Genomic DNA, 52,685 nt, shown 5'->3' with positions numbered 1-52,685 from the left:
CGCCCCGGCGGCTCAGCTTCGGGCGAGCTGCTTGATGGCGCCGCGGCCGGCGTAGAGCCCCTGCGGCCCCAGGCCCTCCTCGATGCGGATGAGCTGGTTGTACTTGGCCAGTCTGTCCGAGCGGGCGAGCGAGCCGGTCTTGATCTGCCCGCAATTCGTGGCGACCGCGAGGTCCGCGATGGTCGAGTCCTCGGTCTCGCCCGAGCGGTGGGACATCACGGCCGTGTAGCCGGCGCGCTGGGCCATGTCGACGGCGGCCAAGGTCTCGGTGAGCGAGCCGATCTGGTTGACCTTGATCAGGATCGAGTTCGCCGTACGGGACGCGATGCCCCGCGACAGGCGCTCGACGTTGGTGACGAAGAGGTCGTCGCCTACGAGCTGGCAGCGATCGCCGATCTTGTCGGTGAGGAGCTTCCAGCCCTCCCAGTCGTCCTCCGACATGCCGTCCTCGATCGAGGCGATCGGGTACTTGGCGACCAGCTCGGCGAGGTAGTCGACCTGGGCCTCGATGGAGCGGGTCCGGCCCTCGCCCTCGTAGTGGTAGGCGCCGTCCTTGAAGAACTCGGTGGCCGCGCAGTCGAGGGCCAGCACCATGTCCTGGCCGGGCTTGAAGCCCGCCGCGGTCATCGACTCCATCACGAAGTCGAGGCCCGCCTCGGCCGAGGGGAGGTTCGGGGCGAAACCGCCCTCGTCGCCGACGTTGGTGTTGTGGCCGGCCTTCTTCAGCGCGCCCTTGAGGGTGTGGAACACCTCCGAGCCCATGCGCACCGCCTCGGCGATCGAGGTGGCGCCCACCGGCATGATCATGAATTCCTGGAAGTCGATCGGGTTGTCGGCGTGCGCGCCGCCGTTGATGATGTTCATCATCGGCACCGGCAGGACGCGGCCCTGCACGCCGCCGACGTAGCGGTAGAGGGGCAGGCCGGCCGTCTCGGCCGCGGCCTTGGCGACCGCGAGCGAGACGCCCAGGATGGCGTTGGCGCCGAGGCGGGCCTTGTTGGGCGTGCCGTCGAGCTCGATCATCGCCTCGTCGATGGCGACCTGATCCTCGGCGTCCATGCCCCCGATCGTGTCGAGGATCTCGGTCTGCACGGCGCTGACGGCCTTGCGCACGCCCTTGCCGGAGAACCGTGCCTTGTCGCCGTCGCGCAGCTCCACCGCCTCGTGGGCGCCCGTGGAGGCGCCGGAGGGGACGGCAGCGCGGCCGAAGGAGCCGTCCTCCAGCAGCACGTCGACCTCGACGGTCGGGTTGCCGCGGCTGTCGAGGATCTCGCGGGCGGCGATGTTGGTGATCGCGGTCATGAACGGCCTTCTCCCGAATAGGGCGGGCTCGGGTCGGGCCGAGCCCCGGGCATCCGATGCGGGAAGCGCAGGATGCGACATCTGCGCCGCGGCTTATCCGCCAACCCGCGTCGTCCGGCAAGGAGGCTCCGGCAGGTATCGTCGCAGGTTAAGCCCGCGCCTCCGGGCCGCTCCCCGCGGCGGCGTGCCATGCGGAGGGATCTGATGCGCGCGCGGGCGGAGGCGCGTATAGGGGCGCCATGACGAACGAGACGACGAACGAGACTGTGACGAACGAGCCCCTGCAGCTCGGGCAGCCGACCCCCCAGCCCGCCTCCCCCGAGGAGGCCCGCCTCGACCGCGTGCCGAACCCGCACCCGGACACGGATTACCTCGCCCGCTTCACGGCACCGGAATTCACCTCGCTCTGCCCGGTGACCGGCCAGCCGGATTTCGCGATCCTGGTGATCGACTACGTGCCGGACCGCTGGCTCGTCGAATCGAAGGCGCTCAAGCTCTACCTCGGGGCGTTCCGCAACCACGGCGCCTTCCACGAGGATTGCACGGTGGCGATCGGCAAGCGCCTGCGCGACCTGCTGGAGCCGCGCTACCTGCGCATCGGCGGCTTCTGGTACCCGCGCGGCGGCATCCCGATCGACGTGTTCTGGCAGACCGGCGAGCCCCCGAAGTCCGTCTGGCTGCCGGACCCCGGCGTGCCGCCCTACAGGGGCCGCTGAAACGGGCCTACTGAAACGGGAAAGGGCGGCCGGTTGCCCGGCCGCCCTTCCGCTGAGATTCCTGCCGGCTGGGCTCAGTAGCCGTAGCCGTAGTAGCCGTAGCCCGGCGCCGGGGCGTAGCTGCGGCCGTAGTAGCCGTAGCCCGGGCCGTAGGCGTCGCGGGCGGCGCCCGCCGCGATCGCGCCGGCCGCGAGGCCCGCGATGCCGAGGCCGACGGCCGCACCCGTGCCGATGCCGCGACCGCCGCGGCGGTAGCCGCCGCCGTAGCCGTAGGCGTGACCGTAGCCGTTGCCGTACCCGTAGCCACGGGGGCGGGCGTCGGCGCTGGTGGCCGCGAGGGCGCCGATCGAGAGGGCGGCGGCGGAAACGATGGCGAGCTTGCGCATGATATCCTTGTCTGAGTTCGTTGAACCGATTGGAGTATCAAACGCCTCAACGGCGGAGCCGTTCCCGTTCCGGCGGTTCGCCCCGGCCCCGGACCGGCCGCGCGACCCTGATTCGCCGCGGCCCGCGACGACCGGATCGAGCGAAAGCCTGGGCAGGAGGCCGCCCTCCGGATCCCGTCAGGCTGCCTGCGACTTGGCGATCCGGTCGAACGCCTGGAGGCCGGCGACGAGGGCCGGCAGGTCGCGCAGCGCCACCATGTTGGGCCCGTCCGACGGGGCGTTGTCGGGGTCGGGATGCGTCTCGATGAAGACGCCCGCGACGCCCACGGCCACGGCGGCCCGGGCGAGCACCGCCACGAACTCCCGCTGCCCGCCCGAGGTCGCGCCCTGGCCGCCCGGCTGCTGCACGGAATGCGTCGCGTCGAACACCACCGGCGCGCCGCCCGTGACGGCGGCCATGATCGGCAGGGCGCGCAGATCCGAGACCAGGGTGTTGTAGCCGAAGGAGGCCCCGCGCTCGGTGACGATCACGTTCGGGTTGCCGGCGCCCGTCACCTTGGCGGCGACGTGGGCCATGTCCCAGGGGGCGAGGAACTGGCCCTTCTTGACGTTGACGACCCGGCCCGTGGCGGCGGCGGCGAGAAGGAGGTCGGTCTGCCGGCACAGGAAGGCCGGGATCTGCAGGATGTCGACCACCTCGGCGGCCGGGGCGCACTGGCCGGCCTCGTGCACGTCGGTCAGCACCGGCAGGGCGAAGCGCTCCTTGATCTCGGCGAAGATCGGCAGGGCCTCGGCGAGCCCGATGCCCCGGGCGGAGCCGCCCGAGGTGCGGTTCGCCTTGTCGAAGGAGGCCTTGAAGACGAGGCCGATCCCGAGGTCCCGCGCCATCTCCGCCAGGGCCGCGGCGATCTCCAGGGCGTGGGCCCGCCCCTCGAGCTGGCAGGGGCCGGCGATGAGCGCCAGGGGCCGGTCGTTGGCGAAGGCGACGGCGCCGGCCTGTACCGTGCGGGGGGAAGCGGTCTGCGACATGCGCCCGCCTCTACTCCGCGGCGGCGCTCGGGGGAAGGGCGGAGCGGGCGGCGGGGGCCGTGAGCAGGCAGACGGTGCGGATCGGCGCCAGCGCATCGGCCCGCGGCCCCGTCTCGCACCGGAGGACGAAGCGCCCGAGCCGGCCCTCCCGCGGCGCGTCGGCGAGGAGCGAATCCTGGTGGGTGTTGAGCGCCAGCACGGTGGCCTGCTCGGCGGACACGCCGGCGAGCCCCTCGGCCGCCAGCCCGACGAGGGTGAAGAAGCGGGGCTCGGGCTCCCGCTCCAGCGCCCCGAGCAGGAGCCGGGCGGGCTTGCGGCAATCGAGGCTCATCCGCTCGGCATCGGCCGCCCGGAACACCGCGATGGGCCCGATCCGCCCCGCCACCGAGGCGCCGGTCGCCCGGATCATCCGCGCGGCGAGCCGGTCGCAGGCATCCGCCGCCGCGGCCGGCCGCGACGCCATGGGAGAGAGGGCGGCGGCGAGGAGCACGAGGAGGCAGGCAGCGGGGCGCATCGGCATGGGAGCGGTGTAGCCCGCTTCGCGCGGGGCCGATACGGGGCGGGCCGGCTCCTCCCTCACCGGTCCGGCGCGGAGGTCCCGGCGGCCAAGGTTCCGGTCGCCAAGGTTCCGGTCGCCAAGGTTCCGGTCGCCAAGGTTCCGGTCGCCTCCACGCCGCAGGGCTGGCGATCGTGGGCGCGCAGCACCCTGGGCAGGCTGACGGTGCGGGCGCCGCCGCCCTCGCGCAGGGTGCCGGTGAGGGTCTCCGTCGTCGCGGTGCCCTCGAAGGCGACGGGGCCGCCCTTCGTCTCGGCGCTGAAGCTGACCGCCCGATGGGCATCGTCGAAGCGCACGGCGCCGGCCCGGACCGGCGCCCCGCCCTGCCCTGCCTCGTAGACGACGCCGTCCCCGTTGGGCGAGCGCCGCAGGGTGACGCGATAGCCCCCGGCCACGCCCTCGGGACCCGCGCAGAGGTCTGCGTAGACGAAGGTGCCGGAGGCCCAGCCGGGGCGCGCCGCGGCGGGCGCCGCCGCGAGAGGCACCAGGAGCGCCGCCGAGAGCGCGGCGGCGAGGACGGGCAGGGACCTGGATCTCACCGGCATCGCGTCTCCCCGGAGGCGCCGCAACCGCGCCGTGCGCCTGCATGCAAGAATTGTGGCAGCCGGATCGCCGGCGGCGGGGACCTCAAGGGATGCGGGACGCCTCCCAGGCCGCCCGCCCCTGCCGGTCGAGGGCCTCGAACTCGGCGGGCTCGAGGCGGACGCTCGCGCCCCGCATGTTGTCGGCGAGGTGCCCGGGATCGCCGGTGCCGGGGATCGGCAGCATCACGGGGGAGCGCCGCAGCAGCCAGGCCAGGGCCACCGCGCCGTCCCCGACGCCGTGGCGCCCGGCGATCTCGGCGAGCACCGAGCCCTCGCGGGCCAGCGCCCCGCGCGCGAGGGGCGCCCAGGGGATGAAGCCGATCCCGTGGGCGGCGCAATGGTCGAGCACCGCCTCGCTGGTCCGGTCGACGAGGTTGTACTGGTTCTGCACCGTGGCGACGGGGAAGAAGGTCCGCGCCGCCTCGATGTCCTCCACCGAGACCTCGCTGAGGCCGACGTGGCGGATCAGCCCCTCCTCCCGCATCCGGGCGATCGCCTCGAACTGGACCTCGCGGGGGCAGTCGGGCCCGATCCGGTGGAGCTGCCACAGGTCGATGCGGTCGAGCCCCAGGCGGCGCAGGCTCATCAGCACGCACTGGCGCAGGTAGTCCGGGTTGCCCACGGGCCGCCAGATGTCCGGCCCGTGCCGGGTCAGGCCGCCCTTGGTGGCGATCACGAGGCCCGCGTAGGGATGCAGGACCCGGCGGATCAGGTCCTCGCTGACGAAGGGGCCGTAGCTGTCGGCGGTGTCGATCAGGTCGATGCCGCAGGCCGGCACGCGGGCGAGCGTCGCCTCCGCGGCCTCGCGGGACGGCGGGTCGCCCCAGATGCCGCGGCCGGTGATGCGCATCGCGCCGAAGCCGAGGCGGCGCACCACGAGGTCGCCGCCGATCGCGAAGGTGCCGGAGGGGTTCGGGTCGGACGCCGTATCGGACATGGCGGAGTTCCTCATCCTCCCGTTGCGAAGGCCCCCGATATGGCGCCGGCCCGGGCCCGGAAGACCTGGACGGGGCCGCGCCGGCGGCCGCCGCGTGCGGCAGCGCACGCGAAAAGGGCGCCGCCCGGGACGGGACGGCGCCAGTGTCGCAATCGGAGGGAGTCAGGGAGAGCCGGCGCGGGGAAGCGGAGCGCCCCCGCGCCGGGACAGGCCGGTCAGCCGGCGTTCTTGCCGAGGGAGACCGCGACGAAGCGGGTCTGGCCCTTGGCGCTCTTCACGCGCATCAGCACCGCCTTGCGCCCGCTCGTCTCCGCCGAGCGGATGCGCTCGGCGACCTCGGAGGGCTTCGTCACGGCCTGCCCCGCCACGTCGAGGATGACGTCGCCGCGCTCGATGCCCTTGGCGGCCGCCGGCCCCTCGGGATCGACCTCGACCACCGCGACGCCCTCGTCGGAGAGGCCGACCTCGGCCGCCGGAGCGAGGCTCAGGCCGAGCCGCGGCTGACCGGAGCGGCTGTCGTCGCCCTCGCCGCGGCTCGCCATCTTGCCGTCGGTGGGCAGCGCCCCCAGCGTGATCGTGGCGGTGTCGGACTTGCCGCCGCGCAGGTAGGCGACCTCGACCTTCGCGCCGGGCTTGAGCCCCGCGATCTTGCGGGACAGCTCCTTGGCGTCGGAGACCGTCTGGCCGTTGACCGACTCGATCACGTCGCCGGACTTGAGGCCGGCCTTGGCGGCCGGGGTGCCGTTCTCGGCGTGGTCGACGAGGGCGCCCTTCGGCTTGTCGAGGCCGAGGCCCTCCGCGATGTCCTGCGTCACCGGCTGCACCTGCACGCCGAGGTAGCCGCGGGCGACCTTGCCGTCGGTGCGCAGCTGCTCGACCACCGCCTGCACGGTCTCGGCGGGGATCGCGAAGGCGAGGCCGACACTGCCGCCCGACGGCGAGGCGATCGCGGTGTTCACGCCCACGACCTCGCCGTTGACGTTGAAGGTCGGGCCGCCCGAGTTGCCCTTGTTGATCGGCGCGTCGATCTGCAGGAAGTCGTCGTAGGGGCCGGCGCCGATGTCGCGGCCCCGCGCCGAGACGATGCCGGCCGTCACGGTGCCGCCGAGGCCGAACGGGTTGCCGATCGCCACCACCCAGTCGCCGACCCGCGGGGCGGCCTTGCCGAACTGCACGTACGGGTAGGTGCCGCCGTCCTTGATCTTGAGGAGGGCGATGTCGGTCTTCGGGTCCTTGCCGATCACCTTGGCGTCGAGGGTGCGGCCGTCGTCGAGGGTCACCTGCACGGTCTTCGAGTGGTCGACCACGTGGTTGTTCGTCACCACGTAGCCGTCGCCCGAGATGATGAAGCCGGAGCCGACCGCCCCACGCTGGCCGGAGCCGGGCCGCTGCTGCTGCGGCATGCCGGGCCCGCCGTTCTGGGGACCGTTCTGGCCGAAGCGGCGGAAGAACTCGCGCAGCTGCGGGGGCACCTGCTGCATGTTGCGCTCGGAGGGGCCGTCCTCGTCGTCGGCGCTCGCGCTGTCGTCGAGCTTCACCTTCACCGAGACGACGCCCGGCTTCACCTTGTCGACGATGTTGGCGAAGGAGCCCGGCGGATGCTCGGGGGCCTCGATCGGGGTCTTGGGCAGGGCCTGGGCCAGGGCCGGCGTCGTGGGCTCCAGGAAGCCGGTGCCGAGGGCGCCGCCCGCAACGAGGGCGGCGGCCGCCACGGAAGCGAGGGCGCCGCGGCGCAGGCGGGCAGGCTGGGTCGAGCGATCGGTCATCGGTTGTGTCTCCGGAAGTTCCCACGGGCGCGGCGCGTCCACGAAGGCCTGCGCAACCCTCGCTGCCGTCTTAGGTCGAGCCGCCTGACCCGCCGGTGACGCACGGATTACAAATCCGTCAGGTCCGCCCCGGGCCGCCGGGCATGTCGCGCACAAGTCGAATTAGATCCGCAGTGAAACAACAACTTGTATTTATGCGGTCAGCAGTAACGATAATTGAGAATTTCATCGTTCCTTAAAGTGCTCCCTGCACAAAACCTGGCATGTCGCACATTCCACAAGATCCGCCGCACCCGGCGGCCAGGGCCGCCGGAACCGTTCGCCGCCCGGCGCCGCGGTCGCGGCCGTCCGCCCTGGCCCGGGGCGCGATGCGGAGCGGCGGCGATGCGCCCGAGGCCGAAGACCTGCGCGAGGCGAGGGCCGAGCTCCTGGGCGAGTGTCTGCAACTCGTGAATTTCGCCGTCCTCGTGCACATCTCGGTTGCGCTTACGCTCGCGGCCATCTTCTTCGGCAAGCCGGAGCGGTCCTACGTCCTCGGCCTCCTCGCCGCAGTCGGGCTCACCACGACCGCGATGCTGGCCGCGATGCGGCACCTGCGGGGCGTCCTGGCAGGGATGCCGTCCGAGCAGGACGTGCTGCGCGGCGTCGCGCTGATGTCGGGCCTGTTCCTCGTCCTCGGCGCGGCCTGGTCGACGATGCCGCTCACCCTGTTCAAGCCGTCCGTGTCCGACGGCTACGACGTGATCGCCGCCAGCATCGGCACCGGGCTCATCGCGACCATCCTGGTGATCGGACCGCTCCTCCCGCTCGGCGCCTGCTTCGCGGCGCCGTTGGTGTCGGGCATCGTGGTGGCGGTGGTGCGCTGCGACTCGCCCTTCGACCTCTGGCTCTCGGCCCTTCTCAGCATCTACGCGCTCTTCATCCTCGGCCTCCATGTCCGGGCCTGCCGCCGGGCGTCCCGGCAGGCCCTCGATCGGATCACCATCCGGCACCAGGGCGAGACGATCGGGCTGCTCCTCCACGATTTCGCGGAGGGTGCGAGCGACTGGCTCTGGGAGACGGACGCCGACGGGCGGCTGCTGCAGGTGCCCACCCACATGGCAACGGCACTCGGCCGCCCGGCGGAGGACCTGCGCGGCGTGAGCTTGGCCGACCTGCTGGCGCAGCACGCAGGCCCGGAAACCCCGAGCGCCGCGCAGCCGATCTTCGAGGCGATGCTTCGGCGAGGGGCCTTCCAGACGGTCACCGTCCCGCTCGCGATCGGCGGCGAGGTCCGGTGGTGGCAGATCAACGGCAAGCCGATCCACACATCCGGCCGCGTGTTCACCGGCTACCGGGGCGTGGGGTCCGACATCACCCAGGCGCGGGCAGCCGAGGCGCGCGTCGCCTACCTCGCGACCCACGACGTGCTGACCGGGCTGGCCAACCGTTCGGCCTTCCAGGCGGCGATCACGCTGGCCTGCGATCCCGTCCGGCGCACGGACGCCATGGTCTGCCTGCTCTATCTCGACCTGGACCGGTTCAAGCTGGTCAACGACAGGGCGGGCCACGGTGGGGGCGATCGCCTGCTCCAGATGGTCGCGCAGCGCCTGGGGGCACGGCTTCCCGCCGGCTCGCAGGCGTTCCGCCTCGGCGGCGACGAGTTCGCCGTGCTGCACCCTTGCGCCGCGGCGGACTCGGCATCCGCCCTGGCGACGGCCCTCGTGGCCGACCTGTCGCGGCCCTATCAGGTCGAGGGCGCGCATATCGAGATCGGCGTCAGCATCGGTCTCGCGGGAACGCCGCTAGACGCGGAGGAACCGATGCAGCTCCTCGCGCGCGCCGATCTCGCGCTGTTCACCGCCAAGGCGAACGGGAAGGGCGACTGGCGCCGATTCGACCCCTCCCTCGAGGAGCAGGCCCAGCGCACCCGCCGTCTCGACGCCGACATGCGCCTGGCCCTGGGGCGGGGGGAAATGGATCTCCATTACCAGCCCCTCGTGCGCCTGGCGGACGGAGAGGTCGACGGCTTCGAGGCGTTGCTGCGCTGGAACCGGCCCGGATACGGCTGGGTCTCGCCGGCCGAGATCATCCCGATCGCCGAGGAGACCGGCTTCATCGTCGAGATCGGAAGCTGGGCCCTTCACAAGGCCTGCCGCGACGCGCTGGCCTGGCCGGGCCAGAGGGTCGCGGTGAACATCTCCTCGCTCCAGTTCCGGATGCCGGACTTCTACGACCGGGTCGCCGAGGCGCTCGACGCCACCGGGATCGAGCCGGAGCGCCTGGAGATCGAGATCACGGAGTCGATCATCCTCGATCTCACCGGGGAGGTTGCGGAGAACCTGCGCCGCCTGCGCGAGCGGGGCGTGCGCATCGCGCTGGACGATTTCGGCACCGGCTATTCCAGCCTGAGCTACCTCACCCACTTCCACTTCAACAAGATCAAGATCGACCGCACCTTCATCCGCGACATCCAGAACCGCCCCGACACCGTGGCCGTGGTGGAGGCGATCACCGCGCTCGCCCGCGCCCTGTCGATGGACGTGACCGTGGAGGGCGTCGAGACGTTCGAGCAGTGCGAGATCCTGCGGCTCCGGCGCTGCGGCACCGCGCAGGGGTTCTTCTACAGCCCTGCCCGACCGCCCGCCGAGATCCCCGCCCTCGTCCGGGATCTGCGCACGCGCAACGCCGCGGTGGCCGAGCGGCTGACCGACGCGGCCTGACCCCGCCGCGCCGAGCCGGATTTTTCGAGGGTCGTATCACGGCGTCGCCGGGTGCGCGGGCGCGCCGCGACTGCGGGGGTGGCCACGGGCGCCCGCCCGGGCGATAGGGGCGGCGGGGACGACCCTGCCATCGCGCCCCCCAGCACCGGGAGCCTGTCATGGCCTGGACCCTCCTCTTCGTCGCCGGCCTCCTCGAGACCGGCTGGGCGATCGGCCTGAAGTACACGGAGGGCTTCACGCGGCTCGTGCCCTCGGTGCTGACGCTCGCGGCGATGGGGCTCAGCGTGGTGCTGCTGTCGATGGCCCTGCGCACCCTGCCGGTCGGCACCGGCTACGCGGTCTGGACCGGCATCGGCGCGGTCGGCACGGCGCTGCTCGGCATCGTCCTGTTCGGCGAGCCGGCGAGCGCCGCTCGGCTCGCCTGCATCGGCCTGATCGTCGCCGGCATCGCGGGGCTGAAGTTCGTGCCGTGAGGTGAGCCTTCAGGCCGCGTCCGACGCGACATCCGGGCGCCGCACGGCACTGTAATCGTGCTCCGCCTCGGCCTTCGACAGGTCATGGGCGACCTGCAGGTTCATCCAGAATTGCGCCGTCGTGCCGAAGCGCCGCCCGAGCCGAATCGCCGTATCGGCCGTGACGCCGCGCCGCTTGCGGATGATCTCCGTGAGCCGATTGGCCGGCACGCCGATCTCCTCGGCAAGGCGGCTTGCGCTGAGCGAGAGCGGGATCAGGTACTCGGCGCTCAGAATCTCTCCGGGATGCGTGCGGATCCGAGGCATGATTTCGATCCTCAATGATAGTCGACGATCTCGACATCCTCCGGGCCGTTCTCGCTCCAACGGAAGCAGATCCGCCACTGATCGTTGATGCGGATGCTCCATTGGCCGTTGCGATCGCCGCTCAGCTTCTCCAGGCGATTGCCGGGAGGGCTGCGGAGGTCGCCGATCTCAGCGGCAGCATCGAGCAGGTCGAGCTTGCGCTCCGCAACGGCCGCGAAGGCCCGCCAGGCCCGGTGGCAGCCCTCGCCGGCAAGCAGCGCCTGCGTGTGCTTGCAGCGAAAGCTTCTGATCACGAATCGACCCCACCCCGATACGTATCACGTATAGGCGTGACGTTCGAGGAGCGGTGGCCCTATCCTTCCAGCCGCGCCAGCGCCTCGGTGAGCTTGGCGAGGCGGGCGGCCTCGGCCTCGCGGCGCTCGCGGATCTCGTCGACCACCTCCTCGGGGGCGCGGGCCAGGAAGTCGGCGTTGCCGAGCTTGCCGTCGAGCTTGGCGACCTCGCCCGCGGCCTTGGCGGCTTCCTTGCGTAGGCGCGCCACCTCGGCGGCGAGGTCGACGATGCCCTTCAGCGGCAGGGCCGCCGTGGTGCCGCGCACGAGGAGTTGCACGGAGTTCCGCGGAGCCGTCGCCGCGAAGCGGATCTCCGAGAGGCGCGCGAGGCGCACGAGGGTGTCGTGCCAGGTCTCGATGCGGGCCCGCACGGCCGCCTCCGCCCCCACGAGGACCAGGGGCACCTGGGCGGCGGCCGGCACGTTCGTCTCGGAGCGGGCCGAGCGCACCTCGGTGATCAGGTCGACCACGAAGCCGATCTCGGCCTCGGCCCCGGTGTCGCGCAGGGCGGCGAGGTCCGGCCAGGGGGCGAGCGCCAGGAGGCCGCGCTCCGCGAGCCCCTCGCCCTTGATCGCCCAGAGCTCCTCCGTGAGGAAGGGCATGAACGGGTGCAGGAGCTTGGCGATCTGGTCGATCAGGCAGGCGATGGCCCCTTGCGTCTCGGCGCGCAAAGCGGGATCGACCCCCTCCCCCTGCAGCACGGGCTTGGCGAGCTCCAGGTACCAGTCGCAGAACACGTTCCAGACGAAGCGGTAGGCCGCCGCCGCCGCGTCGTTGAAGCGGTAGGCCGCGAGCGCCGCCTCGACCTCGGCGACGGCGCGGGCCGCCTCGCCGAGGGCCCAGCGGTTGAGGACGGCCTCGGCCGCCTCGGGGCGGAAGCGCGGGTCGAGCCGGCAGCCGTTCAGCTCCGCGAAGCGGGCGGCGTTCCAGAGCTTCGTCGCGAAGTTGCGGTAGCCCTCGACGCGCTGGAGGCTGAGCTTGATGTCCCGCCCCTGGGCCGCCATGGCGCAGAGGGTGAAGCGCAGCGCGTCCGCCCCGTACTGGTCGATGAGCCCGAGGGGATCGACCACGTTCCCCTTCGACTTCGACATCTTCGCCCCCTTCTCGTCGCGCACGAGGGTGTGGAGGTAGACGGTCGCGAAGGGGGTCCGGTCGGTGACGTGGAGGCCGAGCATCATCATGCGGGCGACCCAGAAGAACAGGATGTCCTTGCCGGTGACCAGCGCGCTCGTCGGGTAGTAGCGGGCGAGTTCGGGCGTGCTCTCGGGCCAGCCGAGCGTCGAGAACGGCCACAGCGCGGACGAGAACCAGGTGTCGAGGACGTCGGGGTCGCGGGTGAGGACGACGCCCGCGCCCCGCGCCGCGCGCGCCTGCGCCAGCGCCCCGGCCTCGTCCGCCGCCACGTAGGTCCCGCCCTCCCCGTCGTACCAGACCGGGATCTGGTGGCCCCACCAGAGCTGGCGCGAGATGCACCAGGGCTCGATGTTCTCGAGCCACTGGAAGAAGATCCGCTCGTAGTTGTCGGGCACGAACCGCGTCTGGCCGTCGCGCACGGCCTGCAGCGCGCGGTCGGCCAGCGGCTTCACGTTCACGTACCACTGGTCTGTGAGGTAGGGCTCGATGACGACGCCCGAGCGGTCGCCGTGGGGCACCGCGTGGGTGTTCGGCTCGATCAGGCGCAGGCGCCCCCGGGCCTCCATCAGCTCGACCACCGCCTTGCGGGCCGCGAAGCGGTCGAGCCCATCGAGCGCCAGGGCCTCGGCCTCGGGCTCGGCCCCGTCCAGGAAGTCGGCGTTGCCCGCGAGGCTGATCCGCGCCTCCGGGTCGAGCACGTTGATCGGCCGGCAGCCGTGGCGGCGGCCCACCTCGAAGTCGTTGAAGTCGTGGGCGGGGGTGATCTTCACCGCGCCGGTGCCCTTCTCGGGGTCGGAGTATTCGTCCGCCACGATCGGGATCAGGCGGCCGACGAGGGGCAGCCGGACGCGGGCGCCGACGAGGTCCGCGTAGCGTGCGTCCTCCGGGTGCACCGCCACCGCGGTGTCGCCGAGCATCGTCTCGGGCCGCGTGGTGGCCACCGTGATGACCGCGCCGGTCTCGGCGCCGCTCGCGTCCACGACGGGGTAGTCGAAGTGCCAGAGGTGGCCCTTCACCTCGACCTGCTGCACCTCGAGGTCCGAGATCGCGGTCTGGAACTTCGGGTCCCAGTTCACGAGGCGCTTGTCGCGGTAGATCAGGCCCTGCGCGTGGAGGTCGACGAAGACCTTGACGACGGCGGCCGACAGGCCCTCGTCCATGGTGAAGCGCTCCCGCGACCAGTCGCAGGAGGCCCCGAGGCGCTTGAGCTGGTTGACGATGGCGCCGCCCGATTCCGCCTTCCAGGCCCAGACCCGCTCCAGGAAGGCCGCGCGGCCCAGGGCCCGCCGGTCGGGCTCGCCGCGCTCAGCGAGCTGGCGCTCCACCACCATCTGGGTGGCGATGCCGGCATGGTCCGTGCCGGGCTGCCAGAGCACGTCGCGGCCGCGCATGCGCTCGAAGCGGCAGAGCACGTCCTGGAGCGTGTTGTTGAGGGCGTGCCCCATGTGGAGCGTGCCCGTCACGTTCGGCGGCGGGATCACGATGCAGTAGGGCTCGGCGCCCGCGCGCTCCGGGCGGCCAGCCCGGAAGGCGTCCCCCGCCTCCCAGGCGCCGCTGACGCGCGCCTCGACGGCGGCGGGGTCGAAGGTCTTGTCCATCATGGGGCTATGGGCCGGTGTCGGGTCCGCGGGAGGTGTGCCCGCTTTCAACCCGTCGCGGCGCCCGCGTCAACACGTGCGGGCGCGGGGGAGCCCCGGCCGGACGGCCTTGATCGCCCCGCCGGCCTCAGCGCCCGCGGGAGACCCGCTCGATCTCGGCGCGCACCAGGCGCTCGACCATCACGGGCAGGTTGTCGTCGAGCCAGGCCTTGAGCATCGGCCGGAGCATCTCCTTGACGAGGTCCTCCAGCGTCCGGGCGTTGTTGGACAGCACCGTGTGGGCGAGGAGGCTGAAGGCCTGGTTCACGCTGGCGTCGGTGGCGGCCGAGGTCAGGGCCTCGGCTGCCGGCTCGGGCTTCGCCTCGAAGGCCGGCTCAAACTTGGGTTCGGCCTTGGGCTCGGGCGCGCGGGCCGGCTCCGGCCGGACGGCCCGGACGGGCTCGGGCTCCGGCTCGACATCGAGGGCGTCGAAGTCGATCGTCTCGTCCCCGAAATCGATCGGGTCCGGCTCAAGGGGCGCGGGACGTGCCGGCTCCGGCACCGCCCGAGGGGCCGGGCGGGCCACCGGCTCGGCGACCTCGGCGAGATCGAGCACGTCGTCGGCCGGCGGGGGCGCGGCGCGGGCGGGCGCCGCCTCCTCGGCGGGCTTCACCGCCTGATCGTCCGCGATGATGCGGCGGATCGAGGCGAGGATCTCCTCCATCGAGGGCTCGTGCGCCTTGTCGCCGGCCTTGTCCTGAACTTTGGGGCTCGCTGCACTCATCAGGACGACGCTCGGGCAAGGGAGGGCGGGCAACAGGAGAGGATGTGCGGGCCGAACCGGCGCCGCGGCCCACTATTTCACGCGCGTCGCGCGAGGCAAGCGCATCCGCGCCACGGTCGCCCCGAAACCCGCGCGGCGGACGCCCCGGCTCAGCGTCCGTCGGGGGTCCGGACGCCGAACCAGAGGTCCTTGACCTGGTCGAGGTGGACCTTGGCGCTGTAGCTCGCCACCGGCAGCGCCGTGAAGCGCGCGGTCAGCCGCCCGACCGCCTGAACCACCCCGTAGGAGAAGATCACCCGGTCCCGCTGCGCCGTGATCAGGTTCACCCGCGCGTTCAGCAACTCCTGCTGCGCGTTCAGAACGTCGAGCGTCGTGCGCTGGCCCACCCGCGCTTCCTCGCGCACGCCGTTCAGCGCCACCTCGTTGGCCTGGACCTGCGCCTGCGAGGCGATCACCCGCGCCTTGGCGGCCTCCAGACGTCCCCAGAAATCCACGATCTGCGCCCGGACCTGGTCGCGCACCTGCTCGGCCTGGATCCGGGTCTGGTCCACCTGCTCCTTGGCCTGGCGCACCTGCGCGTAGACCTGGCCGCCCTCGTAGATCGGGATCGACACCCGCCCCAGGATCGAGGCCGACAACCCGTTCGAGTTGGCCAGCTGCTGGTCGTAGCGTTGGCTCACCGCGCCCTGCAGGCTCACCGTCGGGTAGAGCTGGCCCTCCAGCACCTTCACCTGCGCCTCGGAGGCGTCCACCGAGTGCAGCGCCGAGACGATCTGCGGGTGCTCCTTGAGCCCGATCTGCACCGAGGCGTCGAGGCTTGCCGGCACGAAGCGGTCCAGCGGCCGGCCCGGGGCGAGCTGGCGCGGCTCGACGCCGATCACCTGGCGGTAGATGCCGATCGAGGCGCGCAGCTGCGCCTCGGCCGCGCTGACGTCCGAGCGGGCGCCGGCAAGGCGCGCCTCAGCCTGGGCGACGTCGGTGCGGGTGACCTCGCCGACGTTGAAGCGGTCGCGGGTCTGGCGCAGCTGCTCTTCGAGCACCTCGACGTTGTTGCGCCGCAGCTCCAGCGTTGCGGTGTCGGACAGGACGTTCATGTAGGCCTGCACGCCGTTGTACAGGACCGTCATCTCGGTGAAGCGCAGGGTCTCGCGCTGGCTGTAGACCGTCGACTCGGCGCGGCGCGTGTTGTTGTCCGTCTGGAAGCCGTTGAACAGCGTCTGGTTCACCGTCAGCCCAGCCCCGCCCGGAAGCGTGGTCTGGTCCACGGCAACGCCCGAGAACACGCCCTGGAACTTCGAGACGGAGATGTCGGCGGTGACGTTGACGGTGGGCCGGTAGCCGGACTGGGCGATGGCGACGTTCTCGTCCGTGGCGCGCACGCCCGCGCGCCCGGCATTGAGCTGGGGGTTGCCGCCATAGGCCCGCGCCAGGGCGCTCTCGAGCGTCTCGGCCCGGGCCGGGTCGGTGCCCGGGAGGCCGGCGCTCAGGAGGCCGGTGCCCGCGGCGAGGATCGCCCGACGAAGCGCCGGGCGGCTCGGCCAAGCTCTGCGTTCTCTCACGTCGATCAGCCCTTGCGGTTTCTCGATGATACCGGCCGCCCGTCATAGACGGTCGCGACGCGTCGTTGCACGTCGACCGGTCACGTCCGCCCCGGCCGAACCTTAGCCGAGAAGCGCGCCAGCCGCCCAGGGCCGTGAGCCGTCCCGCCCCCCGAATCCTCGGTCGGTGCCGCATAAAAGCGACACCCGTCCGGGTTGCACACAGGGATCCCCAGGGTCACGGGCCAGCGAATACTGCCCGAACGCGCCCTTGCGGGCACAACGACAGGTGAGATTCGGGCCTGGGCGCCCCGAAACCTTGGAGAATCACCCGTCCGGGCACCCGGGGCCCCGGGGCCCGCGCGGAGCCCGTCAGAAGGCGAAGCCGCGCTCGGCCTCGAAGGCCGCGAGCGCCGGCAGGGCCGCATCGAAGAGCGGGCGCGCCCCGAAGGCCTCGCCGGCCCGCACGAAGAGCGTTGCCTTGGCGGCGCGCTCGGGCCCGAGCACGCAGACGAGGCGGCCCCCGTCCTCGAGCTGGTCGAGGAGCGCCTGCGGGCGCAGCTCGACGCGGCCGTTGACCAGGATGCCCGCGTAGGGCCCCTGCCCTGCCGCGCCCTCGGCGAGGGGCCCCTCGGCGACCTCGGCCTCGGCGCCGAGCCGCTCCCGGGCGCTCGCCGCGAGGGCCGGCACCTCCTCGAGGGCGACCACGGAGGCCCCGAGCCGCGCCATCAGGGCCGCGGCGTAGCCGGTGCCCGTGCCGACGTCGAGCACGCGGGCGCCGGGGGTAATCGCGAGGGCCTGGATCAGCCGGGCGAGCACCATCGGGGCGGGCAGTACGCGGGTGCCCCCCTCGCCACCGTCGAGGCGCAGGCTCTGGTCGATGTAGGCGAAGGCCTCGCGGCCGGCCGGCACGAAGCGCTCGCGGGGGACGGCATCGAAGGCGTCGAGCACCGCGATGTCGTTCACGTCGAAGGTCCGGAGCTGGCAATCCACCATGAGGCGTCGCGCCTGGGCGTAATCGATCATGCGGGCCGTCTTTCCTCGACGCGTGTCGTTAGCCGGCGCGCCCGCGCGACCGGGCAGAGGCCCCGTCGCCCCCAAGCGCGGCGCGTCCCGGAGCAGGCGGGTTTGTCGGGGATCGGCCGCCAAAAGGCAAGGTTCCGGCCGGCGCCGGGCGGGCGGTTCGGAGCGGTGTAGGCGGGGGAGGAAGATGCAGGGAAGAACGGTGCGGGCGTGACGGGCGCCGGCGGAAGGGTGTGGAGGCCTCGCCCGGAATCGAACCGGGGTGCAAGGATTTGCAGTCCTCTGCGTAACCACTCCGCCACGAGGCCTCGTCCCGACGGCGCGGGCGCCGTCACGTCCGGGCCGGGCGGCCGCCCCGGAGCGAAGCGGTCTCTAGCAGAGGCGCGGCCGGCAGGGCAACGGTCTTCTCCGGCCTTCCGGGGGCGCCGCCCGCGTTTGTGACGATTTGTCGACGGCCCCCGAAAACAGCCCTTGCGCCCCCCCGCCGGCCTGTGTAGACACCGCGCCGTGATCCCCGATAGCTCAGTTGGTAGAGCAGGCGACTGTTAATCGCCTTGTCGCAGGTTCGAGTCCTGCTCGGGGAGCCAACGCATTATTAAGTCCTTCATCATATTGCGATATTTGCTCTGAACCCCGTACCCGGAAAGCCGGTGCGGGGCGCTCGTCGTTTTCGACCAGCCGATTTGCCAGCCGCTCGGCGAGCTTCGTTCGGTTTGCGCCACGCACATAGGTTGCGCTCTCGCGGCTTCCCTCAGCCCATCCGAACCATGCGTTCAGCTCGGCCTCGGTCGCCCCATTCTCGGCTGCACGACGGGCCCCAGCCTTGCGCAAGCCATGCGCCCTCCCCGGCACCTCGGCAGCCACGCAGGCATCCCGGAACCAGTTGCCGAAGCTCTCCTTCGTCATCGGCCGACCGTTCGTGCTCGCCACGAAAGCGAGATCACCCGTCTTGGTCGCTGCCACCGATGCGACGAGGGCCGGCAGCATCCGAATGGACACCGCTTGGCTCGTCTTCTCCGTGTTGATCCGAATGACGCCGTTACGGACGTGTTGCCGGCCAAGCCGGGCCGCATCCCCTCGCCTGAGACCCGTGTAGAGCATCAGGTCGAAAGCCAGCCTCTCGCGGGTGCCGAGGGGCCACCGCGCCTCAAACTGCGCGACCTCATCCTCTGTCCACGTATGGAAGCCATTCCGGTCATTGGCGCCGGACATCAGCTTGACGCCACGGGTCGGGTCCGCAGTCAGGTACTCGCGGTCAACCGCCCAGCCGAAGAACCCGCGCATGGTCTTGAGCCAGTTGTTGGCTCCGTGCGGCTTGGCCTTCCGGCGATCCATGCCCTCCGCAATGGACCGCTTGTTGATGGCGTCCGCCCGCTCGGTGCCAGCCGCCTCAACCAGAGCTCTCAACAGACCGTGCCGCTGTGCCCGGGTCGCGGCTGAAAGCTCCTCGGTCCACTGCGAGCTGGCGATGTACCGATCTACGAGCCAAGCGATGGTGCCAACTGTCGCGTTCGTGGTTGGCGCCTGTACGCGCCCGTTCACAGCCGCGTGGTAGGCGCTCCAAAATGCCGGCGAGCCATACCGCTCACGAAGCCGGATCCGCGGCCCTGTCCCCTTGCGTACATACCAGACCACCGCGCCGTGACGGGTGGTCTCGCGCAGCAGGTATGGCGGCCGGGGACGAGGCATGGCGTCGGTCATATGATCACCACGCGCCCCTGATCCGCAAGCTTGCCAGACCGCCCTACCCTTTCGACCTCCTGCGCGTCGCCGGCCGTCTCCACGATCACGCCTTCGGGCTTGATTACGACATTGAGCACAGGCAGGCCAGCATCCCTCACGGCCCTCAGAACGCGGGCGATGTCGGCCTGCGTGACGGTGGCAGCCCTACGGGGCATGTCCAGGCATCTCCAGCATCTGCACCGATCGTTAACCAGCGCTTGCCAAGCTGCCAGTTGCGCCTGCGCATGAAGTAGGTAATCTAGTCATGTAAGATGCAATTCGGCGCGATCCATGTCAACAATTTTACGCCCAAAAAGTGCAACTTTCGGTCGCTCGTGATTTCTGCCGCGCAATGCCGGGCCGCCCGCGCCCTTATCGGCTGGAGCCGTGACCAGCTCGCGGAAGCGGCGCACGTGAGTTTGCGAACCATTGTCGACTTCGAGCGGGGTGCCCGTGACCCACACCGGGCGACCCTGGATGCTCTTGAGCGCGCCCTGTGGGAAGCAGGGGTCACGACCGACCTTCATCAAGGCAGCGGGGCGGGCGTCCGCTTGGTGGCAGAGGATTGCCGGTCTCGGAAACAGGATTAGAGCCTGTCGCAAGCTGCCGTGGGAGTTCAGTAATATATCAAACAGCCACTGCCGATCCTCGCAAAGTCCATAGAACTGTGCCGTGAAGGTTTGAAGCCGGCCGGCCCGCCGAACGTCGTCGCGCGCAGATTGCCGCAACTGATCGCTTGCAGGAAATTTGGCCGCTCGCCCCTGCGCTGCCAACCCATGTGGTATCTCTACGGACTGACGATCCTCGCCGGCTTAGCAAACGCGATCCAACCAGGGCAGAACGCAACACTCTCGAAATCCCTCGGGCTTCCCGTCACCGCCGCGCTGCTGACGCTGCTCGTCAGTACGGCCGCGCTGCTGGTGGGCGGACTCGCGCTCGGAAAGCTTGAGATGCCGAGCGGGCAGCAACTCGCGCAGGTGCCTTGGTGGGCCTGGTTCGGGGGTTTCCTGAGCGTGCTGCTGATCCTCGCACAGCTCTATGCCTCGCCAGCGATCGGCGCAGCGACGTTCCTGGGCATCATCGTGACGGTAGGCGTTCTCGCATCGCTCGTCCTAGACCATTACGGCTGGGTGGGCTTCCAGGTTCATCCCGTCAGCTTGTGGCGCGTTCTTGGTGCTGGGCTAGAGCCGTGCCCGAGCGGGTTGGGACGACTGGATGGTTGGGACGTTGAGGGGTGAAGGAGGATGCCGATGCCTTCACCCTTGTCCGTCGATCTACGCGAGCGTGTCGTGTCGGCCGTAGCCGCGGGCGCGTCCTGTCATCAGGCCGCAGTTCGGTTCGGTGTCAGCGTATCCAGCGCCAGCCGCTGGTCGGATCGGTTTTGCCAGGAGGGACAGCTTGCGCCCAAGCCGTCGGGCGGCGATCACGCCTCGCACCGGATCGAGGCGCAGGCCGACCTGATCCTGACGATCTACGAGGCGCGGCCGGCGATTTTTCTGCGCGAACTGCGTGACGCTTTGGCCGAGCGCGGCCTGCAGACCAGCACGAGCAGCCTGTCCCGCTTCTTCGCCCGGCACGGCATCACCCGTAAAAAGGGGCGATCCACGCCGCCGAGCAGGCGCGCGAGGACGTAAGGGCAGCCCGCGAGGCTTGGTTCGAGAACCAGGACGCCCTCGATCCCGACAGGCTGGTCTTCCTCGACGAGACTGCCGCGGCCACCAACATGGCACGCCGCTACGGTCGGGCTCCGCGGGGCGAGCGCTGTCGGCTGGCTGTCCCGCACGGGCACTACAAGACCACCACGATCACCACCGCCCTGCGCAGCGATGGCCTGTGCGCCACGACCCTGTTCGACGGCGCCACCAACGGCGCACGCTTCCGAGCCTACGTCGCCGACACGCTCGTGCCCGCGCTCAAGCCCGGTGACACCGTCATCCTCGACAACCTGCAGGCCCACAAGGTGGCAGGTGTGCGTGAGACCATCGAGGCCACCGGGGCGAGGCTGCTCTACCTCCCGCCCTACAGCCCGGACTTCAATCCGATCGAGCAGATCTTCGCCAAGCTGAAAGCTCTGCTCCGGACGGCGGCGGCCCGCACCGTCCCTGATCTGTGGCACGCCATCCGACAGGCTTTGGCTCGCTTCACGGCAGATGAGTGCCGCAACTCCCTCGCTGCTGCCGGCTACGATACCGACTTGGCCGTCGCTACGTGAGCGGGCACGGCTCTAATGGTCGCTGGGGTCGCCCTTGTCGCCATTTTCTGAGTCTGCGAGTGCTGTTCCCGTCCGAGCGTAGGGCGAGGGGCCGTCGTCTAGCAACGTTTCACAAAGGTATGGGACGTACCCGCCAATTTCCGTCTATTCTGCAACCAATCGCGGGCTTGGATTGGCGTGCCCGTGAGTGAGAGCCGCTGCGCTCCCGCCCTCAGTGAGCGGAGGCGCGCGTGCCGCGGTTCTTCTTCAACGTCTACGACGGGCGCAGCGAGATCGATCACGACGGCACCGAGTTGTCGGACCACCATGAGGCGCGGCGTCAGGCCATCCGCTTCGCAGGCAGGATCCTGGACGACGAGGCTCATCGGATCGCAATCGGCGAGGAGTGGCGGATGGAGGTAACGGACGAGCGCGGTTTGGTGCTGTTTCGCCTCGACTTCATGGTGACGGGCTCGCCCGTGATCACCCACAGCCCAGGAGCGAGCGCGTCGTAACGCCTCGGCAACCTTCCTGATGGATGATCCCCATGGCCTCCGGCTTTTCCCTCAGTGACAGGGGGCCAACCCCGCCGGTTGTCATGGTGATTTGGCCGGCGGGGCTATTCGGATCAGCCGGCGCCGCGCCTCTTACCGCCACCAAACCGCCAGCAGTTCCAAACCCGCTTGAACCGCCAGCGAGGATGACGGGTTGCCGGAGAATGGCATCGTATTTCTGTCAGATCGTGCTCACCGGTCCCGACTACGAATGCAGGCTGAGGAGCCAGTCGGAGCGGACTGCAGCTTTGCAGGCAGAGGGTATGCTGCGCTCTCTGACGGGTGAAACCCGCCAACCTACAACCATCACGATCGAGTGTAGGGATCGCGATGTCGGCGACAGGCTGGCAGGATATCTCTCCGACGTTGCCCGCGAACTGGCGATGGCCTGAAGCTCGGCCTGGTTCATCGGGTCCATATCGAACCAGTGACCCGATCCATGATCTCGACGGCGAGCAGGTCGGGGCGAGGCGGCTAACGCCGGCTGATCGGTCCGATCGGTGCGCTCGCGATAGTAGATGCTGCCTCCTGAAACAGGCGCTGCGCATATGTGGGGCGGCCCTCGGCGTTGTTGGCCGCCATGCGCTCGCGTAGCGCCACGGCTCGTCGCGCAATGGCTTCTGCGTCGCAGATGCGGCAGGGACCGCCTCGGCTGCTAGCGCGGCAATTGTCAGGGGTTCGGCAGTTTGAGCGTGGCATTGCGTCAGGATAGCTGCTCGCCTCATGCTCGGTCGAGCGCACGCGATGGTGCGGAGCGGTACCGTGGTGACGATGAGTGCCCACCGGGGCGTAACGTTGAGGCTTCGTTAACCAAAGGCTGGACACCCTGAGCACGTCGGCTTGAGGGTCCACCCGTGTACCACGCTCACTCGACCAGCACTGAGGGCACTGCCGAGGAATGCCCGGTGCCTTTCGATCTCGTGATGCACCTGATCCGAGCAGAACCAGATACGCTCGCGGACATTCTCGAAAACATGCCGGAGGTGTCCAGGGCGCGCCTGGCTGTCTGGCTCTACGGACGCAGCCACACTCACGAAATCGGCATACGCGTTGCTGCAACCTGCGAGGGCGCTTCCCTACGCCGAACCGCTGGCCTCGTTGGCAACGCTCTCTACGAACTCTCGCGCCAGCCCTCGATGCCGCTACGCCAACGCAGCCACCGGGTCAGTCTTGGCGGAACTCATGGTTCAGGCCATCTGCCGCTCTGACAGTTCACCTCGAGTCAGACTTGGCTTCCGATAGCTAGCTGCCGGAACGGCGAAAATGCCAGTGGCCGTGTTGACCGGCATGAAACTCGTTGGGTTCCCGCGCGGCCTTGGCCCGAACACAATCTCCGTGACGTGAGAGGAAGCCCGACGCCGTCCGTCGCGCCCCAGCGGGATCACGACCATCTCGGCCCTCGTCCTCTCCCAGCTCCGCGCCGGTGTTGTCGCCCCCCCGCCGCCTTTCCTCCTGCGGTACGGCATCGCCGCACTGGCGGTACTCGCGGTCGCCCTGCTGCGCTGGGCGATGTTCGCCGAGTTCGCCCCATGGTTCCTCTTCACCCCCGCCGTGGTGGCCGTGACGCTACTGCTCGGTGGCGGCGCAGGGCTGTGGGCCACGCTGCTCTCGACGTTGTGCGCCGGCTACGTCCTCCTCGACGTCGTACCCATCGGCATCCTGTCGCCGACCCAGTGGGCCGCATCCGCGATCTACGCCGCTACCACGTCGGGTCTCGTTGGGGTCGTCGTCGCCCTGCGGCAGGCGCTTCGCGCCTCGGACGCCGCGCGGGAGGACCTTGAGCGTAGCGCGACGGAAACGGCGGCGCGGGAGGCGTTTCTCGCGAGCGTGCTATCGAGCTCGACCGACTGCATCAAGGTGCTCGACCTCGACGGCAAGCTGACCTTCATGAGCGAGGGCGGCCAGCGTGTGATGGAGGTCAGCGACTTCAACGCCATCGCCGGGTGTCCGTGGCCGGACTTCTGGGTCGGCAACGGCCATGCCGAGGCAGTCGCGGCGGTGCAGGGCGCGCGCGACGGACGCTCGGCGAGCTTCGTCGGACGCGCCAGCACGATGCAGAGCACGCCGAAGTGGTGGCACGTCGCGGTGAGCCCGATCCCGGGCCCGGACGGTCGGCCTCACAGCATCCTGTCCGTGTCGCGGGACATCACGCCTCTGCGCGAGAGCGAAGAGGAACGGGATCGCTTCGTCCGGTTGGCTGAGAACAGCACCGATTTCATCGGCATGGCGCATGTCGACGGGCGGGTGTTCTACATGAACGACGCGGCGCGTCGGCTGGTCGGGCTGGAAGGGGCTAACATCACCACGCTCGCCATCGCCGACTTCTTCCCGCCTGAGGATGCCGAAACGGTGGCGGACGAGGTGCTGCCAGCGGTGGTGCGGGACGGTCACTGGGCAGGCGAACTTCGCTTCCGCCATTTCGTCACGGGCGAACTGATCCCCGTCCTCTACTCAGTCTTCCCCGTCACCGACCCGGACGGCAAGACGCTTGGCTACGGCACCGTCACCCGCGACTTCCGCGCCCGCAAGCGGGCCGAGGAAGACATGCAGCTCATGAATGGCGAGCTCGCACACCGGCTGAAGAACGTGCTGGCGGTGGTCCAGTCGGTCGCGCACCAGACCCTGCGCAACGCAGTTGACCTCCCCTCCGCCAGCCAGGACCTGTCGGCGCGGTTGGTGGCGCTCGGGGCGGCCACCGACGTGCTGACGGGGGCCTCCTGGCGCTCGGCCGACCTGAGGGCCTTGGCCGAACATGCCTTGGCGCCGCATGGCGAACTCGGGACGCGCATCGTCCTCGACGGCCCGACCATCGCCTTGCAGCCGCAGGTTGCCGTCGCCCTCGCCCTGGCGCTGCACGAGCTCGCCACGAACGCGGCAAAGTACGGCGCCCTCTCGAACGAGACCGGGCGTGTCGACTTGGCCTGGCAGGTTGACGGAAACGGACCTGACGCCAAGTTCCACCTCGCTTGGAGGGAGCGTGGGGGGCCGCCGGTGTCCGCGCCGACCCGGCGCGGGTTCGGATCGACCTTGATCGAGCGCTCGCTACGTTCGTATTTTGGTGGAACGGCTGATACCGAGTTCCAGCCCAAGGGGTTGGTATTCACGCTGGAAGCCCGCCTGGGCGACGCGGCCATCGGTGGTGGGAATTCGTAGCGTTGGGCCAGAGCACACCGATCGGCACGAAGACAGTTCTCGTGGTGGAGGACGAAGCGCTCCTGCGTTTCGACATCGTCGCCTTCTTCGAGGAGCGAGGCTGGCGGGTGTTCGAGGCCGGGAACGCCGAGGAGGCCATCGCAATCCTGGATCAGCACGGCGAGATCCGGGTCGTGCTGACCGACGTGCAGATGCCCGGGGACATGGACGGGCTGAAGCTCGCCCATTACGTGCGCGAGCGGTTTCCCCCGACGCTCCTGTTCGTGGTCTCCGACCAGGCCCCGGTGACCCTCGAGGCATTGCCGGCGCGAGCGACCTTCCTGCCCAAACCGTTCGACCTGCACCGGGTGATGCGTCAGATCGATCGCAGCGGCGTGGCCTGAGGGCTTTTGCCTATAGCGGCTTGGATGAGCCCGAGATCAAAAGCATGTACGGGTTCATCTGCAAACTGCGTCGGAAGCTCGCCAACGCCTCAGGCGGCAAGAACTACATCGAGACGATCTGGGGTCGCGGCTACATGCTCCAAGAGGGCGCTGCACGATCACTGGCGCGGGTGAGCTGACGTGAGGAAAGCGGGAGTCTCGCTTCCGAGCTAAGCCTCCTGACGCTTCGCAAGGACCCCCTCAAGTTTCAGGTCCAACTCGGCTTCCAGTAAGAGACAGCTGGCGCGGCGGAGATGCCTGTGGCCGCGATCAGAAGTGGCTTACGTGATTGCAGTATCCGCACCATCACCGACTTGTCGATTTGTGCGCGAATTGATTGTGCTGATTTCGTAAGAGCTAAGTCTTGAATCGCATTAGCGTGATGAAGCCCTGTCATACGCCTCATCGACCTTGAGATGGATGCGGAAAATTGCGGGGCGTCTCAGGCCCCTCGCCGTGTCATCGGGCGGGTCCGGCAGCTGGGGGGCGTGTCCGTCGTAGCTGCCGAAAGGTGCACCTTGGGCCAGTGCTGAGTGCACCCTGCACTCAGCCCGCGTTCTGAAGACCAGTACGCCCCGCCAGCCGATGCGCGAGGTCGACCCGCGCCCGGCTGCGGGTGAGCGCTGCGTCCGATCGGTCGAGCAGATGGTCGGACCAAGCCATCTCGAGCCTCGCGAGCCGGATCAGCGCGACGGCGGCGTAGATCAGGATGATGCGCATGAGCGATTTTCCCTGTTCTTCGGGTGCGTCAGGCGGAAGGCCTCCTCCCACTGCGCTTCGGCACGCATGGCCACGTCCAACAGGGCCTCACCGATGACGTGGATGGTGGTCGGCTCGAGCATCGAGGCGCCGCCGCCGAGGTGGCACAGGACATTGGCCCAGCGCCTAAGGCTGCGCATGTCGTCCTCCATGTCCGCGACGACGCTGAAAGCCTGCTCGCTGCATGAGGTGGAGCGGCTCATATCGAGCCCTCCCGCCAGTCGCAGCCGACTGCGCTCAGGACGAGCGCGGCGCGGGTCGAGGGCTTCGGAACCGCTCGCCAGTCTCCATCCGGCGGGATGTGAAATGCATCGGTCCGGCTGCCTGACAGGCATGTGTCGGTCGCACGCGCGCGAGACGCGGCGTCTGGGATCAGCTCCCTGAGCAGGATGCGGCGCTCAAGGAGCAGCCAGTCCGCGTAGGCGATCAGTAGGTCCTTGGTGACGGGCTCGGCGACGGCGGAAGGAGTACCGATGAGGGCCACGCTGCCGCCAATGAGCGGAAGGGTGGTGAGGCCGCGCAGGAAGCGGCGGCGAGATGCGGGGCCGCTCATACCGCCACCTCCCAAGGGCGGCAGCCCTGCTCGACCAAGCCATCGTGATCGGCGATGCCGCGCTCGGCCTCGTCGTGCTCGCGCTCGTCGTCGCCCTCCGGCCCCTCGCCGGCATCGACCTCAAGATCGGCGTCGCCATCCAGGCTGTCGAGCAGCGCCAGATCCGCCTCGATGCGGTCGGCGATGGCCCGGCGCAGCTCCTGAAGCCGTTGCCGGCCCGAATCGGCTGCCAGAACGGTGCGAAGCGCGGCGCTCACAGGGCCGCCAGCGGCGATCAGCCGACCTGGGGGCGATGAGGGCCGGCGCTCGGCTGAGGCGGGACGTAATAAGGGCGTGGTGGTATAGGCGTGCGAAGCCATCGCCGCTCTCCTGAATAGAGTGGTGGGGTTAGGCTCGGCAGAAGGCTCCAACCCCTTCTGCCGAGCCGTTGCATTTGTGTGCAACTGAGTGCAGTATGATTACATCAGATTGGTTGTCAACTGCACACATCTGCACTCATGGCAAAAAGCTCTGCGATCTCCGTCCGCGTCGCGGATACCGTGAAGGCAGCCGCCGAGAAGGCCGCGGCAGAAGACAGCCGTTCATTGGCGTCTTACGTCGAGAAGCTCCTCACCGAGCACCTCAAGGCCAAGGGCTACCTGAAGTGAGGGAAGGCTCGACCGCCCCGACCGAGGCTGAAGTCGAGCAGCATCCCGATGCCGTTGCGGGCTGCGCTCGCTTGGAAGAGCGTCTCAAGAGCTACCTGCCAGAGGACGTGCAGGCCTTCCGTGAGGCGGTGCGTCGTTGCTATGCCTCGGCGGCGAGCGAGGATCCTGAGGGCGCAAACTAACGTACCAATAACTAGCGATATGTTTTGATCCAGTGCGGGCCGATCTCAATGTAGAGGCGTCGTCCGCGCTGCTCACAGCGATAGCGCCATTCCAGCGCAATCAGATTCATTGCTTGGGCAATACGAGCGGCGGCCAACGGCTCTGAGCACCCGATCTTGATGACGTTCAGGCGCTCGAATTTTGGATCTGCCATCCCGTAGCGGCCTGCGATCCGCTTCATATCCTTGTCGATCGCGATCAAAGTCGCGCCGTTGAGTTGAGCCGCCTTCGCCACGAGGAAATCGTCGGAGCCGGGCGCCAGCACATCGCCGTGGCGGATGGCCTCGTAACCGCTTTCCTCAAAGGTTCGTGCGACGGAGACAGGCACGCCCTCATCGAGAAGGACGCGGAAGACAGGCTGTTCAGCGACGGCCCTAAGCGGCGGCGTCGTAGGCCAAGGCCGCTTCAACGTCGCGCTCCGTCAGCGTCGGGTATTCCTCAAGGATCTGCTGGACCGTGTAGCCAGCTTCGGCATAGGCCTTGATGCTCGCGACCTGAATCGCAGTGCCAGCGATCACTGGATTGCTCCTCGCGACCCCGCGCACGCTCTGGACTTTCCCGTAATTCTCGGGGTTTCGCGTGCGCAGTTGCCGGACGTTGCGCTCCATGTCCGCCCGCACGATCTCGAGCGGGATGCTGAGCACGCCTTGACCGGTCGTAACCTCCTCACGCCGCCCCGTCTCAGGGTGGTTGAAGACGACGCGCTTGTTAAGGACGTAGAGGGTGGTCCGCGCCCAGACGTCGTCGCCCAGATCGACGAGTTCAGCCTTCACCTCGCGCAGGTGCTGGAGCGACACGCCGCTGTCGTTTCGAAGGCGATCCAGAACCTGCAGGCAGACGAGATCGCGGAACGAGTAGAGGCGCGTCTCTTCCCCTTCGGTCAATTCGGCCCTCAGGCTGGGCACAAAAAAGGACGTGCGTCTCCAGTACCTGAGCTGCGTCAGGCTGATGCCCGTCAGCCGCTGCGCCTCATCCTCAGTGAAGGCAGCGATGACGGTTCTGGATGCGCCCGTCGCCATGGGTCGGAGGATACCGTGAAACTCGACTGTCGCAATGTTTATAGCGCACGAAAATCCAGACAGATGGTCACGACCATGGAGCTAGGGTCGGCTTACGATACGCACCTGCCTCCCGCTGGATCGGCGAGCGCGGATTGCTTTGAAAGTCGCGCCGCTGTCTGCCGAGACGCCAGCTGCTCAGTGTGCCGTCTGCGCCGTGCGATCTTCCTTCTTGTGCGTCTTCTTTCGCAGCTTGGCGGCCTTCGGCTCTGCGTCCTCGTCTGAGTTGCGTTCGCCCAGGGCGAAAGTGTGCAACCCTTTCACGGCCTCAGGATCGGCGGCGTGGCTATCGATCAGCGCGTAGAAGGCCGCGCGGACGACCTCCTTCTTGCTCGCCTCCGGGTGCTTCTCACGGGCCGCAGTGAGCAGATCCTTCGGCTTCATGCCTGAGGTGGCAAGGCTCCGAAGCGTTTCTGCAAGCGTCTCAATGGAAGCCATCTCGAACTCCTGGGCATACGGCCTTAACCCCCGTGCCCCGGTTCCTAGCATGCGCAGCTCAAACCGACACATGCCTGTCACCCCGCGTGCGTAGGTCAAACTCGTTCCTTCCCGAGACGGGAACCAACTTGGGCGCGGGCATCGCTTGGATGCCGCGCCCTACTTCCTTGAGCCCCATAAGTTCGGCGCAGGCCTGCCTCGAGGGCGCCCTTGGTGGCGTTTCCTCCCTGACCCGCCCACCCGGCTCGCGCTACACGGGTTTCTTCGTGGGTCGCACGGATTGCTCCCTAGACCTAATCGTTTGCTCGCTGCGTGCCCAGCTTCATCCCCCCGACAGCTTCGGGCGCGTGTCTGGTCCGCTGCGGTGCTCATTCCGCGGCGGGCCATTCTTGGGGGCTCCTCACCCACCAGCCTGGAACATGGCCTGAAAGACCGCCCTGTCTCCAGCGATTAGGGCCGGTGCCTTCGGGAGATCTCGCTTCAAGCATGGCGCGAAGCCAAAGTAGGACGAGAGCATCTCGGCTTCGGGAACGCCAACGTACAGGCGTATACCGCCCGCCTCCTCGCGGACCTCGAGCAGCATCATGTCTCGTGGGGCACCGAGGGCTGCGGATTGATCCGTGAACAGCTCCTTGATGCTGGCCATCTCCTCAGGCTGAACCAGCCGCGTCGCCCACATCATCGCCGACCTCGTCTGCACGCGTGCTTGGTAGCTCAAGCTGCATACAAAATCCTCAACGTGCATGGAAAGGCGAAGGCGAGTCTTCTCTGCAGGAAGCTCGTCGCCACGCCCCGCAGATGCTACCTCTTCAACCGTCGGCACGCCGATGCCGGTCGTCCGCGTCAGCCGAGCAGGATCCTCCAGACCTCTCGGTTGGCGCGGATTGGCCGCAGCGCTGCTGCGTCTTCGACTAGTACGGCGATTGCACGAGCTCACATCGCAGGTGAAGGCGAGCGCACCGACAATACCGCTAAAGGCGAATGCTGATTTCATGGAACGTGTGCAGATTGCCCTGTGTGTTTAGCTCGATGCAAAGGGCCGATGTAATGGCAAGGATTGATGGCACCCCTTCATACGACTCTCTGACAGGCACCGTCGGTGACGATGTAATATTCGGCTATGGCGGTAACGATTTTATTCAGGGAACTGCAGGGAACGGAAATGATACGATCTTTGCCGGGGGAGGATCCGACGATATCTACTTCAACGGCTTTAATTCTGGATCAGTACTCATATTTGGCGACGCAGGAGATGACGAGATATACTTTAGCGGCAATAGTACCGCATACGGTGGAGAGGGCGGCGATTACATATACAGTAATTATCTGTTAGACGATGAAAATAGCAGGGCTTACATTGACGGCGGGCAAGGATCTGACAACATTTCCGTATCTCACAATAATTCCACTATATTCGGTGGACTGGATGGAGACCGGATCGATAATTATGGCGATCAAAATCTGATATTTGGAAACCAAGGTAGCGAAACGTTTTATAGCTACGGTGAACGCAGCACTATATTCGGCGGACAAGGAAACGATGCATTCCAGGGTTTGGGCCGCGGAGATCTCGCATTTGGCAATCTCGGGGATGACAGAATGTTCTGCGGGGCGGGTGGCACCGTGTTCGGGGGACAAGGTAATGACAAGTTATGGGGGAATACTACCAGCACTTGCGTGCTCTCCGGCGATCTCGGCGACGACGAACTACGAGTGGGTTTAGGTGGTGTCAGGATGCTTTTTGGCGCCAATAACGGCAACGACGTCGTTTTTTTCTTTGATGCCTCAACTGGCGACCGTCTAGATATCCAAGGGCAAAGCTATACGGTCCTCGGAGAGAGGCTCGGGCCGAACGAGAATTCGGTTTACAGTGAGACACTTGTGAATGGGACTGCGATCGGATTGTCCGGTGGAGGAACCATATTCCTGAGCGGTGTTTCCGCAGCGAGCGTCAACGCAAGTTTCTTTGTCTGATGCGCCACTTTTCCGGGTGATCTTCCTCTTCGAGAAAGCCCGTCGCCTGAGTTGTTTGACGAGTTAGGAGCCGTCAATTCTCCTGGCTCGCCTCAGCCATCGCCTTCCCGCGGTTGAGCCGGACGGTCACGCGAACGCCGACTTCATATTCCGGAACAGGTCACCGTCGCGCCGACTGGCAGCGAGATCAGCGTAGAGGGCCGCCTCCTTTGGATCTGACACCCCAGTCACGTTGATGTTGCGGTCGCCGTTGAGGTTGATCGTCGTGCTCGTGTTGCTGACGGTGCTCGACGCCCCAACTCCCAGTGCCGCCCCGTTCCACGGCGTGATCTGCGGGCTGTTGTCGTTGGATCCAGGTGGGCGGAACTGCTTGTTGATGCCCTCTGCTGCCTCCTCGGCCTGCTTTCGCCATTCCGGCACGGGCGGGGGCGACAGAGTGAGGGAAGGCGCGCGAGCGGCGTTGCGTGCTCGCCGGGCGTCTGCCTCGGCCATGGTCTCACCGGGCATGCCCGGCATGCCGTTCGGCTTCAGGACGCGCGGGGCGCCATTCGGGAAAGAGCCGGCCTGCTCGGGACCGGGAGTAGTCGGCGCTTGGACGCGAGGAAGCCACCCACGTGCATTCGCCCCGCGCCCGCCTTCCTCGCCGATGCCATACCGCTCGATGTCGCGGATGCCGTCCATGGCACTCGCGAGGTCGCCCTTGGACTGCTCGAGCTTCTGCCATCCGCGGGCCGTCCGCGGGTGATCGTAGAGCGGGTCTCCCGGCTTGGCTCGCCCTTCAGCAATCAGCGCGCGTGTCTGCCACCGAGCATCGTAGGGGTCTCCGTTCTGGCCCTCGATCCACGCCTTGATCTTCGGCCAGCGGTTCTTGTCCCACTGGAACAGTCCGGTGTGACCGCCCGCGACGCTGTTCGTGATCCGAGGGTTGAAGCTGCTTTCCGTCTGCATGGAGCCCAGCGCGGCCGCGACGCCCTCGTCCGGTAGGCCCGCCTTCTTCAGCTCGTCCATCGCCGCCAGGGCATTCGCATTGACCTGCGCCTTCCCGATGCGGCCACTGCTGTCCACGCTCCCCTCGCCGATCCCCAGCGCCCGGGCGACCGCCGTGCCGCCGATCGCCCGCTTGGCGCCATCGTACTTCTCGCGCAGCCAGCGCTGTACGCCGCCCTCCTTGCCGGGCTCGATCAGACCGGAGCCGACCTCGTCGGTAGGAGCTCTGCCGGTGATCGGATCGACGCCCGCCGGCAGGCCGCCCTTGGCGATGGCCGTCGACGTCTGCGCGGCCGCACCGACGCCCAGCATGGCGAGGAGCCAGGCCGGCGGCGACAGGGCGCCGAGGGTGGTGAGAAGGCCGAGCACCTTTCCGAGCGGCGAGAGCAGCCGCGTCGTCAGCGCGAGCGCGAGGCCGCCGATCGCGATGGCGAGCACGTCGACGCTCTTCGCGAACTCGCCGAAGGAGGCCTTGGCTTCGTCCGTCCCGATCCGCTTCAGAAACTCGCCGGTGGCGTCGATGACCTTCAAGAAGGCCTCGCCGATCCGCACCACGCCCTTGGCGATGGGATCGGCGTTTTGCAGCAGGAAGTCGCCGAACTGCTGAACCTTGTCACCGAAAGCGCTGACCAGGGCGCCCTGGATCTTGGCGCCGATGATCGAGATGGTCTCGCCCATCTCGCGCCACACGTCCATGTAGCGCTTGCTGTCACGGTCAGCCTGGGCCGGGTCGAGGCCCGCCTTGGCCATCCGGGCCTTGCTCTCGTTGTAGGCTTTGAGGGCGGCGGGATCCGTGAGGCTCTGAACGAGGTGAGCGGGGATGCCCATCGACTCAGCGTAGGCGTAGCGCTGCGGCTTCGGCATGTTTGCCATCACCTGACCGAGCTTCATCATCCGGTCGGTGAGCTCGATGGTGTTGCCGGCCGCATCCTTGTCGGGGACGCCGAGCCGCTTCAACATGGTGTTGTAGCCGGGAAACGCCTCGAGCTTGTGCGCCAGCCCCTCCAGGGTGGCGATGGCCTCCTTGCCCGACGAACCAGTCTGCTCGGCCGCGAAGGCGAAGGCGCGGATGCTGGCAGCGGAGGAGCCGGTGCGCTTCGAGGTGTAGAACGTGCCCTCCAGCTTCTCCGAGGCCTTGGCGATAGCCCCGAAAGCGGTGGTGGCAATCGCCGCGAGGCCAGACAGCGCGGCGACCGCGCTCGTCACGCCCGATGAGTAACTGTGCATGGCCGCCGTGCGGGCCGCCATGGCGGTCGCAGACTCCTTGGTCCGTTCGCGCTCCTCCTGCCGCTCGACCTGGTTGAGTTTCTGCGTCCAGCGGGCCCGCTCGGCAGTGGTCTTAGCCTCCGCGAGCCCGCGGCGGGCGATGGCCTTGATCGAGTTGTCGGCGGTGGTTTTCTCGGCCTGCTGCCGCTGACGCAGCTCGGCGATGTAGGAGGCAGCCCCACGGGTCCGGACGCCGCGCTCCCGGTCCATCTCGATCCGGCGCCGGTTGGAGCCGATGACGGTTGATCGCGTCGCGGCCTCATCAGACCGCCGAACGGTCTGCTCGACGCGCCTGGCGCTGTCGATCGCGGCCCTCTCCTTGTTGCGGTCGACCGTGTAGCCGAGAGCGACGAGGAATTCCTGGATGATGTTTCCGGCCATCACACGAGCCCCAGGTTGGCGGCGGACTTCGTGATCTCGCCGGTGGCGTTGCAGATCATGTCGGCCCACCACGGCTCGCCGCGGGTGTCGCCGAGGTAGGTGATGGCCTGGACCTTGTAGAGCCCGTCGCTGGCGATCGTGCCGAGGTTGGGCTCGGCGTTCTTCGGGTCGCCCGCCGTGTCGAGGTTGAAGGCGGCGCGGTCGATCGACTTCTCGTCGATCTTGACCTTGCCGTTGATTTGGAGACGCGGATTGAGGAGCGAGCGCACGATGATGCCCTGCTCGGTCTGGACCGGTCGGCCGATCATGCCGGACGTCGAGTTCAGGACTACGGCATCCCCGGGCAGGGGCTCCCCGATCGGCACGACGTTCAGCTTGCCGTTCTGGATCTTCCAGAGGCAGCCGTTGGCGAGCGCCATCTTGCGCAGGATGTCCCGCGTCATGCCGAACAGGGCCATGGCGCGCGGGTCCTTCTGTTGGTCGAGGATGGGTGGGACGTAGCCGCGGGAGATGCCGAACTTCGCCATGTCAGCGAGGCAGGCGTCGTAGACGTCCTTGCTCGTGGCTCCGGCCTTGAGCGTCCGGGAGGTCATGGCATTCACGTATGCGCGGTCGCCATCGGCGGCGTAGAGGGTGACAACGGTGTCGGTGGGATTGGCGCGCCCGATGTGGCGCTCACGGACATTGCCCGTGAAGATGACGCCGCTCTCGCCCTTGTAGCCCGCTGTCAGCGAGACCTGGCCGGACAGCTTCGGCAACTTCTGGGCCGTCGAGTCGCTCAGGTTGAAAACCTTGATGACCGCTTTGCTGGGCGACTGCGTGGTGGCGCCCTTCACGCTGAACACGATTCGAAAGTCGGACAGGTCCATCGTGCCGCCCGAGCCGCCGGAAACCGTCAGGTTGCAGACGCGATCGTAAAGCCTAGACATCGGCGCCCCCGAGCTCGGACCAGCGGTCCGCGGCCTGCTTCAGGGATTGGCGGGGAGCCTCCTCGAGGCCGCCGGCCGCCGCGTAGCCGCAGAGGATGGCCGCGGAGAGCAGCACCAGATGCTCGTCAGTGATGGTGATGCCCACCACGCCGGTGACCTCACGGGCGAGGTCGAGCCCATGGTTCAAAGCCGCGGTGTGGGGCAGGTCCGCCCAGCGATCCAGCATGCGCAGCCTACCTCCCGCTTGTCGCTGCGCTAGGAGGATTTGAGGCGACGTTGGAGGAGCGCGCAGCTAGTGAGGCACGCAGCTCATTTCTCGTGAAGTCCGAGACGCTGAGGCCTGCTGAACGTGCTGCTGTGGCAAGATCCGCCCTGAGAGCCTCATCGACTCTAATGTAGAGGTGAGAGGTATAATGGCGGCGCACGGCGATTCCTAAGCTCGGACCATATGATTACATGGTCCGAATCTCGTGTCTTGCGCAGAAAACACATGCCTCAATGATCACTTATCATTAAAATGAGGCCCCATAATACCATTGTCTGGGCTGGTGGTTTATTTTTTACCTTCCAATCTCCGCTCTCGCTGCATGCCCGAACTTACATCAGGAATACGATGCATTTTGCCGATCGCGGTTGCTAAATCTCCCTTGTTGCCAGACACATCGCGCAGGATAGAGGGAAGCATTTTTGTGAGCTCTTCCACTACTATCTCCTTCTTTTCCGAAGATAATGTCCATTCCGATCCGTCACAGCATTGCTTGTTCGCGATTTCTATTGCTGAATTAAGATAGTAATTCATAGTTCTTGCTGACCAAATACTGTTATATCCACCAATGAATTCAACCAAGTCCTGATATTTTTGATCTGCCAACTCAGCACGCCAATTTGGCTCAAACGACAATCCAATTCGACCTTCTATTTCTTCACTAATCGATCTTTGATTCCCTTCGGCGGCTGCTTTTAATTGTTCATGCAACCCGCCGCGGACACGGAAGGTCAAGGTTGGGCGTTTTTCGGTGCCAGGATAGGTCCGTGGCCGACCGCGAGGCCGTTTTGGCTTCTCCTCATCCATCCCAGGCTTCTCCCTACCCCATCTGCGATCGTTTGGTTAGCACCGCAGAAAATGCTTGCCAACCCGTGCCTATGCGCCCCATAAATATTAATGCGGTGTTATCACCGCTCTAAATCGGTGAGGCTCGTATGTCGGATGACATCATGAAGGTGCTGACGCAGCCCACGGTCGACGTGGTGCTTGCGGGGCGCGTGCTCGGGGTGGGGCGCAACACTGCCTACAAGGCGATCCGGGACGGCTCGATCCCAGCCGTGAAGGTAGCCGGTCAGTATCGGGTCCCGACCGCACGGCTTCGTCAGATCCTCGGCCTCGCCGAGCCGAACGCCGCCTGATCCGCGGGCGATCGCAGACCAGTTCCGAACTGAAAGCAGGTCCAAATGAAAGAAACCCGCGCGCAGCGCGGGGCCACGGCGGGTCTCTCGAATGCTTTCCGGCAAGTCAGCGCTGAGAGATCTACGTCAGTCCCCGGCATCCGACAAGATCTTTTCCTCAGCCGACGCTACGGTCTTCCACCAGCGACGGCGGCGCTCCTGGCCGAACTCGCCTTCACGTCTCCCGAGACCTGGAGGGCGCGATGAGCATTGCGGCGCCCTCCTCTTCCTGCTGCATCAACTGCTCGGCCTGGTGCGCCTTCGGCTCGGTCCGCTATGTCCGCTCCGACGGATCCGGGACCTATGAGGTGGCCGCCGGCCAGTGCCGAGCTCGCCCTCCCGTCGTAGACGCCGAGAGCTTCGGCCAGACCACCGGCACTTGGCCGACCGTCGAGGCGGGCGACTGGTGCCGTGAGTTCGCCTCACGCGACCGCGCCTCTCATCACGGGAGGGCGGCATGAGCGTGGTCGCCTTCCCCAACACTCCGCGGGTCGGAGCCAGGACACCCCCTGGCCTGGAGGTCGTCGTCGCACCGCTCGGCGAGATGATGGTCGCCTGGGTCCGCACGGACCAGGGCTACCGCATTCTCGAGAGCACACCCGACTGGCGCCACGCTCTCGCAGATGGTCGCGCCTACGCGGCGCGGTTTGGCATCCCGCTTCGCCTCCAGGGTGGGCCGCTCGACACCGGAGCGGGCCCGCGGAGCCGCGGGCGCGGCGGGACGATCTACCTTGACGTGAGCGAGCGAGACGGTGGCTCGTGGGACATCGTTCATCTGAGCGAGAGCGGCGACAGCGCCGCAACCATCGGCAACGCCTTCGGCTTCGACGACGCGGCGGCCGAGGCGCAGCGCATCGCCATCGACCTCGGTGCCTCATTCCAGGGCGCGTGCGCTCCGCTGTCGGGGCCCGACGGGGGGTGAGTGACGCCGCCGCCATTGCTGCAGACCCGGCCGCGGTCCGCGCCTTCTTGGAGGTGATCCACAGCGCGGCTGCGGCGGCGCTGGAAGGCGCCCACAGGCCTGGGTTGCTGCAGCTCGTGGAGATTCATCCGGCCGGCGGCCGGGCGCTCTCGTTCCGGTTCCCGATCGGCGACGTGGAGCGGATGGCGGCGCAGGCCCTGCGCTCCGCCGACAGCGGGCACAACATCTACATCGAGGGCCGAACGGTTGCGGAGACGAGCCGTGGACGCGGCACGGCCGCCGATACCCGCGGGGTCTTCGCCTTCGTCGTCGACAGTGACGGTGACAAGGGCAAGGCAGGGCAGACACGCGCCCAGCCCTCGCTGGTGATCGAGACCTCGCCGGGGAATGCGCACCGGTGGTTCTTCCTCGACCGCGCACTCACTCCGGAGCAGGCTATCCCGCTCGGAGCCGCGCTTCGAGAGGCCGTTCGGGCGGATGGCGACTCAGGGGTTGTCAGCCAGCCCTACCGGGTCGCCGGCACCCCGAACTTCCCAGGCAAGGCGAAGGTCGCACGCGGGCGCGTGCCAACCCCGACGCGGATCCTCGAGCACAGCGGCAGGGCTTGGTCTGCTGGCGAGCTCTGGGAGCAGTTCCCGGCCCGGGACAAGCCGCAGACTAGCACGACGCCGCGGGCCACCGGTGCGAGCGGAAAGGTCAGCCAGCGCGTCGAGGACGCGGTTGCCGAGATCGGCGGAGACCGCTCGAGCCGCTTCCACGCCGCCGTGTCGATGGCCTTCACGGACGGCCTAACGGTCGATGACCTCTGCGAGCTCATGCGCCGGCATCCCGAGGGGTGCGGAGGCAAGTACCTAGAGCCCTACGACCGCCTGCGCCGCGAGATCGAGCGCTCGTGGACGAAGGTCGAGGGGAAGGCCGAGGAGATAAAACAGGTTACGAGCCGGCCCGCCTACGAGGACGCGTCCGGCCCGGTGCTGGAGGCCCGCTCGGCCGTCGATGCGGCCGTGCTGCGCTTCCTCGACGCCGCGACCGCCTACCGTCTCTCCGAGGAGGAGGACGTGGAGCCGCCGGCACACGCCATCGGCGTCACCACGGGCGTCGGCAAGACCCGCACGGCCGCCCGGGCCATCGCCGCCCACCTTCTCGGGCGCCGCGGCACGGTCCAGACCCCCAAGCCGATCCTCTACGCCGTCCCGACCCACCGGCTCGGTGCCGAGATTGAGCGGCTGTTCGCCAAGCAGGGGCTATCGGCTCGCGTGTTCCGTGGCCGGCAGGCTCCGGACCCTGATCGGCCAGGGCAGACGATGTGCGACGATGTCGAGGCGGTCGAGATCGCCCTGAACCTTGGCGAGCCGGTTGAGACGAGCTGCTGCCGGCTGAAGGAGGGGCTCGTCACCCTCCACCAGTGCCAGCACTTCCACACCTGCGCCTATCAGGCCCAGAAGGCCGGGCGCCCCGATGTCTGGATCGTCGCCCATCAGATGCTGTTTCGGGCGCAAGCTGCGCTCGGGGATGTCGAGATCGTCGTAATTGACGAGGGGTTCTGGCAATCCGGCCTGCGCATCCCGAAGCGCGGCCTGACCCTCAACGAGATCGAGGCGGCCCTGCCTCTCGGCCAAGCCCGCGACGACGCCTTGCAGAACGACGTTGAGAGCTACCGAGCCCTGCTCGGCAAGGCCTTCCGCATGCAGGACGAGCCCGGTGGCGTGCGACGCGAGCATCTGGTCCGCGCCGGCATGAATGGGGAGACCTGCACCACGGCCATCGCGGTGGAATGGCGGTTGAAGGAGAAGACGACAATCTTCCCCGGCATGCCCCGGGCAGAGCGGCGCCGGGCTGCCCAGGCCGCGGTCCACGCCAAGCACGTGCGTGCCTACGTGGGGATCTGGAATGCCGCCCGCGGGCTCCTCTACGACGAGGCCACGGAGGTCTCGGGCCGGCTCTACACCGAGTACCGCGACGGGGACGAGGAAGGCCGCATCGTCGTCGTGAAGGCCCGCAGCCTCAAGGCGGTAGCCAGCTCCTGGCGGGTACCGACCCTGCTGCTCGACGCGACCCTGCCGAGCCTGGACATCCTGCGAGCCTTCTTCCCGCAGGTCGAGATCACGGCGACCATCGACGCGGCCATGCCCTCTGTCCGGGTGCGGCAGGTCCTCGACGCGCCGGTCGCCGCGGGCAAGCTCAAGGTCGAGGAGGACGGCGCCAACCGGAACCTAAGGGCAATCCGGCGCGAGATCCTACGGCGGTTCGTGGAGCTCGGCCGCGCGCCGCTGCTCGTCATCGCCCAGAAGGCGGTCGCCGACTGGCTGCGCGGCAGCGGCCTGCCCAACAGCATCAGCGTCGAGCACTTCAACAACGTCGCCGGCCTCGACCAGTACCGCGACGTGCGCGGTCTCATGGTGATCGGCCGCACCGTCCCCGCGCCCGCGGCTGTCGAGGCCCTGGCAGGCGCGATCACCGGGAGAGAGCCAGCCCTGATCGGGAAAGGCGAGTGGTACGAGAAGGCGCCGCGCGGCATCCGCATGCGGCACGGCAAGCCTGTCGGCCTGGAATGCGACGCTCACCCCGATCTGGTCGCGGAAGCCTGTCGCTGGCAGATCTGCGAGGGCGAGCTGCTTCAGGCCATCGGCCGGGCCCGCGGCGTCAACCGGACGGCCGAGACCCCGCTCGCCATCGACATTCTGGCCAACGTCTGCCTGCCCGTGACCGTGGATGCCGCGGAGCACTGGAGCCCGCCCGGAGAGGAGGTCGATATGCTGATCGAGGGCATCATTCTCGACAGCCCAGCCGACATGGCTGCCGCGTGGCCGGAGACGTGGCCGTCGGCCGGGGCCGCGCGCAACTGGGTCTATCGGCGCACTGGCGCTGCCAGCCACACCGTCACAGATCCCTATAAGATACCTTCTTATATAGGGATCTGTGACGGTGTGAGCTTCCGCTACCAGCGCCCCGGTCCGCGCCAGAAATGGCGGACCGGGACGTATGAGCCTGCTGTCATTCCGGATCTGAGAGCCTGGCTGGAGAGTCGCCTGGGGCCTTTGGCCGGCTTCGATATCCTTGAGACTGCCGCGCCGCCTACGTCCCACCCGCCCTGCCCGACGCCGGCCAGCGCCGCCGACTACGCGCCTGATCTCGCTGCCCGCTACCGATGCGTCGTCGACAAGCCGGCCGCTGAAGGCAGGCTCGCGCCCGGCGGGGCCGAGGTTGTCCGTTGGCGGCCGCCGGCGCCCGACGCGCCGATCGGGTTCCCGTCCCTCATCGCCGCGCGCCTTAAGCTTCTGCGGGCAGCTCGTATCGTCGACAGCCAGCGTGCCCTCGAGGCAGCCGAATGACCCCGCCCACAGCGTCTCCTGAGACGCGCCAGCCCCCACGGAAGGAACGCACCATGACGAAGAAGCAGTCCGTATTGCTCCACGCGCAACCGGAGGTCCGAAAGCCGAACAAGCGTGAACGCGAAGCCATCGCGGCCGCCTGGGATTTCGCGAAGGGCCGGCCGGCAGCCTTCGAGTACGACGTCCCTGAAAGCGCATCCGGCGACGTCCTCAAGGTCGCCTCCCCCCATTCCGACGAGGCTGGCCACGAGGCGATGCGTCGGAGGGCATTCGGGACCGGGTCACGGCAGTTCGCCTCGCATAGTGGTGGTCGCATCGGCGCCGTGATGAGGCAGCGTGGTGCGTCGCTCCCCACGGAGTCCGAGATGAACGCTGGCCTCGCAGCCGTATCGGGCATCGCCCCGCGAGACGAGGCGGAAGGAATGCTCGCCGTGCAGATGGTCGGCACGTACGAGGTTGCGATGGAGATGCTGACCCGGGCCAAGATGGCGCACGATCCGGGTCAGATCGAGCGGTACGGCACGCTCGCGACGAAGCTCCTGCGCACCTACACGGCCCAGATCGAGGCCCTGGCCAAGATCCGGCGTGGCGGCGAGCAGAAGGTCACGGTCGAGCACGTTCACGTTTATCAGGGCGGTCAGGCGATCGTCGGCCAAGTCACCACACAGGCCGCCAGCCACGGCGGGGGGATCCTCGGGAATGACACACAACCCCACACACTCGCTGGCGCGGCAGCCCTCGCCTTTTCGGACGGCTCAGCGGTGTTGCGCGAAGACGCGGAGCGGCAGCCCGTGCCAGTCGCCGGCCGTCGGCGGGAAGAGCCGATGCCGGATGCACGGCGGCGCAAAGGGAAGCGGTGCGCCGAAGGGTGAGCGGAACGGCCGGTACCGACACGGTGGGTTCACAGCGGAGGCGGTCGCGGAGCGAGCTCATGGACAGGCAGTTCTGAAGCAGGCGCGAGCGCTCCTGCGCGACCTATGATCCCTATGATCAAGCGGACGCTCGAATGATCGGCACGCAAATCGCCTCGATCTCGGCTACCGCTGTGGTCAAGCGCGGGGTGATCGGATCTTCTTTAGATCTGCGGGCCAGAATTCGCCGCTGCTCCACGTAGAACTGAGCACTTGGATCGCTTGGCGGGATATGTTCACTGCCAAGACGCAGAAGCGCCTCGGATGCGTTATCGATGTCTCGGAGCACTTCATCGATTTCATTCCAAGGCTTCGTAGCCTGTGTCCCAAATACGGCGGCAAAACGGTGCCTCTTGGTCCTCAAATCAACAATTTTATCGTAGGAATCCCGCAGCCGGCGAACAGGCGCATAGTAGGCGCTCCGGACCACGTTTTCGGGCACGCCCTCCTCTCGGACCATTTCCCGCGCGTCAACGAAGGCGGTCCGGGCATCCTGGATCGTAGCCTGAACTTGATAGAAGGCGGCGAGCACCTCCTCGGCAAGCTCCAGCCGGCGTTTCCCGATAGTCTCGGTCCGCCACTTGTCGAGGGCCTTCCACGCAAAGAACGTTGTGCAGATGGCTGCACCCGCCACGACAAGGTCCTTCAGACCCGTGAGAGTTCCGGGTGCCTTTTCGGCGATCAGAGTCCAATCAATCATCACGGGCTCTACTCTCTCAACCCTACCAGTAAGCCAGGTACGGTTGTGGGCACCAGACTGCGAATCCGGGGGTCAGAGGTTCCGCGATTGGCAAGAGGCCGAGCGCCAAGGCGGCGCGCATGATGAGGCGGCTCTCATGGCGCGGTTCCCTCCTTGCTGATGCGGCGCCCACCGAGGGGCGCGGAGGCGCGTCGCGTGATCGTCCTGAGCCTGATCTGTCTCATCTCTGGAACCGGATCCGTCGCGGCGTCCCTGTTCGTTCCGAGACGACGCAGCACCCTGGAGAGTCTCGGCGGCAGCCTGCTCACGGTTGGCTTGATCCTGGTTGGAGCCGGCTTACCGCTGCTCCGCTGACGGCATCTCGTCGTCGCGATCGGAGCCCCGCAACCAGACGATCTGGCTGTCATGCCCTTCAGGCGCCGCCAGCGACGGCTCGGCCTCGCCACCATCCTCAGCATCTGGATCCCCGTCCGCTTGGTCGAGCAGCGCGACGATCCGGTCGACCACGTCAAGGGCGAGCTCGGCCAGCCGCTCGAACTCCTCGCGCGGGGTGGTAGCGGCCGGCACGCGACCGCCGGCCGGGAAGCGGATGACGTTGGTCATCGGGCAGCCCCTACGATCGCGCGGCGAGGCACGAGGATGCCGATGACGGTCCCGACGATCTTCTCCCGCAGGTGATCCTCCTGGTACGGACCGTCGCTGGTGTAGAGCATCCCGCCCTCCAGGCCCTGCCTGAGCCGTCGGTCGAGCATCGCAGCGCTGGTAGGCCGGTTGATCGGATCGACCCACCAGCTTTCGCCACCTGAGCCGACCGCGCGCCGGTTGGTCTGCAGGATGGAGCGCGTGCCGTTATTCCACTCCAACACGCAGAGCGCGCCAGGGATGGGGTCGCGCCGGCCCGGGTCATAGACGACCGTCTCGCCTGGGCGCACGAGCGGATAGGCCAAGGCGGTTCGGGCCTCCTGCTCGCCCATGCCATCCGGGCACTCGGCCATGAGCGGAAGCGGGGCCGGAGCAGGCCGGTGCTTCAGAGCCACCTCGGTTGGGGTGTAGACCCCGATTATCCGATGAAGCTTCTCGATGCGGTCGGCGCTCAACATGCCGACACGCCCCGTCCTCGCCTGCACGACCTCGATCAGAGGCACGACCTCGGATCCCGGGGCGAATGGTTGCGCGAACGCCGGGATGAAGCTGTGCGTCAGGTCGAAGATGACCGGCCCGGCCGCATCCTTGAAGTAGAAGACGGCTAATCCGGCGCCCTCCGGCATGACCGGCTCTACGATGACGCAACTGCTAGGCGCCGCGTGAAGGCCGAGGCCGTGCTCGTCGACGCGCAGGCCATAGGCGCCCGGATGCGCGCCCGCCGGCCCGCGGACGGTGCCCAGTGACGGAGACTGCTCGGCCACCTGTTCCGCCGACGCGCGCTTGATGAAGCGCCCGGCGGCATCGCGGGCGTGGACAGCCCGCTCACGCAGGCTGGCCTTCGCAGGGGCGGGACTGGTCTTGCGTGCGGTGCTCATGCTCGCCTCCCTCACGCGACCGGCAGGAAGCCGTAGGCGGCGATGCCACCCACGATGATCAGGGCGGCCGTCAGCGCCTCACCGGTTCGCTGCAGGGCGCGCGTGGCCACCGTGATAGCCGGTGCCTTTAGTGAGACGGGCGAGATGATGGCTGTGTGCGGCGGCAGGGTTGGCAGAGGGTGGCTGAAGTTGGGGAAGCGCTCGTGCGACATCGTTCGGGCTCCGGGATGGGCTCGTGAGGACAGGCTCAGCGGTGGTGTGGGGTGGGTCCCTTTTCGGCGCCGATCAGGCCGGCGGCGGGCGGGCCTTATGCGCGAAGGGTATGCCCATGACGGTCATCCCTTCAGTTCGGCCGCGAGAAATCTGAGAACCGGCCGCGGAGCGCCTTGCAGTGGGCCAGCGCCCAAGCGTGCTGCTCGGTCAGGCCGCGCTCGCCGCGGGCGGTACGCTGGCGATAGGAGGCGGCGAGCCGCAGGCAGATGGCGTGATCCTCGCGGGCGTGGCGAAGACGGTCAGCAGGGGCGCGGAGTGGCAGGGGAAGCATCGGCCCGGCTCCTCAGTGCGCAGCGACGCGGCGGGCAGCGTGGGCGGCCTGCCAAGTGGCCTTGAGCGCCACCGACATACTGGCAGCCCAGTTGGTGCCTGTGCGCTCCTGATGAGCTTTCGCGGCGAGGACAGCGCAGGCCATCACGGCGCGGCGGTCGAAGCGGCCGGCGACGACGAGGGGGAGGTTGCGGGTGCGGCTGTAAGTCTGCGCCAAGGTGCGGGCACCAGCGAGGCCGGCGGGGACCACGGCGCGATCAGCCTTGAGTTCGCGGAGGGCAGCGGACCATGACAGCACGCGGATAGAGGACATCGGCGGAGCCTTGAAAGGGCTAGAACTTACCCTTATCGTGTAAACCCATACCGATAGCGCGTCAACACTCAACGCGCATGTTTTTACATGATAGGTGCCGAATGCTGACCGGGGAGCAGTTGCGGGCCGGACGCGCCATGCTGAAGTTGGAGCAGGGCGAGCTTGCTGAACTGTCGGCCGTCTCCGTCGAGACCATCAAGAGATTGGAACGAATGGATGGTCCCCTGAGCGCCAACACCATGACGATTGCCGGACTGCAGAAGGCCCTTGAGGGGGAAGGGGTAATCTTTCTTCCGGAGAATGGTGGCCTAGCCGGCGTGCGGTTGCGCCGAGATCCACCGGCCAACATCCGGACGCGGAAACGTAGAGGCGACGCGCAGGCGTGACCCTCACGACGCTCTATCCGCCGATCGCGGCCGCCACGGTGCTCAACTGCTTCCTGTTCGCTGTGGCGTGGCGGGAACATCGGAGGGAGACGCAGGGTGGCCCGCAGTCCCGGTGACTGATGCCGGGCCTCCCCGGCTACTTCGCCTTTGCGGGCCTGTTCCTTTACACGAGCGGCGCTCGGCCCTTAGCGGGTTGGCTCGACCTATTCGCCGTCGCCTTGTTGTGTGAAAGGATGGGCGCGGTCATCTTATATTCGATCTTGATCGCAGCCCTGTTCACCTGTGACAGGCCGTGGCGTGATCGGGCTACGCCAGCCCTGATTGCCGCAGTGCTTGTGGTTGCGATGGTGGTCGGCGCCATCAAAGGCTGACCCTTACGAGGCCTTCAGCATCCGCGCCACGATCTGATCGGGGGTCTCGGAGTCCCATCAGCCTCGGTCGTTGCGATGCTGCCAGCGGAACATGCCATCGGTGCTCGTCCCGTCGATAGGGAGAAGGCAATGCTCAAGACGCTCATCCCGGCTGCCCTGCTCGCCGCCGTGCTGGTCGCACCAGCAACAGCCTTGCCACTGGCGCCTCTTCCAGCCCCCGACACCAACGTCGTTCAGGTCTACGGAGGCTGCGGGCCCTACGGACATCGGGGGCCATACGGTGGTTGTCGCCCTGGCGGTCAGCGAGGCGGCTACTTCGGTCGGACTTGCCCGCGTGGCCTCCATCTCGGCCTCGGTGGTCGTCGCTGCTGGCCTAACTGACAGGGCGACTACGGCTGGCAACTTTCTGCTGCGCACTCGGTTGGATCGATGAGCTTCCAAGCTCAACTCCGATGTTAACGGGGAGCCGGTCAGCACGACGGGAAGCCTTGGCGGCCCGCCGCACTGGCCGGTTCTTCGTAGAGCCCATAGCAAAACCCGCTACGGCGGGTGCCGAGCGGGCTCTCACGAGGGTGGACTGCTTGGTGCTTAGCAGTTGTCGTCCTTGCCGACACCCTGATTGGGCGTGGCGTTGTTCATGGCGCCGACCGTGCCGGGCGAGGCGGGCTGCTGGCCGCCGGCCAAGTTCTTGCTCGCCGGATCGGTGCCGTTCGCACCGGTCTTCTGATCACCCGAGCCCGTCTGGGCAGCCATCTGGTTGGCGCCCGCGTTGTTCATGGCGCCGACGGTGCCAGGCGAAGCGGGCTGCTGACCGCCGGCGAGGTTCTTACTCGACTGGTCGACGTCCGAGCTCTTCTGGTTCGTAGACTGCTGGTTCGGGGTCTTGTCCTTCGCAGCACCCGTGTTGCAGGGAGCTGCGACGGCCGAGCCGATCATGAGGCTGAGGCCGGCGACGGCCCCGACCAGGGTAGAAACCTTCATTGTGTTCCTCCGATGTTTTGGCGAGGAACAAAGCACCATGGGGTGGCCAGAGTTCCCCGGTGCTGTGGGACCATGTGGCAATCGCTGTGAGGGTGGCGTCTTCTTCGACGACGAAGAGATGGCATTTGCCTTCTGCACGGGAGCCGGCCGCAGTTGGCACAACGAGGCAGAGGTCTTACCTTCCCTATTGGATCCGTCCGCACTCGCTTCGGCTGATGCGCGGTACGGAGCGGTCGGCGGCCCCCGTCTTCACCCCGTTGGCGGTGCGGGCCGCCGGCCGTACAAGCGCTTCGTTGTCGCGGTCCTTGCAGCCGCAGGAACGTCGAGCTCGCTGCCTACTTCTCCTCAAAACAATTCTGGGAAGGAGACAGCCATGGACAACGATACGCTGATCCCGATGCTTGCGATCGTGACGCTGGTCATCGTCGTAGCAGCTGCACTGTTCCTCCGGGGCCGCGTAGCCAAGTCGAAGGGCGATCCGGCTCGTTCAAGCTTCACGGAGCATCACGGCGAGGCTCCTCGTCAGAATAGGCCCGGCACTGATCACTGAGGCTCAGCCTCTCGGCAAGCCGCAGATCAGCCTCACGAGGCTCATAGCATCCGGACTACGACCTGATGGGCCTCTCGATCTCCCATTCAGGGACAGGCCCATCTGGTGCCACGGAACCGGCAGCTAACCGACTGCCGACACGCTGAGCCTTACGAACCCCGTTGCGTATCAGCTCGCCCACCGTGTGGGCACGGTACGCCCCCCGCCAGCCCATGATTAGATCGGGCTCAATGATCGAAAGCGTGTGAGGGGTTGCTCATCTGCGTGCTCGCGACGAGCGATGCGATCCACTCGATCTGCGCTGTCGCTGCAGTGCGTGCCTCGTAGACCTCAAGCCGAGAGGGTGTGCCGTAAGCGATCTCTCGACGCAGCTTGATGCCGAGGACAGCGATCTTCGTACGTATCTCCGCCAGGGCATTATTCCACCCGGGGGCGAAATCGGGATTTCCCTCGAGGCATCTGAGGTGCAGATCAGCCTCGGTTTCGAGCCTTTTAACAGTGTGCGTGCTGGCCCAACACACCTGGAACCGAAGCATGTTTAGGCTGGTCGATATGGCGTCTGACACGGGACCAGGGCTCCTGCAGGCGGGAAGCGGCCGTTAGCCATACAGAACTTCGCACGCTCTGCACGCAATGGTTGGATGCCCTCACCCTGCCTCCAGTGTCTGGGCCACGATCTGATCCGGCGTCTCAGGATCCTGAGAGTTCAGTCTCGCCCGCAGCCCCTTCCCGGCTTTGAACACAACGGCCCGCTTGGCCTCGACGTCGACAGCAGCACCCGTCTTCGGATTGCGCCCTGCCCGAGCCCAGGTCTCCTTCAGGGTGAAGGCCGCAAAGCCGCGCAGTTCGACGCGATCCCCCTCCACCAAGGCATCCGTGATGCGGCCGAGAATGGAGCTCACCACGGCGTCACATTCGCGGGCGGTCAGATGCGGGTGCTTGGCCAGGAGTCGGGCAGCGAGTTCGGATCGGGTCATGCGAGGAGGAAGCACGGCACGTCCTAGCGCTCAATCCAGCCCATGGGTAATCGCCGCGAGATAGGTTACCCATAATCGCGAGTGAGGACGATGCCAGTCTTGTCCTCAAGAAATGCGGCCACCGCGTTAGCATTCTCAGAGGATGGGTCCTTCAATACGATGACGGCCACTATTTCACCGCGCGGGCCTCGGACTTGGATACCATGTTGCCCATTATCAGCTACCAGAACCGTGAAGCACTTCGCTCCGTGGACGGTTCGAGTTTCCACCTCCATCGGGTTCCTCCCGACGCTGCTTCGAAATGTGCACAACAGCCGGAATTGCCAATCTGACAGATCAACTTCTCGCGACGCGTGAGCCGGATCACAAGCGGGATCAGACTGCCCCGCGCCTCGTATCCCGTATCTGGACCAAGCGGCATACGGGGTGCATAGGAGAGCGTCCTCCCAGAGACGAGACCTCCACCTATGCTCCGCAGCCTTTTGGCTCGCAGGGCCCTTTGACCTATCCTCAAGAGGTAAAGGGCCTTAGGGAGGCGGCCGCCCGTATGATCACCGGCTCGCAGATCACCGTGGCCCGCAAGCTTCTCAAGTGGACCTCGTTGCAACTCGCCAAGCGCGCAAAGGTGCCGCTCGGTGTCGTGCTACGCGTCGAGATGAGCAGCGGCGACCCCGTGGTGACAGTCGCGCAGATGGCGGCGCTCCTTCAGGCTCTGCGCTCCCGAGGCATCGAGTTCACTGAGGGGGAACCGGGTGCGCAGCTGACCAAGGGCGCCGTGTAGAGGCATTGTCCTACCTCGCTTACCAGCGTCAGACCCTCACAGCTTGCCATCGGTTAATGAATGGTTAAGCTCACTACGTACGTAGCCCGCATCACTCGTGACAGGAGCGCCCCATGATCCGTGTGAAAGCCACCGAGGACGGGACCTACACCGTTTACCGGGACCGCACCGTGCTCGTTACAGGGCTGACTCGTGAGCAGGCTGATGCCTTTGCTCAGTCCAGCAAGGCGGTGCGTGACTACCGTATCCAGAGTTAAGCCGCACCGTTTCGGCGAAGGGTGCGGTTACCTCTATATGGTCGCTGCCGAGTCAGGCGTTGGGTATCCCCTCCGACCTCAGTCGCGCCAACCTTCATGCGTCTTTGAGTTGTCGCCCAACACGGCCTCACCCACAGGTTCTACGAAGCGTGGTTCTCCTCAACAAGGCTGGCGAGAACACACGGCGGGTCAGACACTTTCTCGCTTGGTCGGCTGAGATCGAAGTCGGATTGTTCAGCTTCCTCCGGAGGGCGCGTCCTCACCGCGCATAGCCCATACGACTGCGCGTAAATTTCGTTGAACCGTCAGCCGCCAAGTCGGTTAACGACGGGCTCGGCCCCCTGCGGCCTTCACAGTCGCCAAGGGCCAGCAACCATGGAACCAGCCAACGCCTGGCACCTGACCGATCGCCTGAACGCCGAACAGGGGAAAGGTGATCCCTTCGCAGCTGCCATTCGCGCCACTCGCATGGCGATGATCATCACTAATCCGCGAGAGCAGGATAACCCGATCGTTTTCGTCAACGATGCTTTCCTGCGCCTGACGGGCTACGGGCGAGAAGAGGTCATGGGCACCAACTGCCGGTTCCTGCAGGGGCCGGAGACCGATCGCGGTGCTGTTCGTCAGGTTCGCGAGGCGGTGGAGGACGTGCGCGACATCTCGATTGATCTCCTGAACTACCGCAAGGATGGCACGCCGTTCTGGAATGCGCTGTACCTCAGCCCGGTCATCAATGAGGCAGACGAGCTGCTGTTCTACTTCGCCTCGCAGATGGACGTGACCGACCGCGTTGAGGGCAACCTGCGCATCCTGGAGGATAAAGAGCACTTCGAACGCGAGGTTGCCATACGGACCAAGGACCTGACCGAGGCGTTGGCTGCCAAGACGATGCTCGTCCACGAGGTCGATCACCGCGTCAAAAACAACCTTCAGATGATCGCCTCGCTCCTGACCATGCAGACGCGCACCATCGCTGATCCGGCTGCCCGGGCGACGATGAACTCGATGCTCAATCGGGTCGAGGCGTTGGGCACCGTGCACCGCCGGCTCTACCAATCGCGCGATGTCGAGCGCTTCGACGTGGCCGCGTTCGCTCAGGACCTTGCTGACGACCTCGTGCGCGGGTCAGGGCGCAGCGACGTACGGCTGCACCTCGATCTGGAGGCCGTCGAGGTGCCGGTCGAGAAGGCACCGCCCGTCGCGCTGATGCTGAACGAGTTGGTCACCAATGCCCTCAAGCATGGGTTCGCCCAGGAGCGTGGTGGCCTCCTCTCCGTGTCGGTCAGGCCGGACGGAAACTACATTGCCATCCGCATCACCGACGATGGGCACGGCATGCCCGAGCAGGCAACGGGCAGCGGCTCATTCGGCAAGCGTTTGATCGAGAACCTCTCCCGTCAGCTCGCCGCCAGCATCGCTTGGCATCCCGCCCAGCCCGGTACACGGGTTGAGCTTCGGATCCCGATTGCTGGGAACACCCGGAACGTCCGGTCATGACGGCATCACCGCTACGGGTGCTGATCGTAGAGGACGAAGCACTTATCCTGATGCAGCTGGAAGCGCTGGTCGAGGACGCCGGGCACCGGGTGATCGGCACTGCGATGCGTTGCGCAGAGGCGATCGACCTCGCGCAGGAACTGCGTCCGGACCTTGCGTTCGTCGACCTTAGCTTATGCGATGGCGGCTCCGGGCTTGACGTCGCTCAAACCCTGCATGCGTCAGCGGGCGCGTTGGTTGTGTTCGTCACGGCCAATCCCCTCCGGCTTGGCAATGACCTGGCCGGGGCGGCCGGAGTGATCGCAAAGCCGTTCACGAGGGCGGTGATCGCGGGTGGGATGCTGTATCTCGAGGAGTGCATCAGACACCCGCCACCTATCCGTATGCTCCCAGGCGGCATGCGGATGGCGCCGAGGTACATCGGGCACTGATCCCCTGAAAGACAAATGCGTAGGGGGTGGATCCTCAGGCGCAGCAAGAGCTTGAGAGTGGATGAGCAACCTGCCTGCCTCGACTGCGCCCTACGCCCTGGCTGTCGATGACGACGGGCTGATCCTGATGGATGCCATCGACATCCTCGCCGATGCTGGGTTCCGCACGCTTGACGCCAGGAACGGCGATCTCGCGATTGGTATCCTCGAAGAGCACCATCGCTCCATCGTTCTTCTGTTCACCGATGTGCAGATACCGGGCACGCGTGATGGCTTTGCGCTTGCCCGGGAAACCGCTCAACGCTGGCCGCACATCTCAATCGTTGCGGCTTCGGGCCACGTTTCACCTAGTCCAGGCGACATGCCAGAGGGCAGCTGCTTCATCGCCAAACCCTTCTCGGCGCGCATAGTTCACGACCACCTCCGTGATATCCTGCCGGACGGGCAAAAGCCTGAACCCTTGAAGGGATAAATCCACTTCCTCATACATACAGGCCCATGACAGAGCGGCTGCTTGTTACCGCAAGGGAAGCATGCTGGCCGGGTGAACAAGCGTGACCGTCGCACGGTTGGTGTCCTAGAGAACCACGAAAAAGCTCAAGGCCGGCGATGACGCAGTTCATTTTTTCAGTGCGGTCCGAGGCTGGTAGTGAGCACTATCAACTGAAGGCGACGCGCACGGATCGCGGGCTACGCTTCACTTGCTCCTGCAAAGCTGGTCAACGTGGCGATCAATGTCAGCATCGACTGGCACTTCTGCTCAAAGACACCAGGGCCTGTGTCGAGGTTGATCAGGAGAGCTTGACCGCCTTACATGATATGGCCGAGGGTTCCCCGCTGATGCATGCCGTGGAGATGATGGTCCAGGCTCAAGCTGCGGCAGAGGAAGCTCAGAACGACCTCAAGCGAGCCAAGAAAGTGCTTGCTACGATGCTCGGCGGCTGAGCGATCGAACATATCTCAGCGGATCGGGAGGCTCGTAAGAGCGGCACCATCCTCGCCCCTGATGGTGATGCGCCAGCTGCCCCTGAGCGCGTCCAGATCTCCCGCAGCCTTCATCTCGTCGATGACGATCCGGGCCTGCTGGATTGCCTCTGCCAGCCCGTTCGCCTCAGCCCCTTCATCGTCCCGCAGGATCTTCTGGCCGTCCGTCAGGTCGTAGAAGAAGCGTGCTGACACATGGCTCTCCCTGGGCGATGCTGCCCGCAGAAAACATGGAATGGAGGAGGTAGGTTAGGCCATTGTTTCTGCAAAGCGCATGACCAGACATAAAGGTTAAAATTGATTTAATTGGCATGCCGGCCCCCAAAAGACTAAGCGCGACATTCCGGCCGCAGACATCCGGCGAGTTTCATTTAAGATTGAGCGATCCCGAGGTCCGAACGCCGTCTGACTACGGCATGGATTTGCACAGGCGAGCGAGGACACAAGGCCGTGACCACGAGCAGCATGGGCGAGCACACCTCCGCAGTTGATCGCCAGGTTAAGCTCCGCGCTCACATCCGCGCCCTGCTCAAAAGGCTGTCGGAGAGGCAGTCGTGAGAAGTGGCGTCTGAGCCAAACGAGCGTCCCAAAAGCCTTTCTCCAGTAGCATCTAGGACAGTTCGCGAGGCTCGCCGGGCATCCTCGACACGCAAAGGTCAAGCTTGGCTTCCTCTCTGGACTGAGCTCCATGCTGATCCGACGCGAGCACCACGTCTTCCATCCGATCGACTGGCCGCAGCTCTCGGCCTTGATCCGCTTCCGTCGCGCTGGCGGCAACGGTAAGGGCTGCGGTCGTCCGCATGGTCGGCTCGTCTACCATTTTCGCGACGGCCGATGGTGGGATGCTAGGACAGGCACCTGGCACGACGGCCGTGAGGTCGCGCGGGCGCCTCCTACGGCTGAGCATCAGCGCAGGCGCTGGTGTACTCTGTTCCGCCGGAAGGCGCTGGACGACCTGTTTCAAGGAACGGATGGGATAGGCTAGAGGGGACCGGGGAGGCCTAGCCTTCATATTGGTCCATCGTGATACAGGCGCACTAAAAGAAATTCAACTCTGTGGCCAGCTGTAGATTTCATGCACGCGGCCATCATGTCGGAACCAGTAAGTGTCTTCGAACTCGTTGCAGCCATGCTCTGCATAGGACGCGGCAATATTCATTATCAGTGATTGAGCGATGCCCTCACTCGGCACGTCACAAGCGAGCATTCTCGGTTGCCTCCAGCCCGCGAGACCTGAAGATCGCACAAATATGGAATGAGCCATTTTTCCTCCAAATCGCGTAGATTTCGACTTGATTTGCAGAGTCATGTCGGAAGACACTGCGAAGTTCACGAGTTCTTGGAGGCTTGGTTAATGAATTTTAACAAAAATTTTTGCATTTAGT

Annotated in this window: 61 protein-coding genes, 2 tRNA genes and 3 pseudogenes; 29 read left to right on the top strand and 37 right to left on the bottom strand. The window is 67.0% G+C overall.

What is annotated here, in order from left to right; translation table 11 throughout:
* Nucleotides 1-12 precede the first annotated feature (12 nt).
* Nucleotides 13-1,302 carry a phosphopyruvate hydratase gene (gene eno / locus ACLBXP_RS07910; protein ID WP_447667048.1) on the bottom strand — a complete coding sequence of 430 codons (1,290 nt, stop codon included), beginning with the start codon at nt 1,300-1,302 and terminating at the stop codon, nt 13-15.
* 239 nt (nt 1,303-1,541) lie between these two features.
* Between eno and queF the strand changes: the two genes are divergently transcribed.
* A complete protein-coding gene (gene queF / locus ACLBXP_RS07905; RefSeq protein WP_447667046.1) occupies nt 1,542-2,018 on the top strand; it encodes a preQ(1) synthase in 477 nt (158 codons plus the stop codon).
* A 74-nt stretch (nt 2,019-2,092) separates the two neighbouring features.
* Here the strand turns inward: queF and ACLBXP_RS07900 are convergent, their stop codons facing one another.
* The 6 genes from ACLBXP_RS07900 to ACLBXP_RS07875 form a co-directional block, all read right to left on the bottom strand.
* Nucleotides 2,093-2,404: a hypothetical protein gene (locus tag ACLBXP_RS07900; protein ID WP_447667045.1), complete on the bottom strand. Its 312-nt coding sequence runs from the start codon at nt 2,402-2,404 to the stop codon at nt 2,093-2,095.
* Between the two features lie 177 nt (nt 2,405-2,581).
* Nucleotides 2,582-3,433, bottom strand: a complete 852-nt coding sequence (kdsA, locus tag ACLBXP_RS07895) for a 3-deoxy-8-phosphooctulonate synthase (protein WP_447667044.1) — start codon at nt 3,431-3,433, stop codon at nt 2,582-2,584.
* Between the two features lie 10 nt (nt 3,434-3,443).
* Nucleotides 3,444-3,953, bottom strand: coding sequence for a hypothetical protein (locus ACLBXP_RS07890; RefSeq protein WP_447667043.1), 510 nt, complete (start codon nt 3,951-3,953; stop codon nt 3,444-3,446).
* Nucleotides 3,954-4,009: 56 nt separating this feature from the next.
* The gene (locus tag ACLBXP_RS07885) at nt 4,010-4,528 is read right to left on the bottom strand and encodes a hypothetical protein (protein WP_447667042.1); all 519 of its coding nucleotides are present in this window, start codon (nt 4,526-4,528) and stop codon (nt 4,010-4,012) included.
* 88 nt (nt 4,529-4,616) lie between these two features.
* A complete protein-coding gene (locus ACLBXP_RS07880; protein ID WP_447667040.1) occupies nt 4,617-5,510 on the bottom strand; it encodes an aldo/keto reductase in 894 nt (297 codons plus the stop codon).
* Between the two features lie 215 nt (nt 5,511-5,725).
* On the bottom strand, nt 5,726-7,276 hold the full coding sequence (locus ACLBXP_RS07875; RefSeq protein WP_447667038.1) for a Do family serine endopeptidase: 1,551 nt from the start codon (nt 7,274-7,276) through the stop codon (nt 5,726-5,728).
* A gap of 368 nt (nt 7,277-7,644) precedes the next feature.
* Here ACLBXP_RS07875 and ACLBXP_RS07870 point away from each other — a divergent pair, with 368 nt between their 5' ends.
* Nucleotides 7,645-9,978 carry a putative bifunctional diguanylate cyclase/phosphodiesterase gene (locus ACLBXP_RS07870; RefSeq protein ID WP_447667037.1) on the top strand — a complete coding sequence of 778 codons (2,334 nt, stop codon included), beginning with the start codon at nt 7,645-7,647 and terminating at the stop codon, nt 9,976-9,978.
* Between the two features lie 158 nt (nt 9,979-10,136).
* Nucleotides 10,137-10,451: a quaternary ammonium compound efflux SMR transporter SugE gene (gene sugE / locus ACLBXP_RS07865; RefSeq protein WP_447667035.1), complete on the top strand. Its 315-nt coding sequence runs from the start codon at nt 10,137-10,139 to the stop codon at nt 10,449-10,451.
* 9 nt (nt 10,452-10,460) lie between these two features.
* Here sugE and ACLBXP_RS07860 read toward each other — a convergent pair whose 3' ends face one another.
* The 7 genes from ACLBXP_RS07860 to ACLBXP_RS07830 form a co-directional block, all read right to left on the bottom strand.
* Nucleotides 10,461-10,757 (bottom strand): HigA family addiction module antitoxin, encoded by a 297-nt coding sequence (locus tag ACLBXP_RS07860; RefSeq protein ID WP_447667033.1) that lies wholly within the window; start codon nt 10,755-10,757, stop codon nt 10,461-10,463.
* An 11-nt stretch (nt 10,758-10,768) separates the two neighbouring features.
* The gene (locus ACLBXP_RS07855; protein WP_447667031.1) at nt 10,769-11,050 is read right to left on the bottom strand and encodes a type II toxin-antitoxin system RelE/ParE family toxin; all 282 of its coding nucleotides are present in this window, start codon (nt 11,048-11,050) and stop codon (nt 10,769-10,771) included.
* A gap of 59 nt (nt 11,051-11,109) precedes the next feature.
* Entirely contained in the window at nt 11,110-13,824 is a 2,715-nt protein-coding gene (locus tag ACLBXP_RS07850; protein ID WP_447667029.1) for a valine--tRNA ligase, read from the bottom strand.
* Nucleotides 13,825-13,948: 124 nt separating this feature from the next.
* On the bottom strand, nt 13,949-14,584 hold the full coding sequence (locus ACLBXP_RS07845) for a DUF2497 domain-containing protein (RefSeq protein ID WP_447667027.1): 636 nt from the start codon (nt 14,582-14,584) through the stop codon (nt 13,949-13,951).
* A 149-nt stretch (nt 14,585-14,733) separates the two neighbouring features.
* Nucleotides 14,734-16,152: a TolC family outer membrane protein gene (locus ACLBXP_RS07840; RefSeq protein WP_447667119.1), complete on the bottom strand. Its 1,419-nt coding sequence runs from the start codon at nt 16,150-16,152 to the stop codon at nt 14,734-14,736.
* Nucleotides 16,153-16,494: 342 nt separating this feature from the next.
* A complete protein-coding gene (locus ACLBXP_RS07835) occupies nt 16,495-17,148 on the bottom strand; it encodes a protein-L-isoaspartate O-methyltransferase family protein (RefSeq protein WP_447667026.1) in 654 nt (217 codons plus the stop codon).
* A gap of 231 nt (nt 17,149-17,379) precedes the next feature.
* Nucleotides 17,380-17,453 (bottom strand) — tRNA-Cys (locus ACLBXP_RS07830).
* A gap of 203 nt (nt 17,454-17,656) precedes the next feature.
* Here ACLBXP_RS07830 and ACLBXP_RS07825 point away from each other — a divergent pair.
* Nucleotides 17,657-17,732 (top strand) — tRNA-Asn (locus ACLBXP_RS07825).
* 196 nt (nt 17,733-17,928) lie between these two features.
* Here the strand turns inward: ACLBXP_RS07825 and ACLBXP_RS07820 are convergent.
* Nucleotides 17,929-18,246, bottom strand: a pseudogene (locus ACLBXP_RS07820) (tyrosine-type recombinase/integrase); the annotation flags it as partial.
* Between ACLBXP_RS07820 and ACLBXP_RS07815 the strand changes: the two are divergent.
* A complete protein-coding gene (locus tag ACLBXP_RS07815) occupies nt 18,148-18,585 on the top strand; it encodes a hypothetical protein (protein ID WP_447667025.1) in 438 nt (145 codons plus the stop codon). The pseudogene ACLBXP_RS07820 and the gene ACLBXP_RS07815 overlap by 99 nt on opposite strands.
* A 545-nt stretch (nt 18,586-19,130) precedes the next feature.
* On the opposite strand, the gene ACLBXP_RS07810 is transcribed toward ACLBXP_RS07815, so the two are convergent.
* Nucleotides 19,131-19,640, bottom strand: a complete 510-nt coding sequence (locus ACLBXP_RS07810) for a hypothetical protein (RefSeq protein WP_447667024.1) — start codon at nt 19,638-19,640, stop codon at nt 19,131-19,133.
* Nucleotides 19,641-19,643: 3 nt separating this feature from the next.
* On the opposite strand from ACLBXP_RS07810, the gene ACLBXP_RS07805 reads away from it, so the two are divergent.
* From ACLBXP_RS07805 to ACLBXP_RS07775, 7 genes and pseudogenes are all read left to right on the top strand, one after another.
* A complete protein-coding gene (locus ACLBXP_RS07805; RefSeq protein WP_447667023.1) occupies nt 19,644-20,105 on the top strand; it encodes a DMT family transporter in 462 nt (153 codons plus the stop codon).
* Between the two features lie 12 nt (nt 20,106-20,117).
* A protein-coding gene (locus ACLBXP_RS07800) for an IS630 family transposase (RefSeq protein WP_447667022.1) occupies nt 20,118-21,079 on the top strand; the annotation gives its coding sequence in 2 pieces (ribosomal slippage) (nt 20,118-20,469 and nt 20,469-21,079; 963 coding nt in all).
* A 230-nt stretch (nt 21,080-21,309) separates the two neighbouring features.
* Nucleotides 21,310-21,573, top strand: coding sequence for a DUF6894 family protein (locus ACLBXP_RS07795; RefSeq protein WP_447667020.1), 264 nt, complete (start codon nt 21,310-21,312; stop codon nt 21,571-21,573).
* 944 nt (nt 21,574-22,517) lie between these two features.
* Complete coding sequence (locus ACLBXP_RS07790; protein WP_447667019.1) at nt 22,518-22,820, top strand: hypothetical protein; 303 nt, start codon at nt 22,518-22,520, stop codon at nt 22,818-22,820.
* 301 nt (nt 22,821-23,121) lie between these two features.
* The gene (locus ACLBXP_RS07785; RefSeq protein ID WP_447667017.1) at nt 23,122-24,765 is read left to right on the top strand and encodes a sensor histidine kinase; all 1,644 of its coding nucleotides are present in this window, start codon (nt 23,122-23,124) and stop codon (nt 24,763-24,765) included.
* A 2-nt stretch (nt 24,766-24,767) separates the two neighbouring features.
* Nucleotides 24,768-25,148 (top strand): response regulator, encoded by a 381-nt coding sequence (locus ACLBXP_RS07780; protein ID WP_447667016.1) that lies wholly within the window; start codon nt 24,768-24,770, stop codon nt 25,146-25,148.
* 11 nt (nt 25,149-25,159) lie between these two features.
* Nucleotides 25,160-25,327, top strand: a pseudogene (locus ACLBXP_RS07775) (winged helix-turn-helix domain-containing protein); the annotation flags it as partial.
* A 406-nt stretch (nt 25,328-25,733) separates the two neighbouring features.
* Here ACLBXP_RS07775 and ACLBXP_RS07770 read toward each other — a convergent pair.
* From ACLBXP_RS07770 to ACLBXP_RS07755, 4 genes are read right to left on the bottom strand one after another with little or no spacing between them, the layout of a single operon-like run.
* The gene (locus ACLBXP_RS07770; RefSeq protein WP_447667014.1) at nt 25,734-25,907 is read right to left on the bottom strand and encodes a hypothetical protein; all 174 of its coding nucleotides are present in this window, start codon (nt 25,905-25,907) and stop codon (nt 25,734-25,736) included.
* Entirely contained in the window at nt 25,892-26,149 is a 258-nt protein-coding gene (locus tag ACLBXP_RS07765) for a hypothetical protein (protein ID WP_447667012.1), read from the bottom strand. The genes ACLBXP_RS07770 and ACLBXP_RS07765 overlap by 16 nt, the downstream gene beginning before the upstream one ends.
* On the bottom strand, nt 26,146-26,499 hold the full coding sequence (locus ACLBXP_RS07760) for a hypothetical protein (RefSeq protein ID WP_447667011.1): 354 nt from the start codon (nt 26,497-26,499) through the stop codon (nt 26,146-26,148). The genes ACLBXP_RS07765 and ACLBXP_RS07760 overlap by 4 nt, the downstream gene beginning before the upstream one ends.
* Nucleotides 26,496-26,858 (bottom strand): hypothetical protein, encoded by a 363-nt coding sequence (locus tag ACLBXP_RS07755; RefSeq protein WP_447667010.1) that lies wholly within the window; start codon nt 26,856-26,858, stop codon nt 26,496-26,498. Before ACLBXP_RS07755 ends, ACLBXP_RS07760 begins: the two co-directional genes overlap by 4 nt.
* Before the next feature lie 138 nt (nt 26,859-26,996).
* Between ACLBXP_RS07755 and ACLBXP_RS07750 the strand changes: the two genes are divergently transcribed.
* On the top strand, nt 26,997-27,146 hold the full coding sequence (locus ACLBXP_RS07750; protein ID WP_447667009.1) for a hypothetical protein: 150 nt from the start codon (nt 26,997-26,999) through the stop codon (nt 27,144-27,146).
* Nucleotides 27,147-27,339: 193 nt separating this feature from the next.
* Here the strand turns inward: ACLBXP_RS07750 and ACLBXP_RS07745 are convergent, their stop codons facing one another.
* The 4 genes from ACLBXP_RS07745 to ACLBXP_RS07730 all read right to left on the bottom strand — a co-directional run bounded on the left by ACLBXP_RS07745 (nt 27,340) and on the right by ACLBXP_RS07730 (nt 29,858).
* A complete protein-coding gene (locus ACLBXP_RS07745; RefSeq protein ID WP_447667008.1) occupies nt 27,340-27,777 on the bottom strand; it encodes a DUF5615 family PIN-like protein in 438 nt (145 codons plus the stop codon).
* Nucleotides 27,743-28,387, bottom strand: coding sequence for a DUF433 domain-containing protein (locus tag ACLBXP_RS07740; protein ID WP_447667007.1), 645 nt, complete (start codon nt 28,385-28,387; stop codon nt 27,743-27,745). Before ACLBXP_RS07740 ends, ACLBXP_RS07745 begins: the two co-directional genes overlap by 35 nt.
* A gap of 177 nt (nt 28,388-28,564) precedes the next feature.
* Entirely contained in the window at nt 28,565-28,864 is a 300-nt protein-coding gene (locus ACLBXP_RS07735) for a hypothetical protein (protein ID WP_447667006.1), read from the bottom strand.
* Between the two features lie 400 nt (nt 28,865-29,264).
* Complete coding sequence (locus ACLBXP_RS07730; protein WP_447667005.1) at nt 29,265-29,858, bottom strand: hypothetical protein; 594 nt, start codon at nt 29,856-29,858, stop codon at nt 29,265-29,267.
* Nucleotides 29,859-29,881: 23 nt separating this feature from the next.
* On the opposite strand from ACLBXP_RS07730, the gene ACLBXP_RS07725 reads away from it, so the two are divergent.
* Nucleotides 29,882-30,838, top strand: coding sequence for a calcium-binding protein (locus ACLBXP_RS07725; protein ID WP_447667004.1), 957 nt, complete (start codon nt 29,882-29,884; stop codon nt 30,836-30,838).
* Nucleotides 30,839-30,964: 126 nt separating this feature from the next.
* Here ACLBXP_RS07725 and ACLBXP_RS07720 read toward each other — a convergent pair whose 3' ends face one another.
* The 4 genes from ACLBXP_RS07720 to ACLBXP_RS07705 form a co-directional block, all read right to left on the bottom strand.
* On the bottom strand, nt 30,965-33,472 hold the full coding sequence (locus tag ACLBXP_RS07720) for a phage tail tip lysozyme (protein ID WP_447667003.1): 2,508 nt from the start codon (nt 33,470-33,472) through the stop codon (nt 30,965-30,967).
* A complete protein-coding gene (locus ACLBXP_RS07715) occupies nt 33,472-34,401 on the bottom strand; it encodes a phage protein (RefSeq protein ID WP_447667002.1) in 930 nt (309 codons plus the stop codon). Before ACLBXP_RS07715 ends, ACLBXP_RS07720 begins: the two co-directional genes overlap by 1 nt.
* Nucleotides 34,394-34,627, bottom strand: coding sequence for a hypothetical protein (locus tag ACLBXP_RS07710; protein ID WP_447667001.1), 234 nt, complete (start codon nt 34,625-34,627; stop codon nt 34,394-34,396). The genes ACLBXP_RS07715 and ACLBXP_RS07710 overlap by 8 nt, the downstream gene beginning before the upstream one ends.
* A gap of 327 nt (nt 34,628-34,954) precedes the next feature.
* Nucleotides 34,955-35,473 carry a hypothetical protein gene (locus tag ACLBXP_RS07705; RefSeq protein WP_447667000.1) on the bottom strand — a complete coding sequence of 173 codons (519 nt, stop codon included), beginning with the start codon at nt 35,471-35,473 and terminating at the stop codon, nt 34,955-34,957.
* A 128-nt stretch (nt 35,474-35,601) separates the two neighbouring features.
* On the opposite strand from ACLBXP_RS07705, the gene ACLBXP_RS07700 reads away from it, so the two are divergent.
* The 5 genes and pseudogenes from ACLBXP_RS07700 to ACLBXP_RS07680 form a co-directional block, all read left to right on the top strand.
* On the top strand, nt 35,602-35,805 hold the full coding sequence (locus tag ACLBXP_RS07700; RefSeq protein ID WP_447666999.1) for a helix-turn-helix domain-containing protein: 204 nt from the start codon (nt 35,602-35,604) through the stop codon (nt 35,803-35,805).
* Nucleotides 35,806-36,301: 496 nt separating this feature from the next.
* Entirely contained in the window at nt 36,302-36,766 is a 465-nt protein-coding gene (locus ACLBXP_RS07695; protein WP_447666998.1) for a hypothetical protein, read from the top strand.
* A complete protein-coding gene (locus tag ACLBXP_RS07690; RefSeq protein WP_447666997.1) occupies nt 36,763-40,098 on the top strand; it encodes a hypothetical protein in 3,336 nt (1,111 codons plus the stop codon). Before ACLBXP_RS07695 ends, ACLBXP_RS07690 begins: the two co-directional genes overlap by 4 nt.
* Before the next feature lie 53 nt (nt 40,099-40,151).
* Nucleotides 40,152-40,970 carry a hypothetical protein gene (locus ACLBXP_RS07685; protein ID WP_447666996.1) on the top strand — a complete coding sequence of 273 codons (819 nt, stop codon included), beginning with the start codon at nt 40,152-40,154 and terminating at the stop codon, nt 40,968-40,970.
* Nucleotides 40,912-41,079 (top strand): annotated as a pseudogene (locus ACLBXP_RS07680) (HGGxSTG domain-containing protein); the annotation flags it as partial. The gene ACLBXP_RS07685 and the pseudogene ACLBXP_RS07680, both read left to right, overlap by 59 nt.
* 9 nt (nt 41,080-41,088) lie before the next feature.
* On the opposite strand, the gene ACLBXP_RS07675 reads toward ACLBXP_RS07680, so the two are convergent.
* The 6 genes from ACLBXP_RS07675 to ACLBXP_RS07650 form a co-directional block, all read right to left on the bottom strand.
* Complete coding sequence (locus ACLBXP_RS07675) at nt 41,089-41,709, bottom strand: hypothetical protein (RefSeq protein WP_447666995.1); 621 nt, start codon at nt 41,707-41,709, stop codon at nt 41,089-41,091.
* Between the two features lie 336 nt (nt 41,710-42,045).
* The gene (locus ACLBXP_RS07670; RefSeq protein ID WP_447666994.1) at nt 42,046-42,312 is read right to left on the bottom strand and encodes a hypothetical protein; all 267 of its coding nucleotides are present in this window, start codon (nt 42,310-42,312) and stop codon (nt 42,046-42,048) included.
* Nucleotides 42,309-43,229: a hypothetical protein gene (locus ACLBXP_RS07665; protein WP_447666993.1), complete on the bottom strand. Its 921-nt coding sequence runs from the start codon at nt 43,227-43,229 to the stop codon at nt 42,309-42,311. Before ACLBXP_RS07665 ends, ACLBXP_RS07670 begins: the two co-directional genes overlap by 4 nt.
* 11 nt (nt 43,230-43,240) lie before the next feature.
* Nucleotides 43,241-43,441, bottom strand: coding sequence for a hypothetical protein (locus ACLBXP_RS07660; protein ID WP_447666992.1), 201 nt, complete (start codon nt 43,439-43,441; stop codon nt 43,241-43,243).
* Nucleotides 43,442-43,572: 131 nt separating this feature from the next.
* Nucleotides 43,573-43,773: a hypothetical protein gene (locus ACLBXP_RS07655; RefSeq protein WP_447666991.1), complete on the bottom strand. Its 201-nt coding sequence runs from the start codon at nt 43,771-43,773 to the stop codon at nt 43,573-43,575.
* A 12-nt stretch (nt 43,774-43,785) separates the two neighbouring features.
* Nucleotides 43,786-44,085 (bottom strand): hypothetical protein, encoded by a 300-nt coding sequence (locus ACLBXP_RS07650; RefSeq protein WP_447666990.1) that lies wholly within the window; start codon nt 44,083-44,085, stop codon nt 43,786-43,788.
* A 101-nt stretch (nt 44,086-44,186) separates the two neighbouring features.
* On the opposite strand from ACLBXP_RS07650, the gene ACLBXP_RS07645 reads away from it, so the two are divergent.
* From ACLBXP_RS07645 to ACLBXP_RS07635, 3 genes are all read left to right on the top strand, one after another.
* The gene (locus tag ACLBXP_RS07645) at nt 44,187-44,471 is read left to right on the top strand and encodes a helix-turn-helix domain-containing protein (RefSeq protein ID WP_447666989.1); all 285 of its coding nucleotides are present in this window, start codon (nt 44,187-44,189) and stop codon (nt 44,469-44,471) included.
* 119 nt (nt 44,472-44,590) lie between these two features.
* Nucleotides 44,591-44,842 carry a hypothetical protein gene (locus ACLBXP_RS07640; RefSeq protein ID WP_447666988.1) on the top strand — a complete coding sequence of 84 codons (252 nt, stop codon included), beginning with the start codon at nt 44,591-44,593 and terminating at the stop codon, nt 44,840-44,842.
* Nucleotides 44,843-44,971: 129 nt separating this feature from the next.
* The gene (locus tag ACLBXP_RS07635) at nt 44,972-45,223 is read left to right on the top strand and encodes a GCG_CRPN prefix-to-repeats domain-containing protein (RefSeq protein ID WP_447666987.1); all 252 of its coding nucleotides are present in this window, start codon (nt 44,972-44,974) and stop codon (nt 45,221-45,223) included.
* Nucleotides 45,224-45,430: 207 nt separating this feature from the next.
* Here the strand turns inward: ACLBXP_RS07635 and ACLBXP_RS07630 are convergent, their stop codons facing one another.
* On the bottom strand, nt 45,431-45,823 hold the full coding sequence (locus ACLBXP_RS07630) for an exopolysaccharide production protein YjbE (RefSeq protein ID WP_447666986.1): 393 nt from the start codon (nt 45,821-45,823) through the stop codon (nt 45,431-45,433).
* 373 nt (nt 45,824-46,196) lie between these two features.
* On the opposite strand from ACLBXP_RS07630, the gene ACLBXP_RS07625 reads away from it, so the two are divergent.
* Nucleotides 46,197-46,373, top strand: coding sequence for a hypothetical protein (locus ACLBXP_RS07625; RefSeq protein WP_447666985.1), 177 nt, complete (start codon nt 46,197-46,199; stop codon nt 46,371-46,373).
* Between the two features lie 647 nt (nt 46,374-47,020).
* On the opposite strand, the gene ACLBXP_RS07620 is transcribed toward ACLBXP_RS07625, so the two are convergent.
* The gene (locus tag ACLBXP_RS07620) at nt 47,021-47,350 is read right to left on the bottom strand and encodes an HU family DNA-binding protein (protein WP_447666984.1); all 330 of its coding nucleotides are present in this window, start codon (nt 47,348-47,350) and stop codon (nt 47,021-47,023) included.
* A gap of 547 nt (nt 47,351-47,897) precedes the next feature.
* Here ACLBXP_RS07620 and ACLBXP_RS07615 point away from each other — a divergent pair.
* The 6 genes from ACLBXP_RS07615 to ACLBXP_RS07590 all read left to right on the top strand — a co-directional run bounded on the left by ACLBXP_RS07615 (nt 47,898) and on the right by ACLBXP_RS07590 (nt 51,261).
* Nucleotides 47,898-48,131, top strand: a complete 234-nt coding sequence (locus ACLBXP_RS07615; RefSeq protein ID WP_447666983.1) for a transcriptional regulator — start codon at nt 47,898-47,900, stop codon at nt 48,129-48,131.
* A 113-nt stretch (nt 48,132-48,244) separates the two neighbouring features.
* Nucleotides 48,245-48,388 (top strand): hypothetical protein, encoded by a 144-nt coding sequence (locus ACLBXP_RS07610; protein ID WP_447666982.1) that lies wholly within the window; start codon nt 48,245-48,247, stop codon nt 48,386-48,388.
* Between the two features lie 375 nt (nt 48,389-48,763).
* Complete coding sequence (locus ACLBXP_RS07605; RefSeq protein ID WP_447666981.1) at nt 48,764-49,885, top strand: histidine kinase dimerization/phosphoacceptor domain -containing protein; 1,122 nt, start codon at nt 48,764-48,766, stop codon at nt 49,883-49,885.
* On the top strand, nt 49,882-50,316 hold the full coding sequence (locus tag ACLBXP_RS07600) for a response regulator (protein ID WP_447666980.1): 435 nt from the start codon (nt 49,882-49,884) through the stop codon (nt 50,314-50,316). Before ACLBXP_RS07605 ends, ACLBXP_RS07600 begins: the two co-directional genes overlap by 4 nt.
* Nucleotides 50,317-50,377: 61 nt before the next feature.
* Complete coding sequence (locus ACLBXP_RS07595) at nt 50,378-50,788, top strand: response regulator (protein ID WP_447666979.1); 411 nt, start codon at nt 50,378-50,380, stop codon at nt 50,786-50,788.
* Between the two features lie 137 nt (nt 50,789-50,925).
* Nucleotides 50,926-51,261 carry an SWIM zinc finger family protein gene (locus ACLBXP_RS07590; protein WP_447666978.1) on the top strand — a complete coding sequence of 112 codons (336 nt, stop codon included), beginning with the start codon at nt 50,926-50,928 and terminating at the stop codon, nt 51,259-51,261.
* 15 nt (nt 51,262-51,276) lie between these two features.
* Here the strand turns inward: ACLBXP_RS07590 and ACLBXP_RS07585 are convergent, their stop codons facing one another.
* Nucleotides 51,277-51,495, bottom strand: coding sequence for a DUF6894 family protein (locus tag ACLBXP_RS07585; RefSeq protein WP_447666977.1), 219 nt, complete (start codon nt 51,493-51,495; stop codon nt 51,277-51,279).
* Nucleotides 51,496-52,685 lie beyond the last annotated feature (1,190 nt).

The organism is Methylobacterium sp. A54F (assembly GCF_053346035.1).
This window is presented reverse-complemented; position numbering and strand designations above follow the sequence as displayed.

Excerpts from the sequence above, each read along its gene's own strand:
- ACLBXP_RS07765 (WP_447667012.1), bottom strand. The coding sequence starts at position 26,149 with ATGAGCCGCTCCACCTCATGCAGCGAGCAGGCTTTCAGCGTCGTCGCG.
- ACLBXP_RS07880 (WP_447667040.1), bottom strand. The coding sequence starts at position 5,510 with ATGTCCGATACGGCGTCCGACCCGAACCCCTCCGGCACCTTCGCGATC.
- ACLBXP_RS07715 (WP_447667002.1), bottom strand. The coding sequence starts at position 34,401 with ATGTCTAGGCTTTACGATCGCGTCTGCAACCTGACGGTTTCCGGCGGC.
- ACLBXP_RS07625 (WP_447666985.1), top strand. The coding sequence starts at position 46,197 with ATGGACAACGATACGCTGATCCCGATGCTTGCGATCGTGACGCTGGTC.
- ACLBXP_RS07890 (WP_447667043.1), bottom strand. The coding sequence starts at position 3,953 with ATGCCGATGCGCCCCGCTGCCTGCCTCCTCGTGCTCCTCGCCGCCGCC.
- ACLBXP_RS07675 (WP_447666995.1), bottom strand. The coding sequence starts at position 41,709 with ATGATTGATTGGACTCTGATCGCCGAAAAGGCACCCGGAACTCTCACG.
- ACLBXP_RS07860 (WP_447667033.1), bottom strand. The coding sequence starts at position 10,757 with ATGCCTCGGATCCGCACGCATCCCGGAGAGATTCTGAGCGCCGAGTAC.
- ACLBXP_RS07645 (WP_447666989.1), top strand. The coding sequence starts at position 44,187 with ATGCTGACCGGGGAGCAGTTGCGGGCCGGACGCGCCATGCTGAAGTTG.
- ACLBXP_RS07610 (WP_447666982.1), top strand. The coding sequence starts at position 48,245 with ATGATCCGTGTGAAAGCCACCGAGGACGGGACCTACACCGTTTACCGG.
- ACLBXP_RS07640 (WP_447666988.1), top strand. The coding sequence starts at position 44,591 with ATGCCGGGCCTCCCCGGCTACTTCGCCTTTGCGGGCCTGTTCCTTTAC.
- ACLBXP_RS07695 (WP_447666998.1), top strand. The coding sequence starts at position 36,302 with ATGAGCGTGGTCGCCTTCCCCAACACTCCGCGGGTCGGAGCCAGGACA.
- ACLBXP_RS07595 (WP_447666979.1), top strand. The coding sequence starts at position 50,378 with ATGAGCAACCTGCCTGCCTCGACTGCGCCCTACGCCCTGGCTGTCGAT.
- ACLBXP_RS07750 (WP_447667009.1), top strand. The coding sequence starts at position 26,997 with ATGGCAAAAAGCTCTGCGATCTCCGTCCGCGTCGCGGATACCGTGAAG.
- ACLBXP_RS07785 (WP_447667017.1), top strand. The coding sequence starts at position 23,122 with ATGTTCGCCGAGTTCGCCCCATGGTTCCTCTTCACCCCCGCCGTGGTG.
- eno (WP_447667048.1), bottom strand. The coding sequence starts at position 1,302 with ATGACCGCGATCACCAACATCGCCGCCCGCGAGATCCTCGACAGCCGC.
- ACLBXP_RS07630 (WP_447666986.1), bottom strand. The coding sequence starts at position 45,823 with ATGAAGGTTTCTACCCTGGTCGGGGCCGTCGCCGGCCTCAGCCTCATG.
- ACLBXP_RS07605 (WP_447666981.1), top strand. The coding sequence starts at position 48,764 with ATGGAACCAGCCAACGCCTGGCACCTGACCGATCGCCTGAACGCCGAA.
- ACLBXP_RS07875 (WP_447667038.1), bottom strand. The coding sequence starts at position 7,276 with ATGACCGATCGCTCGACCCAGCCTGCCCGCCTGCGCCGCGGCGCCCTC.
- ACLBXP_RS07740 (WP_447667007.1), bottom strand. The coding sequence starts at position 28,387 with ATGGCGACGGGCGCATCCAGAACCGTCATCGCTGCCTTCACTGAGGAT.
- ACLBXP_RS07635 (WP_447666987.1), top strand. The coding sequence starts at position 44,972 with ATGCTCAAGACGCTCATCCCGGCTGCCCTGCTCGCCGCCGTGCTGGTC.
- ACLBXP_RS07700 (WP_447666999.1), top strand. The coding sequence starts at position 35,602 with ATGTCGGATGACATCATGAAGGTGCTGACGCAGCCCACGGTCGACGTG.
- ACLBXP_RS07835 (WP_447667026.1), bottom strand. The coding sequence starts at position 17,148 with ATGATCGATTACGCCCAGGCGCGACGCCTCATGGTGGATTGCCAGCTC.
- kdsA (WP_447667044.1), bottom strand. The coding sequence starts at position 3,433 with ATGTCGCAGACCGCTTCCCCCCGCACGGTACAGGCCGGCGCCGTCGCC.
- ACLBXP_RS07760 (WP_447667011.1), bottom strand. The coding sequence starts at position 26,499 with ATGAGCGGCCCCGCATCTCGCCGCCGCTTCCTGCGCGGCCTCACCACC.
- ACLBXP_RS07685 (WP_447666996.1), top strand. The coding sequence starts at position 40,152 with ATGACGAAGAAGCAGTCCGTATTGCTCCACGCGCAACCGGAGGTCCGA.
- ACLBXP_RS07590 (WP_447666978.1), top strand. The coding sequence starts at position 50,926 with ATGACGCAGTTCATTTTTTCAGTGCGGTCCGAGGCTGGTAGTGAGCAC.
- queF (WP_447667046.1), top strand. The coding sequence starts at position 1,542 with ATGACGAACGAGACGACGAACGAGACTGTGACGAACGAGCCCCTGCAG.
- ACLBXP_RS07730 (WP_447667005.1), bottom strand. The coding sequence starts at position 29,858 with ATGAAATCAGCATTCGCCTTTAGCGGTATTGTCGGTGCGCTCGCCTTC.
- ACLBXP_RS07665 (WP_447666993.1), bottom strand. The coding sequence starts at position 43,229 with ATGAGCACCGCACGCAAGACCAGTCCCGCCCCTGCGAAGGCCAGCCTG.
- ACLBXP_RS07710 (WP_447667001.1), bottom strand. The coding sequence starts at position 34,627 with ATGCTGGATCGCTGGGCGGACCTGCCCCACACCGCGGCTTTGAACCAT.
- ACLBXP_RS07705 (WP_447667000.1), bottom strand. The coding sequence starts at position 35,473 with ATGGATGAGGAGAAGCCAAAACGGCCTCGCGGTCGGCCACGGACCTAT.
- ACLBXP_RS07670 (WP_447666994.1), bottom strand. The coding sequence starts at position 42,312 with ATGACCAACGTCATCCGCTTCCCGGCCGGCGGTCGCGTGCCGGCCGCT.
- ACLBXP_RS07870 (WP_447667037.1), top strand. The coding sequence starts at position 7,645 with ATGCGGAGCGGCGGCGATGCGCCCGAGGCCGAAGACCTGCGCGAGGCG.
- ACLBXP_RS07850 (WP_447667029.1), bottom strand. The coding sequence starts at position 13,824 with ATGATGGACAAGACCTTCGACCCCGCCGCCGTCGAGGCGCGCGTCAGC.
- ACLBXP_RS07900 (WP_447667045.1), bottom strand. The coding sequence starts at position 2,404 with ATGCGCAAGCTCGCCATCGTTTCCGCCGCCGCCCTCTCGATCGGCGCC.
- ACLBXP_RS07660 (WP_447666992.1), bottom strand. The coding sequence starts at position 43,441 with ATGTCGCACGAGCGCTTCCCCAACTTCAGCCACCCTCTGCCAACCCTG.
- ACLBXP_RS07755 (WP_447667010.1), bottom strand. The coding sequence starts at position 26,858 with ATGGCTTCGCACGCCTATACCACCACGCCCTTATTACGTCCCGCCTCA.
- ACLBXP_RS07650 (WP_447666990.1), bottom strand. The coding sequence starts at position 44,085 with ATGTCCTCTATCCGCGTGCTGTCATGGTCCGCTGCCCTCCGCGAACTC.
- ACLBXP_RS07600 (WP_447666980.1), top strand. The coding sequence starts at position 49,882 with ATGACGGCATCACCGCTACGGGTGCTGATCGTAGAGGACGAAGCACTT.
- ACLBXP_RS07770 (WP_447667014.1), bottom strand. The coding sequence starts at position 25,907 with ATGCGCATCATCCTGATCTACGCCGCCGTCGCGCTGATCCGGCTCGCG.
- ACLBXP_RS07720 (WP_447667003.1), bottom strand. The coding sequence starts at position 33,472 with ATGGCCGGAAACATCATCCAGGAATTCCTCGTCGCTCTCGGCTACACG.
- ACLBXP_RS07620 (WP_447666984.1), bottom strand. The coding sequence starts at position 47,350 with ATGACCCGATCCGAACTCGCTGCCCGACTCCTGGCCAAGCACCCGCAT.
- ACLBXP_RS07845 (WP_447667027.1), bottom strand. The coding sequence starts at position 14,584 with ATGAGTGCAGCGAGCCCCAAAGTTCAGGACAAGGCCGGCGACAAGGCG.
- ACLBXP_RS07655 (WP_447666991.1), bottom strand. The coding sequence starts at position 43,773 with ATGCTTCCCCTGCCACTCCGCGCCCCTGCTGACCGTCTTCGCCACGCC.
- sugE (WP_447667035.1), top strand. The coding sequence starts at position 10,137 with ATGGCCTGGACCCTCCTCTTCGTCGCCGGCCTCCTCGAGACCGGCTGG.
- ACLBXP_RS07805 (WP_447667023.1), top strand. The coding sequence starts at position 19,644 with ATGTGGTATCTCTACGGACTGACGATCCTCGCCGGCTTAGCAAACGCG.
- ACLBXP_RS07615 (WP_447666983.1), top strand. The coding sequence starts at position 47,898 with ATGATCACCGGCTCGCAGATCACCGTGGCCCGCAAGCTTCTCAAGTGG.
- ACLBXP_RS07735 (WP_447667006.1), bottom strand. The coding sequence starts at position 28,864 with ATGGCTTCCATTGAGACGCTTGCAGAAACGCTTCGGAGCCTTGCCACC.